This is a genomic window from Pseudodesulfovibrio sp. zrk46 (assembly GCF_012516435.1).
In the GTDB taxonomy this organism is placed as follows: Bacteria; Desulfobacterota; Desulfovibrionia; order Desulfovibrionales; family Desulfovibrionaceae; genus Pseudodesulfovibrio.
This window is the reverse complement of the sequence record NZ_CP051216.1, coordinates 1,364,080-1,421,750: the sequence shown is the minus strand read 5'-3', so window position 1 is coordinate 1,421,750 and position 57,671 is coordinate 1,364,080. Positions and strand designations below refer to the sequence as shown.

Sequence of the window (57,671 nt, the reverse complement as noted above, 5' to 3'; positions counted from 1 at the left end):
GCCAACAGCTTGACGGCATCGGACTCGCTTACCGGGCGACCTGTGGCATCCTTTTGAAATTTCAGGAGCAATACCGCTCCGCTACGAGGGACGCTTGAGGCCACAGAAGCCAGCGTATCCATATCAAGGCCGCCCTCATCCCCCGGTTCGTGCCCGGGAAAGACTATTTGCGCACGATCACTGTAGCGCTCCATGGCCTGCTCCGCCTGCGCTCTGAGTTGGCGGGACTCTGGGGTGCCATCCATGATCCCCACCACCATTGTTGCCTCTGGCAGAAGTCGAAACAGGAGATCCGCTGTCTCGCCCACGGCGTATTCAAGGGGAATCCCGGCACAGTTGCCGCACTGACTGAGATAGAGCGGCTCCGGTCGGTTCATGCCGCAGTAGAGCACTGGCGCGCCGCCAAACAGGTCTTCACGATACTTGCGCATGAAGGCAAATGCCGCTGCACCGTCCGTGACCACCACTGTCGGCTCACGACCGTTCCACTGCTCATGGAGGATGTCGAACTGCTCCTCAAAATGGTCATCGTCATGGTCGCCGGAGCCGAGCAAAATCGACGTGACAACCTGCGAATTTTCGAGCCCTTCAGACAAGCCTCGATCCACCCCAGTGGTCCATGGAGACGAGGAATCCGACGAGTGCAACACCACGACGTCCCCGGCTGGGGACTCGGTCGCACACAGCAGCGCCGCCATCATGACGAGCAGGGTGGCGGCATATCGGTAAGCGTATATATGTCCAGAAACAAAAGACATTAAAAATCGTCCATTATCGGAAGCCTTACGAATCTACTGCTCGCAATCAGCCTGACAAACCATATTGCGGCCACGGTTCTTGGCATCATACAGAGCCATGTCCGCGGCCCGAACCAGACGTCCTGCATCCCATCCTTCCTGCCAATGGGCAATACCGATGGAGATGGTAAACTTGAGAGGCTTCTCAGCCAGCTTACCGTCAGTACGGATGCGGAAATCATACTGTTCCACATCGCGACGGATGGCTTCAGCGCGGAGTGTTGCCACGTCCGGTGGCAGTCCTTTTGCCACTATGACCAGCTCCTCACCTCCGTATCGTGCAGCAAAGCCACGATACTGAATGGCGTGTGCGGTGATAATGCGAGCCAGGGCGCGTAGCACGTCATCGCCCGCCTGATGACCGTAGGTGTCGTTCACAGTCTTGAAGTGATCCACATCGATCATCATCACTGTGAGCGGACTGGGCTCCTTGTCCATGATGGAGACCACCTCGGGCAGGTAGGCATCAAAGGCCCGGCGGTTGTGCAGCTCGGTCAGCAGAGGGTCAAAGTTGGCCGTGCGCTCCAGCATCTTGGCGCGGGCGTGCAGTTCGGCCGCTTCTTCCTTGAACTCAATGATGAGCTCCTGAAACATATCACGCACCTTGGCGACGATGACAGACTTGTCCTTGCCCGACTCGATCACGCCCACGGTGCGCTCTTTGAAGGCATCCAGCTTGCGATTCTGCCGTTCATTGGCACCGGTCATGGTGTTGATGACCTCGTCCATCTCATTGAGCAGTTGCGCAGCCGAACGCTTTTCACGGGTCAATGCCTCTTCCAACTCCAACGTGCCGATGGTCTGCATGACATACATGTCGAGCATGGCGATGACCGTCTCAAAATGTGTGTGCGAAAAGTCCTTTTTGGCCAGCTCGGCAAAGACTTCCTGCTGGATCTCGGCCTTCTTTTCGTCAGTATATACTGTCAGTTGCCCCAACAGATTGCGGACAAACAGGACGACAGCGACCCAATCAGGATCGCTGTTCCCGAAATTCTTCAGGACTTCACTCATCTCTCCGACGCTTGTCTTCTTCCTAGGTACCATATCAATTCCAGTGTTGAACCATATTGGAAAGGGGATTTCCCATAGAATAAGACTATATGGCGAAAGGCACGGGGTAAAGAGGATTTTCCCCTAAATGTGTAACGAAGATTTAGAACATATCCGCGCCGCTGAGCACGGCAACGAACCTTTTGAACACGTTCATGTCCAAGGTCTCGCGCATGTCATGACGCATGAGGGTCAGTGCTTCGTAGGGGTCCATGCCTTCGGCATACGGACGCTCGGTGGTCAGGGCGTCATATACATCGGCAAGGGAGATGATACGCACCGGCATGGGGATATTGTCGCTCTTGAGTCCGGCAGGATATCCGGTGCCGTCGAGCTTTTCGTGATGGAAGAGGATACAGTTGATGGTGTTCTGCGACATGGGCAGATGCGCGCACATGGAGACACCGTGAATGGGGTGCTCCTTGATAATCTCGCGCTCGGACTGGGTCAGCGCACCGCGTTTGTTCAGGATGCGCCGGGGGATCTTGGCCTTGCCCACGTCATGCAGGAGCGCGCCGAGACCGCATTCGAAGATCTCGTTATCGCTCATGTCGTAGGTCTGAAACACGGCCACAGAATAAATAAAGACGTGCATGCAGTGCGTGTACGTCTTGTAGTCGTGGGAGATAAACGGGGCCACGGCGGACAGTGAGTTGTCCGAGGCCAAAAACTGGATGGAGTTTTTGACGATGTCCGTCAACCGATTGAAGTGACGGGCGCGTAGTCCGCTGGGGAGTTTGCTGTCGAAGACATCCTGCATGACCACAGTGGACGCTTCGTAAAAAACGTTGGACCGTACCTCGATGGGCAGGCTTTCATCCAACAGGATCTTGCCCAGATTGGCTTCAATGTACTTTTCGTATTGTACCTTTTCAGAGCTCTGGATGTAGACTTCTTTGACGTCGTTCCGGTGCAACACCTGGCGATGCTTCAGGGTAAATTTCTGGCCTGACTTTGTATACAACACAAAGTCGCCCCCCTGCCAAAGGTAGACGGAGAAGTCCCCCAACGCCTCCGGGAAAAGCATAACCGGAGATACGGGAAAGTAGGATACCGGCCGAGCGGCAACGGAATTCGTATCCATCCCCGCTTGCATATATTATACGCAAACGGAACGCTAGTGAAAATCAGGAAAATTTCTAGAATTTTTACAAAAAGCTGATGGTTTACCTGTGGAAATCTCTGCACTCATTCGCCACAATTCGCCCATTCTACCGAGGAATCCGGAAAATCAGGATACTCTCCGACAAAAGTAGAAATTAGGGCTCATCAGTGGTCAAAGCGCAGCAGGGAAAAATTCTTGCCAGCGCCGCTCTGATTTCATCCATCTCCACCGGCTTGGCGATGTAGTCGTTCATGCCTGCCATCAGAAATGTCTCGCGGTCGCCAACCATGGCGTGGGCGGTCATGGCAATGACAGGAATATTGGGGTCGATGCTTGAGCCGATCTTGGATTCCCGAATCTTGGTCGTCGTCTCCACACCGTCCATGCCGGGCATCTGGATGTCCATGAACACCGCATCATACACATTGGCCTGCAGCTTCTCCAAGGCCTCCCAACCGCCGCTCGCCATTTCGGCCTTGTGGCCAAGCTTTTCCAGCATGCCCACAGCGAGCAACCGGTTCACGCGGTTGTCTTCGACCACCAGCAGCTTCAAACCGGCGCCGGGAACACACGGCCCACTCGTCCGCCTGCTGACCTGTGCGTCCGGGTCATACCTGAAATTGAGGGCCACATAGACTGACGTGCCCTCCCCTTCCTTGGAGAACACTTCGATGGAGCCGTTCATGAGGCGCACCAGTCGCTTAACGATGCCGAGACCAAGGCCGGTACCCTGATGACGACGCATGTACGAACCATCCACCTGAGTGAAGGGTTCGAAAATATCCTTGAGCTTGTTGTCCGGAATGCCGATGCCGGAGTCGCCCACTTCAAAGAGCAGGCGAACCACTCGGTTGTCCGGGTCCAGTCTCAGAGGATGCACAGCAATGGCCACCCTGCCGGCATCCGTAAACTTCACGCTGTTGCCCACCAGATTGAACAGCACCTGACGCAAGCGCCCCTTGCCGCCTTCCACCAGCGCGGGCATCTCGTCCCCGACCTCGCTGGCCAGCGTGAGCCCCTTGTCGCGAGCCTGTCCGCGGAAACTGGCCAGCACCTCATCCACCAATGCTGCGGGTGAAAAGGTCTCGTTAATGACATCCATCTTGCCGGCCTCGATCTTGGAGAAGTCGAGGATATCATTGATGATAGCAAGCAGACTGCGGCCGGAGGACAGGGCCGTATCCACATAATCACGCTGCTCTTCCGTCAAATCCGTAGTCTGTGCAAGCTGGAGCATACCGAGCACCCCGTTGAGCGGCGTGCGCACCTCATGGCTCATGTTGGCCAGAAATTCACTCTTGGACTGGCTGGCTGCCTCGGCCTGTTCCTTGGCCACCAGCAGATCGCGCTCCATGGCCTTGCGTTCAATGGCCAGGGCGATCTGCTCGGACACGGAGACCATCAGGGCCAGATCCTTGGCCGAATACTGATCCGGGTCGGAGTAGGACTGCACGGCCATGACGCCCACGACTTCGCCTTTGACCTTGAGCGGCACGCCCAGCCACACCTTGGACCGGGTTCCCAGCATATGCTCCTCGACGCCGTCATAGCGGTCCAGAAACTCCTTCCGGGTCATGATAATCGCCTCTGTGAACGGAGCACCGTCCTCGAAAGAAGACGGCGAAGACACCTTGTCATAACCTCGCACCAACATGGGCTTGCCGGTACGGATCACCTCAACGGAAAGACTGGTCACCTCGGGATCCTCGGTATCGCATACCAGCCCCTTGAGCTCGTCGTTCTCATCCTCATAGTAGGTGAACTCAAGGAATCGCCGGGTCTTATCCAGCAGGGCCACAAAGAAATTCGCGGCGTTGATCTCGTCGTTGAGCCGCTCGTTGATACGACCATAGAGCTCGTCCAGATCAGACGTGGTGTTGACCGCATTGGAGATCTGATACAGCAGCTTGGCCACGCTCTCGTTATACTTGCGCTTGGAAATATCCAGAATGGTCCAGATGACGCCCTGCTCCAGATCATCCCGGTCCACAGCCTTGGCAAACAGACTGGTCCAGACCATGGAACCATCTGCCCTACGGAACTGCTGCTCTGTCTGATAGCTGCCGCATTTGACGATTGAATGGATGCAGCTTCGACGGAAGCTGTGATACGCCTCCGGCGTAGGGAAAAATTCCGACGGCCTGAGCCCCACAAGCGTCTCCGGGGTGTGCCCAAATATCTCTGCCCCGCGAGGATTGATGCGGGTCACGTGATCATCATGGAACAGACCGATACCGGTAATGGTGTTCTGCTGGATGGCCTCCAGCTCATACAGAGTCTCGCGGAGCTGATTTTCGTTGCGTTTCCGCTCGGTGATGTCGGTAATGGAGGCAATGGCATCATCAGTGCCGGGCAGACTGCCCACCTGGATATGCACATGACGCACCTTGCCCGTTCCGGAAACGAACCGGAATTCATAGGAGAAGACCTCATTGGTATCCTTTGCCAACCGGTCCTCGCGCTGCTTGCGCACAAAGGGCCGATCCTCTGCCGCAACAAAGCTCTGCCAGCGGGCTTCGCCCTCGATGTCCTGCAATCTCATTTCACTCAGGTCGGCAAAGCGCTGGTTGGCCTTCAGGATGATACCCTTGCGGTTTATCAGCACCGTTGCCACACTGGATGACTCGAACACCGCCCGATACCGCTCTTCGGTTTCCTGACGGGACTCCTCGGCCCTGAGACGACGGCTGATATCCCGGATCATGGCCACATAGCCACCCGGCCTGCCATCCGCCTTGGGCGGCAGCAAGGAGAAGGTGGAGTCCGTGGGCACGGCCTTGCCCTGACTGTTGGTGAAATTCCATTCGCCGATCCACGCGCCCGCCCCGGTCAACACCGGCCTGACAACGGCATTGAACCGTTCAAAATCCGAATCACAGGCATGGAGCAGCCTCAAGTCGCTGCCGATCATACGACTCTTGCCGTGCCCGAAGATGGCGATGACGGCAGTGTTCACATCCGTGACTTTGAGGTTCTCATCGAGCATCAAGATCGGGTCCACCGAGCTTTCGAACATGGCCTGGAACTGCTCACGGCTCTCCATCAGCCGTGCCTGAGCCTCGGCACTCTCAGTGACATCCCGCGAAACCGTTGCGATATGCGTAATATCACCGTGAGGATTAGTGTAAGGATACATCGACACGTCGTAACAACGGTTTTCATGCCCAGGGAAAGAGAACCACGCCCGGTAGGAAACGGTGTTCCCGGCCAGACAGTTATCAAAATGAGGCTTGATGGAATTTTCAAAGATATCATGGCCCCAAACAGAGGCCATGTTCCGGCCAACGAGGTCTGACCGCTTCAGATCATGCTGCTCCAGATAGGCACGGTTGGCCGCTTCATACACCCCGTACTTGTTGGACAGGGTCATGAGGTCCTGGGTGGCATTGGCGATAAATTCAAATTTTTCGAGGGCTTCTTCCAACTCTTTGCGGGCGGTAATATCCGAGAACGAGATGAAGAGGACCTCTTCGCTATCCAACTCCATCTTGACCGCCGAGCCCTGTAGCCAGAACTGGGTGCCGTCCTGACGCCGCATCTTAAGATCGATATCTTCCAGACGCCCTTCACGCATGACCTGCTCATACATGCTGTTGCGCAACGCTTCGTCCACATAGAGTTCACGCGACTGCATGCCCACGGCCTCTTCCGGGGTCAGACCGAACTGCTGCGCGCCCTTGCGGTTGGCATAGACGCAGATTCCATCCGACACGCGAACAAGAATGATGGGCAAGGGAGAAAGGTCCAGCAGAGTTCGGAACCGCTCCTCTTTCTCGCGCAGAATATCTTCCCGCGACTTTTGCCGGGTGATGTCGGTTATGACCCCTGTGATGCCGCCCGGAGAACCGTCCTCGTTGTAGAAGAGCGATTTGCGGATGAGGACCTTGCTCTCGCGTCCAGCGAAATTAGTGGATTTCTCGTACTCCTGTACCCCGCCTTCCTTCAGCAGGATGGCATCCATCCGCTCATACTGCTCGCCATCTTCGCCGGGAACAAGGTCGCTGACGAGTTTGCCCATGATTTCATCTCTGGACTTACCCACGTACTCCATGAACGTCTTGTTGAAGCCGATGTAGCGGCCTTCCATATCCTTGTAGAAAATCTGGTTTGGTACGGCGTCGATGATGGTTTGGAGCATGGAGAGTTGCTGCTCCAGAGAGGCTTCGGCCTTGCTGCGTTCTGCCATCTCCTTCACCAGGCGCTCGCTCTGGGCCGAGAGATAGGTGGCGCGCTCCAGTCCCTTGGCCAGAGCGTGATCCAGCTCATCCAGGACCCGATCGCCCTTGATGACGTAATCCCACGCACCGTTGCGCATGGCCTGCACGGCGTCATCCAGTTCACCACGACCGGAAATCACGATAAGCGGGATGTCACGTTTTGCGCTGTCGAGTTCCTTGAGCACCTCATGGCCATCCATGTCGGGCATACGCAAATCAATGAGCACCGCATCGAACGAGACAAGCCCGAATGCGGATACACCGGCACTGCCGTCTGCCGCCTCTTCGACGGCAAAGCCGCGGCCCTCAAGGTGTTTTGAAACCAACGCCCGGAATCTAGGGTCGTCGTCTATGATCAAAATGCGCTGTCGGCTCAATCTCCATTTCCTCCTGGAGCCTGAAATACAGGCTTAAACCTTAGCGAAATCCATCAGGAATGTAATTATATTATATTTATTATTCTGAGACATTCGCACCTTGTCTCACCAGCCGTAACCGAGTACACCGTGTACATTGCCAACTTTTCAGGAGACCACCATGAGAACCACTCTGCTCGCCCTTGTCCTCACTCTGGCCGTCCTTGTCGCACCTGCGGCGGCCAAGAACCCTCTTTTTGTCTCAAACAGAGACTTCGCGCCCTACTCCATGATCATCGAAGGCCAGCCCGCAGGCATTGACGTGGAAGTCATGAACGAAGCCGCCAAGCGCGCAGGCATCACATATGACCTTGAGCTCCTCCCCTTTGAAGAGATGATCACCATGGTCAAGAAGGGAACCTGCGACGGCGCCTACGCCCTGTTCCACAGCCCGGAGCGTGAACGCATGGCCATGTTCATGGACGCGGTTCCCGTGCACTACAGCGATTACGTGCTCTTCACCAAGAACGGCTCCGATCTGGTCTTCACCGGCTACGGCGACCTCAAGGGCCGCGTCATCGGCCGCGTCGAAGGGACCGACCTCGGCAAGGAGTTCAACGAAGCGTTGGCAGCAAAGACTTTTCAGGTAAAGGAATACCCGGACCTCGCCACCGGCCTGCGCGGCCTGCTCACTGGCGAAATCGATGCGTATGCCGGAAACATCGACGTTACGTATCACAGCCTCAAGCGCATGGGTATGACCAGCTCCATCGTCTACCTGCCCAAGAAGGTCCTGAGCTTGAAGCCCTCCTACTTTATCATGTCACGCACCTCGGACTTCCCGGAAAAGGAACTGCTCATTCAAAAGCTGGAGCGCGCCCTTGACCAGATGCGCAAGGACGGTACCTACAACAAGATCGCCCGCAGGTATCTGTTCAGATATTAAGATCGCGTGAAGATTGTAATAAAGAAGGCCGCTCCCTGGGGAGCGGCCTTCTTTATTTAGTCTGTATGAAAAGGGGAAAGCTAGTGGGCTTCACCCTCGATGATCAGGTTGGGCAGTTCGTCTTCGTCATCCGGCTTGATGGGGAAATGCTTGGTAATCATTTCACCGCAACGCTTCACGCCGAGACAGAGCGCCTCGCCGGGGTTACCGGCCTTGATGCCTGCAGTGACCTCGGCCACGACATCGTCCCAGACAGCAGGATCGACCTTGTCGTTGATCCCCTTGTCCGCAAGAATCTGCACTGCCCGCTCGTAAACCGAGACGTAGATGATCACGCCAGTCAGATCACGGGTGCGGTGCAAACCGTTGAGATAGAAGGAGGTCAGCGCGGCCTCTTCCACTTCCTCTCGCATCTCGCGGCGGGAAATGAAGGGCTGCTTGAGATCAGGCAGGGCATTGAGCAGACGGGAGAACAGGACATATCCACCCAGGAACAGGGCCAGGAAGGTCCACATGTCCTCGCGGTCGAGCAGCATGGTCACGCAGACGGCGACCAGAATGCCGAGCAACAGGCCACCCAGATGGGCTGCGCGAGGATAGTCGTAGCTGGAAGAAGCGATGACCGGCACGATTTCACCGGAGGTCTTCTTTTCGACCTCGCGGACGCAGGCGGTCAGTTTCTCCTGCTCCTCTTTGGTAAGAAAAGTTTGTGCGAGTGTTTTCATTATATAATCCTTTTGCCTACCAGTCTCCGCCGGCACCACCGCCGCCGAAGCCACCGCCACCGAAACCGCCGAATCCACCGCCGTCACCAAATCCGCCGCCTCCGCCGAAGCCGCCGCCACGATGGCCGCCGCTCAGCATGGAGAGGAAGAAAAGGGTCGAAGCCGTGGAACCGAGTCCGGAGCCATGAGGATGATGCATCTTGGCCGCGCGTTCGTCCACCACGTGGCCGCGACGGCGACGTCTGCCGAACATTTCCGTGATCGCGATGAAGACGATCATGGGAATCACGATGAGCGGCAACACACCACGTCTGCTACCACGTTTCTTGACCGGAGCTGCCGTATATTCACCACGGACAGCGCCGCCGATGGCGGTAACACCGTCGATGAAGCCGCCGTCAATGTCTCCCGCCTTGAACTTGGGGGCTATGACGTTGGTGATGATCTGCCCGGCCAGCACATCCGTAAGTACGCCTTCGAGGCCGTACCCTACTTCAATGCGGATCTTCCGATCCCCTTTACTGACCAGCAGAAGGACGCCGTTGTCCGAGCCCTTCTGACCGATCTTCCAGGCGTCAACCACGCGGATGGAGAACTCAGTGATGGCATCACCTTCCAGTGACGGCACGGTCAGGACCGCCACCTGCGTGGAGTCCGACTTGTCCAACTGGCCCAATTGGGTCTCCAGAGCCTGACGCGCAGCCGGGGTCATCATCCCGGCAAGGTCGTTGACGTACCCCTTGTACGGGGGCACGTCCAAGGCCATTGCGCTGGTGGCGAGGAGTAGAATGAGCGCCGCCGCAGGGACGGCGATGAGTGTTTTACGCACGGTACGCTCCCACTAGGAGGAAGAACCGAAGTTGACCTTCGGGGCATCCTTGGCACCGGGATCGGCGGTGAAGAATTCCTTACGCTCCAGATTCAGCATCACGGAGTTGGTCAGGGAGTTGGGGAAGGAGCGGATCATGGAGTTGAACTGCTTGACCGCGTCGTTGTAACGCTGACGCGCCACATTGATACGGTTCTCCGTGCCTTCCAGCTGATGCTGCAGGCCGAGATAGTTCTGGTTGGCCTTGATATCGGGGTAGCGTTCCACCACGACCATCAGACGGGACAGCGCAGAGGAAAGTCCGCCCTGCGCGGCCTGAAACTTGGCCAGAGCCTGCTTGTCGCCAAGCATGTCCGGAGAGATCTTGGTCTGGTTGGCCTTGGCGCGGGCTTCGACCACGGCCTGAAGGGTATCCTTCTCATGGGCTGCGGCAGCCTTGACGGTCTCCACCAGGTTGGGGATCAGGTCGGAACGACGCTGAAGCGCGGCTTCCAGATTACCCCAGGCGGCAAAGACTTCTTCTTCCTGCTGCTGCATGGAGTTGTAGCCGCAACCGGCCAGGGACATGGTCATCATAATAGCAATAAGGGCCATGGAAATACGTTTGATCATTGCTTGGTATCCATATGTTATGGGTTCAGATTTTAGAAAAACTATGGCCCGCCTTGGAAAAGTCAAGGCGGGCCATTTCGATTTCACTTATTTAGCGACCTTTTTACGTTTCTTGGGCTTCTTCAACCGCTTGCCCGCAGCCAGCAGCTTGCGCAATTCGGCAGCCGCCTCCACCGCATCGGCCTCATGGAGCAGGAAGCGCTCCTTGGCCGTCTGAAAATGCCACCCGACAGGTCGAGTCAGCAGCTTGGCGCCCCGTGACTCAAGGTACTCAAGGGCATCCGCTTCCGCCGCCACGTCTTCCATTTCGGCCAGAATCTCCTGCCGCTTGGCGATTTCCCGCATTCGCTGGGAGATATCGTAGGCCGACCGGATCACGTCATCCGGCTGGATATCTGTCACTTTTTTACGCCCGGAATAGTGTCGTTGCAGTTCGTTGAGGTCAGTCTTGAGTTCCTTGATCTCAAACAACGCCTCTTCCCTGGCTTTGTCTATCTTATCATTAAGTTGCTTGTAGATGGCGCGAAGCTTGTGTGCAGACATAGAGCGTGAAGTAGGTTTGTAGTTATTTGTACTACCTTTAGCCTAGCCCACTTTTGCGGCCCATGGCAACCCGCAAACGAAAATCATTTCGAAACGACTCTGCCACGACCGTCCGTCATCTCTGACAACCGTTCGGTAAAATTGGATAAATGCTCCTCAGGCATGGTCAACTCAAAGGCAGCCTCGTCCGTGAACATTTCTTCATCCACTTCCACCTCGAACTCCGGCAACATCCGTTTGAACAGCGTCACCGCCTGATATGGAATGGTCGCCACCACCGTGACGGTATCGACCTTCTCCTTGGTGGGCAGGGATTCCAGCACCAGATTGACCATGGACGAATAAGCGCGCACCAGACCGCCGGTTCCGAGCTTTGTTCCGCCGAAATATCGGGTCACAACAACGCTGACCTCGCCCACTTCGCCGTGCAGCAGCGTATTCAGCATAGGCTTGCCCGCCGTACCGTGAGGTTCACCGTCATCGCTCATGCCCACCTGCGCCGTATCGCCGGGGGGACCGGCCGCAAAGGCCCAGCAGTTGTGGGTGGCGTCGGGAAATTCTTCTTTGATCTCAGCGATGAACGCCTTGGCGCTCTCGCCATCCGGAGTATGAGCCGCCGTGGAGATGAAACGGCTCCGTTTGATGGAATCTTCCACCCGGTGGGTGGCCGCAGGGATGAGATATCGCTTGGACATGGAGTGGGTTTAGCCCGCAGAGCTTTGACGGGTCAAGCCGACTAGCGGCTCCGTTTCTCTATCCAGTCGAGGTCTGAACGGAATTGCTCTTTGAGTTCTGCAAACTGTCCGTTATCCGGCAACTTGCTCAGCAAGGTCTCGAACTTTCCCGACTCCGATAGATGACGGTAACTGTAGTTGTAATGCAGGTCATAGAGCCAGCAACAGACGAACAGGATGAAATCGTTGGACCATTTGATGGCCTCAAAGGCCACGAGCTGACGGTTCATGGCAGCCTTGAACACCACAGGCGAGACCTCGTTGTCATCCCACGACATGCCACTCTTGAGGGCTTTGCCCTGCAATGCATCCGGACTCAGACAGCGAAGGATATTGCGGATGGCATCCATCTTGTCCGCGTCGCGTACCGCCTCTGTGACCAGACGGGCATCCGGGGCCAGATTGCCGGGTAATACGCCAAGATTATGATGTTTTACCGCGGTCAGAACGACCTCGCCAATATGGTCGGGCAGATAATCAAGCACCCCGGCTTCACTGAGGATTTTCTCCCCTTCCACGGCGTGGTTGTAACCTTCCATGTCGTCGTATGTCTTGCGGCGCACCACTTGAGGGAATCGACCGACGTCATGCAGCAGGGCCGCCGCATCCAGGGCAAAGCTCATCTCGTCGGAGGCACCCCACTCCTTGCGGATGGCGCGGGCATGGGTCATCACCCGAAAGGTGTGTTGGTGTTTCAGCTCCACCATCTCGGACGCTTCACCCGCCTCGTTGCGATAGTGATCTACGTGCGTTTCGAACCATTCCCTGAGCGGTTCCATGGACAATTCCGGCATAATCCCTCCACTGCGGACAATCTGTTACCGCATATCGATCAATTGACAACCAGCAGCATACATGCTGATTAAAAGAAAGTGGAGAAGGATTTCAGGGACTTTCCATGTCAAAAGCGGAACAAACTCCATATTTGCGGCTCTGGGCCGCCTTGCTCGTCACAGTATTGACCCTGTGCGCAGGAACAGCCGTGGCCGAAGAGCTCACAGAGCCCGGCGGCGAAATGGTTCCCGAGGAGACCCTTTCCGAAGGGGAAGCCGCCAACGACGAAGCGGAACAGACCCATGAAAAATGGTCCCGGCGAATCACCTCGACAGCTTCCTATATGGACTCCTTCTTTGACGACGAACGTTTTTCCACCACTTCAAACAAAACGTATATCCGCCTTCGCGGTTCCCCAATCCTTGACCGCAACGGTCTTTCTTTCAATTCTTACGTAGACATACGCCTACTGCTGCCCAACACCGAGCGCTGGCTCGTGAACTTCGGCGGCGATCCCGACGCAGAAGACAAATACGGCTCCACTCCCATGGAGGACCTCGAGCGCAGAGACAGTGGCCGCGACGAACGCAATGCCTACATGGGCGTCAGCACCTTCTTCAAGCAGACCCGCACCCGTAATGTCGGATTCGGCGGCGGTGTACGGTTCCGCAATATCGGCATTGTCCCCTACGCCACCTTCAAATGGGTCGAACTCTGGGAGCAGAAGAACTGGGATTTACGCGCCACGCAACGGTTCCGCTACTATACGGACGATGGTCTTGAGTTCAAATCACAGCTGGATGCGGACTGGCCCATTTCCCACAAATTCTTTGCCCGCGCCTCCGGCTCGGTGCTCCTCAAGCATGAAACGCCCAACGTCTATTACGATGTGGATTACTCGCTATATCAATATCTGACGACCCGCCGCGCGATTCAGTACCAGATCTCCACTGGCTACACGTCACGCCCGGGCCGGTCGACCTATCTGGATACGATCCGCTATGAGGTCAAATACCGTCAGCAATGGCGCGACTGGTTTTACACCGACCTCGTTCCCAAGATCGTCCAGAACGACAGCACCGACTGGCGCGTCGATCCCGGTATCAGCCTCGATTTCAATTTCATCTTCGGCCACACCGACGTGCACGAGTTCACCTCTGCCTTCACGCGTAAGCAGAAGAGCCTCGAGACCAAGGCGCGCGAAGACCGCGACAAATCCCTCCAGGAAGCGCATGAGCATTTCATGGAGCAGCAAAAGCAGCAGGAATCTAAGGAAAACTAGCTACGCCTTCCGCCCTTCCTTTTCTATCAGTGCGGTAGTGATGAGACCGTAGAAGCCGCCGTTATCCCCGGTATAGCGCCAGCCGAGCAACGAGGCGCAATGCGAGCACGCAACCACCTGCCATGTATAACCCGGAAACCACGTGAATTCGTCAGTTTTGGGCCCCGAAGGGGTGATATTTTTGGCCGAGGCAAAGCAGCCAAGTTCAAAGACGTATCCGTGCGGGTTGAAAAAGACGTGCCGGTGTTTTCCGTCTACTTCCATGGCCAGATCAGGTCGTGTGATCACGCTATGGCAGAGCTTGCAGACGAGTTTGCGCCCACCGTTTCCTCTGGTGGATTCAGTCTTTTCATCGAGGTCCACATCAGCACCGCCGCCGTCAATGGCGTCCTTGAAGAACAGGTACTCTATGATCTCACGATGTGATTCTTGGGTCTGCATGGCGCGCTCCTTTTCGATATATACGCCAGCTTAGCGGGAAAATGAAGCATGTTCGCTCTTGACCCTCTCCAACCTCACGCCTACTTCCTACTTATGACTGACAACATCGATCCCGGATATCTGCGTCTTTGCGATGCCTGTTGCGACAACTCGGGCACGGCCAAGGAGATGATCAAGACTGGCGGCTGCACCTGTGACATCTGCGGTTGGGCCTGCAAGTGTTGTGGAGACGACGGAAAGCAGTTCATCAACAAGGTGGCCGTGCGCAACATCCCCGACGACGGATGGGACTATCTGCAGTGGAAGAACAGGCAAAATCTCATGCCCCTCAACTGGGAGGCGTTGTTTGTGATGGGGCGGGAGAAGGAAGAAGAGTAGAGGCTGAAATCAGATTAGGAAGCCGCCCTTTCGGGCGGCATTTTCAGGTGACTTCGCCTCCGGCGGCCAAAGGGTTATGCCCTTTGGAAACCCGTTTTCGCCTTCGGCGAGGCTTTGGCTTTAAAGTGAATATTTCTAGGCTAATGCAAATTTAGATAGCTTACTATTCATCCACCGCCTACTCATTACATAGCTGGCTATGCACTTAGTGCGCTTCGCACCAGGCTGGCTGCGATGCCCCACATGGTCAGACAGACGATGCCGTCCAGGATTCGCCATGTGATTTCGCGTTTGAAGACCGGAGCAAGCATCTGGCCGCCGAGGCTGAGACTGATGAACCAGCAGATGGAAGCAGTGATCGCGCCCATGCCGAAGACGTATCTTTCTGGCACCGGGAACTGCCCTGAAATCGATCCCATCAAGACGATGGTGTCGAGGTAGAAATGGGGGTTCAGGAGGGTCACGGCCAAGGTCAGCATCAGGGTGTGCCTGAGGGTTTTACCTGCCTCGCCGCTCGCTTCCAATGAACCGCCCCGAATGGCGGACATGAAGGAGTTGAAGCCGTACCACGACAGGAACGCGGCTCCGCCCCATGTGGCGATCGTAGCCAGTGTCGGGTTGCTCGCAACCATGGCCCCCACGCCTGTTACGCCCAAGCTGATCATGACCATGTCGCACACGATGCACAGCGCGGCCACCGCCAGATGGTGATTGCGTCGCACGCTCTGCGTCAGAACAAATGCGTTCTGTGCTCCAATGGCGACGATCAGCCCGCCGCCCATGCCGAATCCCTGTATGAATGGTGTCATTGATTCCTCCGTTGCCCCCTTTCTATGCATCCCCCGGACCTATGTGAAGCTAATTGTTTTCATGCTGCATAAGTTTTGCTAATAATCGATCATGCTCGATTACAAATTAGTGGAAGCGTTTGCCGTGGTGGCCCGTGAAGGCGGCTTTGAAAAGGCGGCCAAAGTGCTGCATCTGACCCAATCTGCCGTATCGCAACGGGTCAAACTGCTGGAAGAACAGACAGGGTGCATCCTGCTTGTTCGGTCCACGCCACCCAAGCCGACCCCGGCGGGCCGAGAGATGCTCAAGCATTACCGGCAGGTGCGTCAGCTAGAGATGGACCTCGGCCCGGGCTTTGGGCGTGAGCAGGACGGTTTTGTCACTCTTCCCGTTGGCATCAACGCCGACTCCCTTGCCACATGGTTTTTCCCGGCGGTGGGCGATTATCTCGCCGAGAACCCCGTGCTCCTCGATCTGGCCGTGGATGACCAGGCCCAGACCCACCGCCTGCTCAAGGACGGCGAGGTGCTTGGCTGCATCAGTGACCGCAGCGAGCCGTTTCAAGGATGTCGCGTCGAGTACCTTGGCGATCAAGTTTACAATTTGTATTGCACTCCGAATTACAAAGAGAAATGGTTCAATGATGGCTTGACATTAGAGAGGGTTCTCAAGGCCCCTACCCTCATCTTCAACCGCAAGGATTTGATGCACGGTATTCTTCTTGAGGAGGCACTCGGGCAGCCTGTTCCCTACTTCAACGCCTTCTATCTGCCCTCTTCAGAGAAGTTTGCGCCCACCATCGCTCGCGGGCTCGTCTGTGGCATGCTTCCACCACAGCAGGCCAATGAATACGTGGAACGTGGCGAACTCATTGACCTTGTCCCCGGTCACTCTTTCACTGTTCATCTTCACTGGCATTGCTGGAATCTCGAGTCCGGCGAGCTTGGGCGATTCACTGACGCGCTGGTGGCCGGAGCACATCGTGAGTTGAAGGTATAGGCATGCCCAACCACGCCATTGCCCACGGAACGCCTTTGTTGTATCAAACCACAACATTCTGAATTGAAATCCCTTTCCAAGGAGTCCCATATGAAACGGTTGGCCCTGTCTCTGACACTGTTTTCCCTGCTTTTCACCTTCGGCTGTCAGAAGGCCTACTACGCAGGCATGGAGAAGATCGGATACGATAAGCGTGAAATCCTGGCGGATCGCGTGGAGAACGCCCGCGAATCCCAACAGGATGCCAAAGAGCAGTTTGCGAACGCCCTTGAACGCTACCGTTCCGTGGTCAATTTCGATGGTGGCGACCTTGAGGACAAGTACAACACCCTCAACGACGAGTACGAAGTCAGCGAAGCTCGCGCCGAAGACGTGCGTGACCGCATCGAATCCGTCGAGGACGTGGCCGAAGCCCTGTTCGAAGAGTGGACCGAGGAAATTCAGCAGTACACCAGCTCCAAGCTGCGCCGCTCCAGCCAGCAGAAGCTGACCGCCACCAAGTCCCGCTACAACAAGCTGATCCGCGCCATGAAGAAGGCCAGCAGCAAGATGGACCCTGTACTGGCAGCCTTCAAGGATCAGGTGCTCTACCTGAAGCACAATCTCAACGCCAAGGCCATCGCTGCACTGGAAGGCGAGCTGGGCACCATCCGCTCCGACGTTGACACCCTGATCAAGGAGATGGAGAAGTCCATCGCCGAAGCAGACGCCTTCATCAAGACGCTGGAATAACAGCGCGACTTTCATCCAAAAAGCAAAAGGGGCACGGTGTTAACCGTGCCCCTTTTTTCATTCCCTGCGCCGCCGATCTAGGCCGCTTTGGCCTCTACCTCAAGACCACGCACATACAACGAGAGCGGACCTTCGAGCATATCGTAGGTCAGTTCCTCACTACTCCAGTTGCAGCGCATGGCCAGCGCAAAACCGTGCAGATAATCTGCCAGTAAATCCAATGCATTCTTGAGCTCCCCGTCGCTCAGACCGAGGGGCTGCATCACTATCTGAAACCGCTCCGCAAAGACCTCCGCCGGACCAATCGTGGTCATGGACAGCATGGTCTCCAACAAACCGGTGTGGTCCTGAAGCAGCGCGAGATAGCTGCGACACAACTCACGCAACTCTTCCTGCCACTCCCGGGCCCCGGTGGGGCGGTAAATTGATTCCATCAGAGAAACGGCCACTGCTTCGAGCAGCACCGCCTTGTTCTTGAAATAATGGTAGATCGCCATGGGATCGACATCGAGCTTTTCGGCCACCTGTCTAATGGTCGGCAACTCGCCACGCTCCAACATCGTCGTCCGGAAACAATCCACTATAGCTTCGGCGCTCAGACCCTCCTCGTCCCGTCCGGGACGGCCGCGCCTCTTCAACTTGACAGTCATCAAAACTCCTGTGTAATCACCTAAATTCTACAATGTAGAATAAATGATTCAAAGCGCAATGGCAAGCGAAAATCACAACGCATGCAGATGTTTTTTCAGACTTTAGTTTAGTGAATGGAGTGAATGGGTATGCCCAACATCGTGTACGTAGGAGCCAGCCTGGATGGCTATATTGCTGACAGGAACGGCGGCCTCGAGTGGCTTGGAATGGTGCCGAACCCGGACAACAGCGATTACGGTTTTGCGGAGTTCATGGACTCGATTGATGCCCTGCTCATGGGACGCAAGACATTGGAAACCGTTCTGGAATTTGGCTGTGAATGGCCCTACTCAAAATCGGTGTTCGTGTTGAGCGGCACCATGACCGAAGTGCCGGACGCAGTGAAAGACAAGGTGGAAATCGTCAACGACACCTTGGAAAACGTAGTATCGGCATTAAACACGAAAGGATTTGAGCGGTTGTATGTTGATGGCGGACAACTTGTTCAGGGATGCCTGAACGCAGATCTGATCGACGAATTGATCATCACCCGAATTCCGATCCTGCTGGGAGGAGGCACGCCCCTGTTCGGAGCCCTGCCCAGTCATCTCGAATTTGATCACATCGAGACCACTGTCCTACTGGGTGAGATGGTCAAATCTCACTACAAACGCAAAAGATAGCTGGCTTTCTATTTCGTTCCACTCAGAATATTGGTCAATATCCACAACCCCTTGCGGAATTCCTCCATATCCTGAACGCCAGTGAGGGAGATTCGGGCCGCCGCAGGGGGTTTTGTCTCGCCCACTACGAACTTTTCTGCGCCGAATACGCTCACACCATCGGCCTGGGCCGCCTTTTCCAGCGCCTGCCCTGTCCATGGTTCGGGCAACTCTACCCAAAGATAAAATCCGGTGGGTTTGCCACGGAAACGGAGCCCTTCCAGCATGTCACAGGCGACCATGTATCGCCGCGCCGCCTCTGCCCGCTTGATCTCCACCACCTGATCCGCGGTGCCGTCATTGATCCACATGGCGGCCAGCTCGCCATTGAGGGGCGGCGCCATCCAGATGGTGTTGAGCACCGCCTGCGCCAACGGTTTGCGATACGGTTTGGGCGCCACCACAAAGGCCACGCGCAATCCGGCAGCCAGCGACTTCGACATTCCGGCCACATAGACAGAACGATGTCGCACCCTGCTCCCCACCGGATCCAGCATGCCCGGCGCGGTCAGGTCGTAGGCGTCATCCTCGATGATGATCAGGTCATGGGCATCGGCCAGTCGGGCAATCTCGTCCCGACGCTTGCCAGACATGGTGGCCGTAGTGGGATTATGCACGCCGGGCATGACGTACACGCCCTTGATCCTGTCGCGTCGACAGGCTGCGTCCAGCGCTTCGGGCATCATGCCCTCGTCATCCATGGCAATGGGCACCAGCCGGATGCCCAGCATGGTCGCAAGGGTCTTCATGCCCGGATAGGTCAGGGCGTCCGCCGCAATGCGGTCGCCAGGCCGGAACAATCCGCTGAGGCAACAGGTCAGGGCATGTTGCGCTCCGGCCGTGACGATCACGTCCTCGGCCCCGCACTCAAGACCGTACCGTGCAGCCCATCGCGCCCCGGCCTCCCGGTGATCCGGCATGCCGCGCGGGTCGGTATAGCGCATGAAAGAGGTGGGATCTTTGCGTCGAGAAATCCGTTTGATGCCCTCGGTGACATCCGGGTCCAGATGGTAGAACGGAGAGATCAGCCCCATCTCCAACATGCCTGCCGCTGCCGGCTCAAAGGACACCATGGACGTGGATGTCACTGCATCCGAGGCTACGAAGGTGCCCCGCCCCACGGTGCCAGACAGCAGCCCGCGCTTCTCCGCTTCACTATACCCGCGGGTGATCGTGGACACGTTCATGCCCAGCTCGTCCGCCAGATCGCGGTGAGTGGGCAGTCGCTCGCCGGGCGTCAGAATGCCCTTCTGAATGTCCCGTTCAATGGCGTCTGCCAGCGCCTTGTAGAGCGGCCCTTCGTCCCGGTCGATGAGTGGAGAATATATTGTCATGCAGACAATGTTTCCATTGACGCCATACAATGTCAACCATACAACGCGAACATGGAAAACCACCCATGGGGCAACCGGTCGATTGTGCAGGGCCCGCCGATCGACCACGGAGAAACACCATGACAATGGAGACGTATACCGCTTTTTTGATGTTCGTCATCGTCATGACGGGCACACCCGGCATGGGCAACCTGTCCATGATGGCCATCGGGCAGACCACCGGATTCCGGTCGTCCCTGCCCTTTCTACTGGGCACCACAGTGGGTGCCATGACACTGGACACCACCGTGGCGCTGGGCCTCGGCGGCCTGTTCATGACCTCGCCCGAGGCAGCATGGGTCATGCGCATCCTCGGCATGGCCTACATCATCTATCTCGGCTGGCGCATCATCACCATGCAGTTGGCGGAACCCGGCGAGGGAAAACGGTTCACTTTTGTGGAAGGCCTGTTCCTGCACCCGACCAATCCCAAGAGCTGGACCATGGCTGTGGTCGGATTCAGTCAGATCGCCAACCCGAACGCACCGCTGTTGCAGCAGGTTGCGATCTTTGTACTGACCTTCACGGTCTTTCAGGTCTCGTTCCACTCCCTCTGGGGGCTGGCAGGCGTGATGATCATGCGCACCCTGCGCTCCAGAAACGTAATGTTGGCCGTCAACACAGTGCTTGTCACCGTGATGGTGGGCGCCACCGCCTACGCGATGTTCATCTAGAGAAAAGACAGAAACCCTAGACCATCTTCTGCGGATCAACGATGCGGTCGAAATCGGCCTCTGAGACAAGTTGTAGTTCAAGCGCTGACTGCTTCAGAGTAAGGCCATTCCGATGCGCGTGAAGGGCAATTTTGGCGGCATTTTCGTACCCTATGGCCGGATTGAGGGCCGTGACCAGCATCAAGGAACGCGAGAGCAGGTCTGCGATTCTGTCATGGTTGGCCGTGAGCCCGTCGAGGAGATTTACCTTGAAGGCGCGCATGGCTCCGGACAGGTTGCGGATGGATTGGAGAAGGTTGTGGATCATGAGCGGCTTATACACATTCATCTCCAGCATCCCGCCCGATCCGCCAAGTGTGACGGCCTGATCCGCGGCCATGACCTGCAACGCGACCATGGTCAATGCCTCGGCCTGTGTGGGGTTGACCTTGCCCGGCATGATGGACGACCCGGGCTCGTTGGCGGGCAGTATCAATTCTGCCAGCCCGGCCCGGGGACCGCAGGCGAGCAGGCGGATGTCACAGGCGATCTTGTAGAGGGCATTGGCCAGCGTCTTGAGCGAGGCCGAGAGATGCACCAGCGCATCATGGCTGCCCTGCACAGTGAACTTGTTGGGCGCCGGGACAAAAGGAAGACCTGTGAGGTCAACGATATGTCCGACAGCGTCCCTGTCAAAGCCCGGATAGGTGTTGATGCCTGTTCCCACGGCAGTGCCGCCCAGCGGGAGCTTGTAGACATCCTCCAACGCGGCCTCGATGCGGACGATATTGTCATCGATGAGCCCGGCATATCCTGAGAACTCCTGCCCTAATGTCAGGGGCGTGGCGTCCTGCATATGGGTCCGCCCGATCTTGACGATGTTCTTCCACGCCTCGGCATGGGAGGACAGTGAGTCGGCGAATTCACGCGTGATCGGCAGAAGATCGCGCACCACGCCCATGGCAGCGGCCATGTACATGGCGGACGGAAAGTTGTCGTTGGTAGACTGGCAACGATTGACGTGATCGTTGGGATGGACGGGCTCCTTGGAGCCGAGCGGACGGTCCGTAAGCTGGGAACAGCGGTTACTGATGACCTCGTTGACGTTCATGTTGAACTGGGTGCCGCTGCCGGAGATCCAGACCGGGAGCGGAAACATGTCGGCATGGTCGCCGGAAAGGAGTTCATCGCAGACACGCACGATGAGATCATGGGCCTGCCGGGGTAACTGCTCTGCCCCGAGATTGGCCCGGGCACATGCCTTCTTGAGGATGGCGTAAGCCTCCACCATCTCCGCAGGCATGGGATCCGTGCCGATATCAAAGAGATTGAGCGCGCGCTGGGTCTGGGCGCCCCAGAGTTTGTCCGCAGGCACCGCCACAGTGCCGAGGCTGTCTGATTCCGTTCTATACGCCGTCATGCTCGTCTCCTTGGTCATCAGGTGATCAGGTCACCACGGTATCCGATGGGATAACAAAGATAAAACAACTTCCCTCACCCGGCGTGGACTCCACAGTGAGGTCGCCGCCATAGTGAGCCACTATCTGGCGGCTGATGGCCAGTCCCAGCCCAGTGCCGAAGACCTTGCTGGAGCGGAAATTCACATCCTGCACCTGATAGAATATGTCGAAAATCTTTTCCCGGTCCTCGGGCGCGATGCCCCGCCCGGTGTCGCACACACGGAACTCCACCCCTCCCGGCACCGGGGCGGCGGAAAGGGTTACTTCGCCCTCATCCGTATACTTGAAGCCGTTGCTCAACAGGTTGATGAGCACCTGATGAATACGGTCACTGTCCGCACTGATGGAGACTTCCACCAAGGGATACGATACCCGGAAATCCACTTCGGCGTTTTTGGCCGCGTAGCCGGATATGGACTCCGACGCCTGCTTGAGGATGGCCGACACATGCAATGGCTCGTTGCGCCACTCCATACGCCCGGACTCGATCTTGTTGAGGTCCAACAGGTCATTGACCAGACGGCCCAATCGATCTGATTCACTGCGTACGACGCCAAGATTGTCAGAAAATCGCCTGACACGAGTTTCCAGCCCGGGCTCCTTGCGTAGCACCGGCAGGAAATATTTGTCGAAATTCTTCTCCATGAGCCTGAGGAAACCGATGATGGACGTCAGTGGAGTGCGCAGCTCGTGAGAGGCGGCAGACAGAAACATGGTCTTGGCCTTGTCCATATCGATGAGCTCCTGCTCCGCGCGCTTGCGCTCTGCGATCTCGTTCTGCAGATCGTCACTGTAGGAGGTGAGGCGATCCATGAAGGTGTTGTAGTAGCCGGACAGCAACCCGACCTCGTCTTTGGAATGGACCTCCATGCGTGCGGAAAAGTCGCCGCTCGCCGCCTGGGAGAACTTCTGTTGCAGTTGCTTGAGGGGATGGGAGATGACAGACCCGATCCACATGGAGATAGGGAGTACCAGCAGCATGAGCGCCACAGAGGCCAGCACGATCACGTAACCGATGGCCTTCAGCGGTGCGTAGAAGTCGTCGAAATAACTGGAAGAGGCCACAACCCAGCCCATTTCGGGAATATCCGTGAAATAGACGACCTTGCGCCGGTACTCCTCTTCGCCGGGATTGCGCCACATGTACTCGAAGGAGCCGTTACGTTCCGTGACGATCCGTCTGGCCACCGCAGCGAGCCGGGCGTCGTTATACTGGTCGAAATGCTTGCCCTGCAGATGCGGGTGGATGAGAAGGAAGCCAGCATAGTTCAGCACAAAGGGATAGCCGGACTTGCCGAACCCCAGCTCGAACATGCGCTCGCGAAAATCGTCGATTTTGACCAGTTCGCTGAACTCCTCGGTGTAGGTGGATACCGAGATAATCCAGTCCCACGGCTCAAAATAGACCATGTAGGCGACCTTGGGCCGCTCCACCTTCTCCAGGATTTCACGCCAGCCGTACTCGTAAAACCCTTCCTTTTGCTTGATCTGATCCCGGGCAAAAGTCAGCCCGGAGACATCCACGTCCACCAGACTCCGTTGGGGATGCACCAGCATGACGCCCTCGGAATTCATGATGTAGATGAACCCGGTCTTGCCGATGGTCTGGGACAACAGCAGTCGCCCGGCTTCGGCCTTGGCCTCTTCTTCGGAGATAAGGCCACGGGCCGCCCGGCGCTCAAGATGGCGAACCATGTCCAGATTCTTTTCCGCTACGGCGCGAAGGTAGTTCTTGATGGAGACAGTGGCGTTGGTGCGCACCATGGTCGCAATGGACGCGGTGGTCCTTTGCAGTTCACTTTCAATCCTCTCCTGAATGATGGTGCGGACCTGAGAGTAGACAAACCAGCCCGCAACCAGAGCCCCTACTACGAGCAGGATGGAATAGCTGAAGAACAGCTTGTTGCGGATGCGCATGTCACGAATGAACTGCCACATGGCCTACCCCTTGGGCTCCATTGCATAGATGGGCTGGTAACGGCGAGGACCGAACAGCCCTTCGTACGGATACCGTGCTGCATCCTTGGTCGTCACCACAGGGATGAACGGTCCTGACCGGAAGGGAAAATCCCGTCCGGCTTGTTCGCCATTCAGGAGGCGCACCAGCATATCCACGGCCATACGGCCCTGAAATACGGTGAGGTCAGACGGCGCGGCCGCCACTCTGCCGTCAGCGATTTTGTCGTAGAGAGAGGCGTTGAGATACGTGGACACCAGTGTCATGCGACCTTCCAGCTTCATGGTCCGGACAATATCCGCAGCGGCCTCGGCAGCCACCGCATTACCCACCAGATAGTCCACGTCGCTATTATTGTTCAGGCTCTTCTCGATCAGATTCCACTGGATGGCCCGGCCAGTATCCCCCCACCGGACATCAGTCATGGAGGCCTTGCCCGAGTAATACTTGAGAGCATCCGTGAAGCCATCGTAGCTGTCCGGCGCCCAACTGGATTCCTTGGGTCCGGGAAAAAATGCGAGCTTGATGTTGGCTTTCCCAGCCTGCTCGGCATGCCGGACCACGAATTCCCCGGCGTAGAACCCCATGTCGTAATAGGAAACCATGGCCTTGGCGGAAATGGCCGGAGCACGAATACCGTTCACAATGCCCACCACATGGACACCCTGCTTTCGGATTTCCCTGATGACATCGTCAAGACCGTCATAACTGATTGCCCCGACAAGGATGCCGTCCACACCGGAACGAGCCAGTTCACGCAGCTGCTTGATTTGCTGCTTCAGGTTCGTATAGCCGCCAGCCTCACGCAGATCGACCCCAATGCCCAGCCGCCGGGCTTCCTGGATGATTCCGTAGTTCACGGCCACCCAGTAATCGTCTTTCATGTGGGGGAAGGAAACACCGATGCGATAGTAATTCCCGCTAATCATCGGCGGCGCCCATTCTTCCAGCCGAGCCCGTCCAAAGCTTCTGGCTGGTCGACCAGGCTTCTTTTTCGAGACCTCATACTCGCCGTAGTAGCTCTTGACCTGAATAGGCCACCACTGCTCGTCTTCAGCCCGCACCGGGACCGAACCAAGCACCAGCAACAGCACAACGCAGGAGACTCCCATCACCAGCGACTGCCACCGTTCATACGCTACCGTCCCTAACGCCATTGAATATACCTTTACACTTAATATTTAAGCCTTTTTGCACCCTACCATAGGGAGTTTGCCAACAATAGTATATTATACTGACGTTTCCCAACACTCTCTTGTTACAAAGAAAAAAAGGGCCCCGGTCCATGACCGGGGCCCTTTTCAGGCTGATTATGACAATTGAGCGTGCAGCAAGTCTGGCGGTCCCACGATGGGCCCCTGAAACTCCTTGATCCGCTCCTTGAATCGGCGCAGATCTTCACCCTGAAGGACCCGTGCCGGAGGCAGCTTCAACGTGCTGGGGTTGATCTGCCTGCCGTTGCGAAGAACCTCGTAATGGAGATGCGGTCCCGTGGACACACCCGATGTTCCCACATAGCCGATAATGTCACCCTGCTGCACCTTAACGCCAGGACGCATGCCCTTGGCAATGCGGCTCATGTGGGCATAGGCGGTCTGAAAACCGTTGCCATGGCGCAGCTTGACGTATCGACCAAAGGAGCCCCTCCAGGCGGCCCACTCCACAATGCCGTCTCCGGCAGCCAGAATGGGTGTCCCGTAGCGGGCGGAAAAATCCACGCCGCGATGCATGCGGGTATATCCCAACACCGGGTGCTTCCGCTTGCCGAACAGGGAGGAAAGGACGCCGTCGCTCAAGGGAGTCTTGAGCAGTTGGGTATCCAGCGACTGCCCGTCCTCGTCAAAGAAGCCGGAGAAGCCGTCCATGGTCGTATAGCGATAGTAGCCGATGGACTCGCCCATGTGGGTCAGAGAAGCATACAGGAGCCTGCCGGGATGAATGGTTCCCAGCGGTCGGCAATCGTTCTCCTCATAGACCACGCTAAAGGTGTCACCCTTGCGGATGGAACGCTGAAAATCCACCCGGGCGCTGAGCATATTATAGAATTCGGTGAAGATCTTGCGGGAAACGCCCTGCTGACGGGCGGAAAGATAGAACGAGGAGTCGATAGAGGCCGAGACACTCTTCAAATAGGTATCGTGTTTGATGGGACGCAGGCTGCCGGTGAAGGCGCAGTGTCCATCGTGTCGTATTTCCACCAGCGTCATCTCATCCGTTACCAGTCGAAAACGCTTCACACAGCGCTGTTTGCCCTTTTCCTCAGGGGTGAGAAGAATCTCCATGCGGTCGCCCGGGCGCAGGCGGCGCAGATCCTTATATTCGGAAACCGCTTTGCTCAAGGCAAATCGTTCCTGTGCGGAGACGCCCCGCTCTGCCAGCACATCGGCCAGCGTGTCTCCGGCCGCGAGGGTCACGATTTCACCAAGCACTTCCGGTTCCGGATCAGGCTCGACAATTGCTACCTCTGACTCAGACGAGGCCGCAGCATCGCCTTGGGTAGCGTTGTCTTCCGAAGAGAGCGAAGAGGAGCTTTTCTGGGACACGGCACTGCTATTGCAACCTGCCCAAACGGGCAGACACAGCATGAGGGCCAAGAGGAGGGGGTGTTTGAAAATATGCATGAATATTAGGGGTCGATCTGGGTAGTCGATGGCGGTGATACAAAAGGAATGAGATTATGGCAAGTATGTGACAGCAGCGTTCTACAACCACAACCACACCGGAGCAAACTACTGTAATTACACATATAAATCAGATATAATTGTGCAATCCCTAGGGAAGTGCAACATTCGCCACAGCAAAAATTTCATGCCCGGCCTACTCGTATTCAGTGCCTGAACCCACACGAAAAAAGGGCCCCGGATCAACCGGAGCCCTTCCCTCGCGCATGGCCGGAAGGGAGGAGTGGCCATGCGTGCAACTTCTTGGGAGTATCGAGGATAGAGTGGCTTACCACCCCTTGCTGCTGAGAATGGAACGGACCTTCTTTTCGGTCTTCTGCTCAACGAGAACCATCTTTTTGGCCTGTGCCTTCTTGATCTTCTCGGTGAGGGTGTCGATGTTGGCGGGTTTTTCCATGAAGTCCATGGCGCCGAGCTTCATGGCCTCGATGCCAGCCTCCAGGGTGGCCTGACCGGTGAGCAGGATAACCTGCATGTCCGGGCGGGACTTACGGATGATCTTGAGCATTTCAATGCCGTTCATGTCAGGCATCTGCAGGTCGAGCACGATGGCGTCGTAGTCGGATTCGTCGATGGCACTCACGGCGCGGTCGGCGGTTTCAGCGGTATTGACGTTCATACCACGCAGACGCATGCGTTCAGACAGGGATTCCAGGAATTCGGTTTCGTCGTCGATGAGCAATACTTTTTCTGCCATTGGGATTTCTCCTTAAAATAATAAAGCTTGGTATGTTTTATCTTAGGCGGCTCGATTGAACCCCAGCTCAAGGGTGCCGTCTTGTGTATTGGGAACAACCGTCACGCCCATGCTGGCGGCAAGCGCATCAATGGCGGCGTCGGCGGTTAGTTCTATGCCCTGCCCCGGTACAGACAGGACGATTGCATCTTCAGTCACGGAATAGACCAGTGTTGCCTGCGGGCTCATCTTGTCCAGAGCCTGGGCAGTGGCGGTGTGCAACAGCTGGATCAGGGCGAAGGGGCTCACCACCACTCTGGTGGGAACGCACTCGCCAATGGAGAGGTGCATCTGGCGCATGTCAGCCATGCGGGTGCACAGGGCCACGGCCAGCTCCACCATCTGAGGCAATTCCACCTCAAGGTCGGCTTCATCCGTGGAATGGGCCAGGCGGTTCATGTTCTTCACGATGGTATCGCCACGCTGCACCTGCCCCTGAATGGAGGAGGCCACGCGTTTGAGACGTTCGGGGTCAAGCTCCATGCCTCGCTCAGCCATCAGAGTCAAGTCCCCCAACAGACCGGCGGCTTCGTTGATGACCGCGAACACGTTCTTGATCTCGTGAGAGACCGAAGCGCTTACCTTGCCGAAAAAACGCAGGCTTTCGTGATTGTCCATGGTGCTGTCCATGATCGTCTCCTTATCCTTTACAACCGCATTCCTGAATTTGGGCCATGAGATCTTCAAGACTCACGGGCTTGATCAGGTAGCTGGCTGCTTCTTTGCAACCCGCCTTGAAATCCGCTTCCGACCCATGGCCGGAGAGGAAAATGAATTTCATGTCCGGACACTTCTCGGAAATAAGCCGTCTGAGCTCCAGTCCGCTGAGCTTGGGCATTTTCATGTCCAGCACGGCCACGTCGTAGACACAGCCCTGAGCCATTTGCAGGGCCTTGACCCCACTGTCGGTCCAGTCCACATCCAGCCCTCTCAGGGAGAGGCGTTCTGCCATGGCGGAGACCAGCTCCACCTCGTCGTCAACCAGCAGGATTTTCATGGTTGTCAGCCTTCTTTGTGATGTTCAGGGGCATGACGATGGTGAACGTCGTACCCACACCGATTTCGCTTTCCACGGCCATGGTGCCACCCAGCTCCTGGACGAGCCCGTAGGTGATTGACAATCCGAGACCGGTTCCGCCCTTTTTCTTCTTGGTGGAAAAGAAGGGGTCGAAGATACGCTTGATATCTGCCTCGGGGATGCCGCAGCCGTCGTCTCCCACCGCAAACATGAGCTTGCCTCCCGCGCTTTCGCGGGCAGAGATGGAGAGATGGCCGCCGTCGCTCATGGCCTGGAACGCATTGTTGACCAGGTTGAGGAAAATTTGTTGGAGCTTGCCACGATCCGAAGTGAACTGGGGCAGGCTGTCCGGAATGTCCATTTGAATGGAGATGGAACGGTACTCCGCCTCCTTCTGCAGGAAGCCCACCACCTCGGTAGCCAGATCCTGGAAGCGAATATCATCCACTTCCACTTCGATATGACGGGCGAAGCTGAGCAGGCGCTTGGTGATCTTGCCGCAGCGGGTCACGGAGTTGATGATAGAGTCGATGTTGCTCATCAGACGATCATCAGCGGCGTATTCCTGCTTGAACATGAAGAGGTCTTTCACCAGCCCGGCCTTCTCGTTGATGATGGCCAGCGGGTTGTTGATCTCGTGGGCCACACCGGCAGCCAAGCGGCCGATGGAAGCCATTCTGTTGGTATGCTCGATCTGGTGCAGGGTCCGGGCGCGGGTCTGGTCCGCCTCGTAAATCTTGTTCACCATGTAGGTGGCCACCAGCACGATGACCAGCAGGATGATGAAGATAGAGGTGCAGAGAATCCAGAGTAGTTCCATGCGGATGGTCTGGAGCGGCAGCATCAGCTCCTTGGTTTCCTTGGCCACCAGCACGATAAAGGGCGTATCCAGCACATAGGCATACCCCACAGTGTAGTTGGTGCCATCCTTGCCGCTAATCTGCTGCACATTTGTCTTCTCGCTGAAGCCCGGGATAACGATGTCCACCTTGGTCAGCATCTCGCCATGCTTCTTGGAAGGCGTCTGGATGATGCCTTCGCGGTTGACGATGAAGGCGTCCCCGCTCCCTGCCAGATCAAGGGAGGTCAGGATGGTGGTGAACTGTTCCGTATCCAGCGTGGCGCGTAAAATATAGGCGGCTCCGGTCTTGGCGTCCTTGACTCGACGGGCCAGCACCAAGTGCGGTTCGTCACGGAAGCCGAGGAAAACGTCGCTGATATAGGAGCCCTTGCTCATGGCGATCTCGAACCCATCCTGCCCGGAGTAATCACGTCCCAACAGGTCATAGGGCCCGAGGTAGGCGATCTGACGCCCTGCCTCATTGATGATGCCGATGTCTACGAAGCCACCGAAGCTGGACTTGAGGGACTCCAGCACTTTGGCCAGATTGTCACAGTCACGAAGGCTTGCGATACCCTGATGCTCTGCCAGGAACTGCAACGCCTTGGACCGCTCCTCAAGGAAGGAGGCCACGGTGCGACGGGTGTTGGAGGTGGTACGAGCCGTCAGGAGCAGGTTCTCGGATTCAAGGGAATGCCGAGTGACGTTATAATCGATGAAAGCCATGACCAGCAGCGGGACCAGCGCCACCACGGCGAGAACGCCAATGGCGAAACGCCAGATGCGGCGGTAGTTGAACAGCCTCTTGGCCGGTCCCACCCCGGAATCCGTGTCCCAGAACTGCGGCTTGAACTTTCTGATTATCGACATAACGTCACCCGGTCTTTATTACTCGTTATTTGCCTGCGCGGATCTTCTCGTTAGCGGCCTTGAGGGTCTCGCTGAGCACGTCGATGTCCACCGGCTTGTGCAGGTAGGCGAACGCGCCGAGTTCCATGCAGATCTCGCGGTCCTTTTCAGAGCCGTGACCGGTCAGGATGACCACCTCTACATTGGGGTGTTCGGCCTTGACGCGGCGCAGCACCTCGATGCCGTCGATACCGGGCATCTTGAGGTCGAGCACCATGACTTCGGGCTCGTCTTCGCTGACCAGATCAAGAGCGGCCTCACCATCGTACACGACTGCGGAACCCATGTCGCGCATCATCAGACGCTCGGACAGGGTCTGGGCGAATTCGCGCTCGTCGTCAACCAGCAGGACCTTGGAAGGCAGATCAAAGTCGGCCTTGCGGTAGATGTCGGTCTGGTGAAAGCCCTTGCCGACGCCGGCTTCAACGGACTTGACGCCGTCCACGGCAGAAACGATCTCGGACAGCTCGCGCTCGAGACGTTCCAGCATGAGCACATGCTTGTTGATGGTCAGGGTAACCTTTCCATCGGCTGCGGCAACGCTCACGTTGTGGCCTTCACCAGCCAGCACGGTGCCGACCTTGGCGGCCAGCATGAAGTCGGCAACCTTGGCCTTGGAGGCGTCGGTCACTTCCACGGCCGGGTTGGACAGCTGCTCGATGATGAGGTCGGCGGCCTTGTCCACACCAGTGGAAGCCACAGGCACGATCAGGTCATAGAGTTCTTTGGCCCACGGGTCGGTGACATCCTTGAGGGCCTTGACCCAGGCTGCGCGGTCTTCGTCATCCTTGTGGATGAGCTTGAGGGCGTGTTTCTCGGCAAAGCCTTCAGCGCGCTCGGCCACGGCAAGGCGTTCCTTCATCTCGGAGATGAGGCAGACCTTGAGGATGTGGTCGATATTGGCTGCGGGCAGCTGGGAAGCATAGCCGGAGAAAAGGATCTTGTCCTCTTCCATGAGCTTCTTGGCCATGGCAAGACGCAGCCATGCGATGGCGCGCTCTTTTTCATGGCTGAATGCGTTGAACACGGAGGCCTTTGCCTGGAAAGCGCGGGCGATCTTGGCTTCGTTCATACCGGACAGGACTGCTGCGTCGGCCACGATCTCCTGATCGGTGACAAGGCGGTAGCCTGCGGAGTCGAGTACGCGTTTGACGACGACACCAGCTTCGGAGAACAGGCCATTGAATACGGTAATTACAGACATGATAAACTCCCTTTCTCTCTAGGAGAGGTGACAGACCGTGGTAAGCGGGCAGTTTTCTTCCGTACCGTCCTTGTGCGCGCTCTCGTGAGTGGCACAGATGGCGGTCTCCATAGTCGGGTATACATGATCCTTGCCGATCTTCTCCAGCAGGTGGGTGCGCTCGAGGACAGCCATGACCGCCTCGTTCACGCCGCACAGGGAGATATCCAGACCGCGGGAGCGAACCTTGTCCACGATGAGGGACAGGGCTTCCTCGCCGGATGCATCCATATCGTTGATGCCGTTGGCCACGATGATGATGTGCTTGAGCTTGTCGTTGCCCATCATGCGATCGGTGATCTGATCTTCCAGGAAGCTGGCATTGGCGAAGAAGAGCGGACCGTCGAAACGGACAACAGAGATGTGCTGGCACTCTTTCAGGCCGAATGCGGTGGCGTCACACAGGGACTCGTCATCCTTGCGGGAGAGGTTGGCGACGCGGGGACGCATGGACTTGTACAGGAAGACAACCAGCGACAGAGCCACACCGACCATGATGCCCTTATCCAGATGCGGGGCGAATGCCAGCGTGCACAGGAAGGAAAGGATGGAGATGGCGCCGTCATACCACTGGGCTTTCCATGCGTGGATGAAACCGGAAGCGTTGATCAGGCCGATGACTGCCATCATGATGACGGCGGCCAGCACTGCCTGAGGCAGATGGTACAGGAGCGGAGTGAAGAAGAGAAGCACGATGACGACCATCAGCGAGGTGAACACGCTGGACATGCCGGTCAGTGCGCCAGCCTGCAGGTTGACCGCCGAACGGGAGAAGGAACCGGATGCCGGGTAGGACTTGCCGCATGCGCCGAGCATGTTGGCGAGACCCTGACCGATGAGTTCCTGGTTGGGGTCGAGGCGCTGACCGGTCTTGGCGGCCATTGCCTTGGCGATGGAGATGGCCTCCATGAAGCCGAGCAGGGAGATGATGGCTGCGAACGGGAGCAGGTGCAGCATGACCTTGAGGTCCAGAGTCGGTGCGGAGATTGCCGGGATGCCGGAAGGCACGGTGCCGACAACGGCGCCGCCGCCCATCATCTTGATGTTTTCAGTATTGATTTTGGTGTTGCCCACCTTCATGCGCCAGGTACGGCCGTCAGCTTCCATACCGGAAGGCACAGCGCCCTGTACGTAGAAAGCCATGTTGCCATTGGCTTCTTCCACACCATCAAAGAGGGTGTTGCGAAGCACGTCGCGGATTTCATGCTGCTCGTTCTTGAGACGGGCGATCTGGATGTTGACCACGTTGAGGTCGTGCTCCATGTCGAGGATGCCGACCTTGTCGCCTGCGGTCTTGTATTCATCCATCTTGCCGTTCAGGCCGGTGCGTTTGTTGGCCAGAGCCTCGATACCGGCGACGGTGGCGTTGAACTTGGAAACGGATTCACGAACCTCAGGCACCTGAATGGCGTCCAGGCCAGCCTTGGTGTCATGGTTGAAGCCCAGTCCCCAGGACAGTGCGGTGGTCACGACAACCGCCACGAGTACATTGGGGATTTTGGGATTGATCCGTTTGAGAACAATCATGATGGCAAAGGCCAGCACACCCATACCCAGTGTCGGTAGATGCGTATAGTGGAACGCGGACTCCACGACACGTATGATGGTTTCATAGTGATGCTCTGCCTTGTCCACGTAGACGCCGAACATCTTGGACAGCTGGGACGAGGCGATGATGATGGCGGCTGCGTTGGTGAAGCCGTTGACCACCGGGTGGGACAGGAAGTTCACCACGAGGCCGAGCTTGAGCACGCCGAGCAGGAACTGGAACAGACCCACCATCAGGGCGAGCAGGATGGCGTAGCCGATGTAGCCTTCGCTGCCTGCCGTCGCCAGGGGTTCCAGAGAAGCAGCGGTCATCAGGGAGACCACGGCCACCGGACCGGTAGCGAGCTGGCGGCTGGAGCCGAACAGCGCGGCCACCAGCGGGGGCAGGAAGGAGGCGTACAGGCCGTAGTAAGCAGGCATGCCTGCCAGCTGGGCGTACGCCATGGATTGCGGGATCAGCACCAGGGCCACGGTGAGCCCCGATATGGCATCCGCTCTAAGGGCCGTCATGTTGTAGCCCTTGAACCAGTCAATGAAGGGGAAAATTTTCGTCAGCACAACTCCTAACCTCTAATTAGCCTGCAACATTCGGCGGCACGTATTCATCAATTCATTGAACAAAGCGCCAGCGTCATACAGATTGTAGTTTTTGAAACGAATCAGACCATCGACCATTGTAAACAGAATGAGCGCGGTCTTGCGTGGATGGAGTTCCTTGGTAATCGATCCGTCTTCCTGCCCTGCAGCAATTGCCTCCTCGAAAATGTCGACCAGACAGTTGTAAATCGCCTCCAGGTTCTCCCTGAACTCCGGATTCGACTCCGAAAACTTGTAGAGAAAGTGCCTGTGCAGCAGCAGAAATTTGTCTTCCATCAAACCGGCCAGGTAGAGATGGAAGGATACCACCTCCTCCACCATTTCCATGCCCGACTTGAAGGGACGGTTCTCAAAGAACTGTTCAAACTGCTCCACGATCTCCTCCCTGGTCTTTTCCAGTATTGCGAGGAGCAGTCCTTCCTTGTTTTTGAAGTGATAAAAAATGGTACCTTCTGCCGCGCCAGTCAGGCGAGACAGCTCCTGTCCCGATGTGTCCACAAACCCTTTGTTGGCGAACAGCACCGTGGCAACTTTGAGTATGGCGTCCTTTTTTTTCATCGCTTCAATCCATCCTTTGCAAAAACCGAGTGGTCACTCAGTTATTTTGTTAGTAGTCGCTAATTCGTTATAATGTCAAAAAAATCACCGAAACTGAGTGTACACTCAGTTTTGGTTGTAATCAACCTTGAATCATTGGTAAAAACAGATCTGCCTATAGCGTCGGATTCACAAAAATATAATTTTTCTTTGCTGAAAAATCATCGAGCATCGTTTTTAATGCATCTGAAACAGACACTGTCACAACCAATTATCAACGGTTTGTTTTCTCGTTTAATAGCAGGTATGAATACACGCTAAACCATGGCTTCGGAGCCTCTCACAATCATACTTATATAATGAAACACCCCACCACGACCCCAAAACTCTTTTCGCTCAAGTCCGTCGCCTTCTTTATGGCGTGGCTGATGGCGTTCACGGCCCTGGGTATCATGTGGGGTATATACTTCCACTTCAAAGCCATGGACCAACGGGCCGGGGAAGAAATGGCCCGACGGGTCTCCGTGGCCCTGAAGGTGGAACTCCAGCGGCAGGAAGACATCATTGAAGAATACGCCTATTGGGACACCGCCCACGAAAAGACCATCGCCACGTACGATGAATTATGGGTGGAAGAGAATATGGGCCAGTATCTGCTGAACAGGTATGAGTACGGCTTCACCATGGTAATCCGCCCGGACAGAACGCCCGTGTTTATGGCAAAACCGGCTGGGGGAACCGTTGTCTTCAAATACCTTTTGGAACACGGTCTCGAAACCATGCTGCTGAAAAGCCGCGCCATGGCGACCGACGTCCCTGTTGTCAGCGGCTACATCCAGTTGCTGGACGGCATCTACCGCGTTTCGACATGCCCGTTCGTGGACGAGATTACCAATCGCCCCCGCAAAGACTACGCCTATGTCGTCTTCGGCTACAAGATGGACCCGAATCACGTGGAGGCCCTTGCCCAGACATATGAACTGCCCGGGGTGCACCTGCTATCCAAACCGGACGACGACAAACCGTTGCACCCGCTCATTAATGCCAAGGGAGAGGCTATTGCCTACCTCACATGGGATACGCCTCATTCGCTGCAAGGGATGCTGCCCAAACTCTTCCTCACGGTGGTCGGGTTCTTCCTGTTCATGGGGAGCATCGCCCTATTCATCCTCAAGCGGGACCACGCCAACCGGGATCAATACGAAGAACAGCTCTATCTGCAGGCGACCAAAGACGGCCTGACCGGGGCCAACAACCGCCGTCACTTCATGGAGCTGGCCCGTCAGGAGTTCGCCATCCACAAGCGCAACGAGCGCCTCCTCTCTGTCATGATGATGGACCTCGACCATTTCAAGGCTATCAACGACACCCACGGGCACGCCATGGGCGACAAGGCGCTGGTCCACTTCTCCTCCCTGTGCCGGGGCAGCCTTCGCGAGGCAGACATCTTCGGCCGCATCGGCGGCGAGGAGTTCGCCATCATCCTGCCGGACACAGGCCTGCCCGGAGCAGAACTGGTGGCCATACGAATGCGCCGCCTGCTGGAAGAGACCTCCCGCAATCCGGAACTCGGCCTGCCGCCCATGACCGTCAGTATTGGCATCGCACCTATGGATGAAAATGAACTCTTTTCCACCATGCTCGCCCATGCAGACACCGCCCTCTACAAGGCCAAGAACACCGGAAGGAACAAGGTTGTAACGCACAACAAAGAAGACGAGTCGTAATACGAATCGTCTTCACTGCGCTCTACTGCGCAATACGCTATTCCCATTACACACGAAAAATCAGTCAGTTAGGCTCATCTCACAGGAGGAGAGCCGATATGCGTATCAGCTTGCTCGGCAGCACTGTCACCAACGTGCTTAAATAAAAATTATATTCAAAATAACGTCATAATAATAGCCCCGAAGGTCAATTCCTTCGGGGCTATTTTTTTACTTGGTCGGTGACGTTATAATTATATTCCAACCTTTATCCAAACAGCAAAAATGTAGTATACGATATTATGAACAGGTAAAACATTTGTTTTATCTATAGACACCATCCATAAAGTGTATGGCGAGATGATCGCAAACGGATTTAACATCACCATTTTGGGGGGATAGATGTTAACGATGGTTATTGTGGACGAAAGCCGTAAGGCTTTCAAAACACTGGAGACGCTCTTCCACGACGAATTCCTTGTCTCCTCCATCACGCCAGATGAATTTCCGGTAAAGGTCGAGGGACGAACATGCGGACCGCATCTGGTCCTGTTCGTGAGCAAGGATGGAGGCCAGGCCACGGCCAGCAAGGTGGAGGAAATCCGCTCGAAGTGGCCCAAATCTGCAGTCCTTCTTCTGTTGCCAACGTTGCACAGCGAGGAACAATTGGGTTGCTCTACCATTCGTGCACACAAGATTCTTTTCAATCCGTGCACCAAGAAGCGGGTCATCGACGCCGTAGACAATTACCTCACCCTGTTGAACGACGATGTCGGCCCCACAGAAGACAATGTCCTGCTCTCCACGCTGGTCGAATTTGCAGGAGAAAACCAGCCGGAGCTCTATATCGCCTACAATAGAATCATGCCCATGATCACCACCATGTGCGGCAAGATTTCCTGCGACTGGCGGCATATACAGAAGATCTTCACCATCTACGTCCTGCTCCTTTCCAATATCGACCAGAAGCTGGTGGAAGCGATCATGCACGGAGAAGGTAGAAACGCCAAGAACATCAACGCCATGTATGTTCATATCCAAAAGATGGTGGACCTCCTGCAACTGAATCCGGTCACTCAACCCCTGGCTCCCGACCTCATGTACGTGCTCAAGCGCTATGACGGGGACGGCGTTCCCAAGGACGACGTCAAGGAACAGGAGATCCCTGTTGCGTCCAGAATTATCCGCATCCTGCTGGATTATCATTACCTCCTTCAGGCAGGAAAGAGCACTGGACAAGCCCTCTTCATCCTGAACCAGCGCAAGGGGTGGTATGACTACACCCTGCTGCAGGCGTTCATCGACACCCTCGGCGATGCCGGGAAGCAGTGTGTCAGAGAGGTCTACCCGCTGGGCCTGATTCCGGGCATGGAAGTGGCCGAAGACGTGTACGGATTCATTGACGGTAAGCGACACAAGATACTCGCCCGCAATGAAATCCTGACAGACAATGCCGTGGACTATATCCAACGGCACGCCGAGGACATTCTGGACATCACGGAACCCGTCAAGATCATCGAAGAGCTCTTCTGCCGCGAAGGAGGTGCCCATGTATAAGCCCATCTCCGTTAAACGGCTGACCGTTGGCATGTATGTCAGCCTCAAGGAAATCCCATGGTATAAACACCCCTTCCTCGTCTCCAGCTTCGAAATCACCAAGCCCTCAGAGATCAAGGACATCCTCGCTCTTGGCCGGGAAACGGTCCTGTACTCACCCCAAAAGAGCAAATCTGACCCGCTGGAAAAGGACCTGGATATCAAGATCACCAAGTCCCAAAAGGACTTCACCCAAAAGACATCCCTGAAAACCGAAAAAGCCTCGGAACTGCGCAAAAGACGAAAGAAATTTCAGGCCATGGAACAGGAATTCTCCAAGGCACTGGAATACTCTAAATCCATAGTGGAAGGCATCAAGACCGGCCAGATCGCGTTCTACGAAGAAGCCAAAACCATGGCGACCTCCATCGCTGAGACCTTCCTTGAGGAGGTCGAGCTTTCAGTCAATCACATCAACGTGACGGCTTCTGACGAGGGGCAGCATTTTCACAGCCTCAACGTCATGGTCCTCGCGCTGATGCTGGGCAAGGAGCTCAACCTGAACCGTGACAAGATGGAAAAGCTCAGCTTCGGCGCTTTGATGCACGATGTGGGCATGCTCAATCTTCCCAAAAAACTGGCTCTGACGCCCAAATTGTCCAAAGCGGAGATGGAAGAACTACGAAAGCACCCCAAACTGGGTGTCTCCATCCTCTCCCAGCTTCCGGACATTGACCGGGAGGTCATGAAGATCGTTTACCAGCACCATGAGGAGTGTAACGGCAAGGGATACCCACGCGGCCTGAAATGCGACGACATCAGCAAATTGAGTAGAATTGTCGCCTTAGCCAACTTATACGACCGCATGATCAACACGCGAGACCCGTCGCTGGCTCTGTCACCCCACAAGGCACTGGCCGTTTTATTCGGCAAGTATGAAAGAAGTGTCGACCCGGACTATCTCGCCACCTTCATCAAACTACTCGGCGTCTATCCGCCCGGCACAGTCTGCCGGTTTTCCTCCGGCGACGTCGGCATTGTCATGAGTGTGGACCCGAAGATGCCGCTCAACCCCGAGGTGATCATCTACGATCCAGCCATCCCGAAGCACGACGCCATCATCTACAAGCTCGGCGTAGATCTGGATATGGAAATAGAGACCACTCTCAATTACCGCGATGTCGACGCAGCCGCACTCAACTATCTGGATTCACGTGCAAACATCATGTACTTTCCCAAGCCCAAATGAGAAAAGGGTCAGGAATTCCTACGGCCCTTTTCATTTGACCCCTGTCGTTACAATCACCCATTAGTCAAACAGGAAAACTTCTCGATCCACCCCGCCAGCAACTCGGCCTGTTCGCGGTGATGCGCACTGTATTCGTTGTGCCCGATATGCCCTTCCAGCGACGGATATCCGCCAGGAATCGGCGTAGTCCCTTCCAGACCATAACAACTGTCGTGAATCATACAGGACTGGCGCACGTAAGCCCAGACCCGATCCCGCAGAAACCACTGGTCCACATTGGGCGTCTCCACACTCTCGGGCATGTAGTCGCGCAATAAGCCGGACATGGACGGCAGCACTCCGGCCACGCCGCCCCACATCCCGGCCAACATCAGATCGGTATGTGTCCACCAGTCGCGGATGACGTGGAACCATTTGCCCGACTCCATCCACTGGCCCACGAGCTCGGCTTCGCGGCGGGAGAAGACGGAGTCGGCATCCCTGACGAGGAAATAGCCAACGGACGGATCATCAGCCACCATGAACCGACGACACAGCTTGTGGCGCAACGGCTGGCTCGCAGAGCTACGCTCCAGCACAGCGCCCTGCTCCTCCAATAATGAAAGGAACTCGGCAGACACGGACTCGTCCACATGAAAACGGACCTCCCACCCCGGATAGAACTCCGGCGCAAGGAGGACGTTCTGCAAGGCACCGCGCAGATAACGCGGATTCGCTCCCCAGAGGGAAAAGGCGATGACCTTCTTCTTGTCAGCCGCATATTCCGACGGCGCAATATCGGGCAATGACCATCCCTTCCTGACCGGCCCGGCGTTGGCGTCCTTGAGGGTCAACGAAGCAGTTCCGGCCTCGGCAGCCTCCTCCAGCCGCCCCAGACCATGCAGCGCAGTGGCCAGCACATCATTGGCGAGCACGTTGGCGGGGTCGAGCGCCAGCGTACGGCGCGCCATATCCACGGCCTGCTCCAGCTGTTCGTTTCTGGCGTACATGACGGCCAGATTCTGTCCTACCATGACCGAAAGCGGCGTCTGGCTGATGTGATTCTCCAACACCTGAATACCGGAAACAAAATCGCCCAGCAGAAACAGATAATAGGCGAACTGAAGCACAAGCTGCTCCGGCTTCCTGGCGCCATACTTGTTGATGCTGCCGAGCAGAGCCTGAATGGCCTCCTGCGGCTTTGCTTCCAGCCAGAGCTGATGGGCGTTGGCGTCCCACTCCTTGGGCATATTGAAACGGATGGTGTTGTCTTGTTTCATGTGAAACGTAATGAATTAAAACGGTTAATCTTGCAAGGTCATGACACTCAAGCGGCGCTGGGCAGCCATTTCCCGGGGGCAGTATCCTTTTCCATACTAAGTGATTTTTTTGTGCGTTCTTGCATGATGGGGATGTTCAGGTAGTATACGCCGAAAGTAACAACAAGCGTACTTGGTGTGCAAGGCATCACCTTGAAGTCTGCCCCAAAGATTGCGGCATAGAAATATCCCAAAAAACATCCAATCAAAAACATAAACCAGGCAAAGAGGATCCTAACATGATCAATTTCAAAGTAAATGAAGAGCGCTGCATCCAGTGCGGCAAGTGTGTGGGCGACTGTTTTCCCAGGATTATTGCCATGGAACAGGGTGAATACCCCGCAATTCTCGAAGAAGAAAAATGTATACGCTGCCAGCACTGTCTGGCGATATGCCCCACCGCAGCCATCTCCATTCTGGGGATTGATCCCGACGCCAGTATGCCCATAGCCCATGAGCTGCCGACCTCCCACTCCATGGAGACCCTCATCAAGGCCCGCCGCTCAGTACGCAAATACAAGAAGCAGGGACTGGAGGCGGACGTCATCAAGCGACTGCTGGAGACCGCCTGGCACGCGCCCACAGGCGTCAACACTCAAGGCGTACTCTTCACCGCCACCATGAACGCCGACGTCACCGAGGCCCTGCGTCAGGAGATCTACACCAAGCTAGGTGAAATGCTGCCCGGCCTTGACCCCGAAGAAGACGATATGGGGATCAAATACATGCGCATGTCTCATGGCGCGTACACCAAGTATGGCGTGGATGTGATCCTGCGCGACGCACCCCACATCCTCATCGCCAGCACGCCCAAGTCTGTCCCCACCCCCAAGGAAGATGCCCTCATCGCCCTCACCTCCTTTGAAATCATGGCACAGACCATGGGAGTCGGCACCCTGTGGAACGGCATGCTCAAGTGGTGCTTCAGCGACTACTTCCCGGAACTGGCAACCCGCCTGGGCGTCCCCGAAGACCACGCCATCGGCTACTCCATGGTGTTTGGCCGTCCGGCGGTCCAGTATGCCCGCACCGTACAGCGCACAGCACCTCCAATGAACCTGATTGAAAAATTCTAGAAAAACTCTAGCAAATTAACAAAATGCCCTGCTGCCAATGGCTGCGGGGCTTTTTTTGTTCCTAATATCTTCACATTTTTCTCGACAAATCTGGATTAACCCAGAATCGTTTTTCATGAAGAAGTGCTCATTTAATCATTGACTAGCTACACGCATTATTTCAAACAACCGTTCGACCGCGGTTCACCTAACTTCTTACTCTCATGAAGGAATGCTCATGCTACGCTTCAAAGACTGGAGTCTACGACTCAAAATACTCATTCCCACCTTCACCATCATGTCACTTGTGCTGCTGGCAAGCACCATTGTCACCACCTTGCAGGCACAGGACCTCGCAGTCACCCAAGCTAAGGAAGTCGCAGCCCAGCAAGCGCGAGCCTATGCCAGCGAACTCGGTGAAGACATGGACCTCGCCATGACCATCACCCGTGAACTGGCCAATGTTTATACCAAGAGCGCTGCCCTTGAAACACCGCCTACACGCGAATACCTCGACTCCATCCTCATCGGTGTGCTGGAGACCAACGCCAAGATCGCAGGCAGTTGGTGTGCCTTCCTTCCCGGTCAGTTCGACGACAAGGAAGAAGAGTACATGGACGTGTACAAAGGCGCCTACCGCAACTGGTACTATCGTGATGGCAGCACGGTCGCATCCCAGTTCATCGGCACCGAGGGCATGGTGGGCGCAGCGTGGTTCGACGTACCCTTTGCCGGCAGCGTCGAAACCATTACCGAACCCTACTCCTGGGAAGCCAACGGCAAAACCATGTGGCTCAGCTCCACCGGTATCCCCATCAAGAAGAACGGCAGAAACATCGGCGTTCTCGGCGTGGATTTCTATCTGAACGACCTTCAGGACACTGTCCTCAAGATCAAACCCTTTGAAACCGGTCGTGCCGGACTCATTTCCAACGAAGGCTCCATGGTGGCCCACCCCAACCCGGACCTCATGGGCAAAAAGATCGGTACCATCGTCCCCCGCGAGCACACCAGCCAGGTCGAAAATGCGATCAAGCGCGGCCAACACTACGAATACATTACCGTCTCCGAAGCGACTGGCGAAGAAGAATATTTCGTCTACGTCCCGGTCACCATCGGCCGCACCACCACCCCGTGGAGCCTCGCCGTGGTCATTCCCATGGACAAAGTCCGTGAGCAGGCCCATTCCATGGCCATCATGAGCACTGCCATCGGCCTCGGTTCCGTCATCGTGTTGCTCATCGTGCTCGTGGTCGTTGCCAACATCATCACCAAGCCCATCCGGCAGGGTATCGAATTTGCCGAGACCATGGCCAACGGCGACCTGACCGCCACCATCGATGTGGACCAGAAGGACGAAGTCGGCATGCTCGCCAACGCCCTACGCAACATGGCCGGGCGGCTGCGCGCAGTCATCGGCGACGTCCGCACTGCCACCGACAACGTGGCCACCGGCAGCGGCGAGCTCTCCGCATCCTCGCAGGTGCTCTCACAGGGCGCCACTGAGCAGGCCGCCAATGTGGAAGAGGTCTCCTCCTCCATGGAAGAGATGGCCGCCAACATCCAGAGCAACGCCGAAAGCGCCTCCAAGACCGAACAGATCGCCACCAAGGCAGCAGCCGATGCCGAGGAAAGCGGCAAGGCCGTCAGTCAGGCCATGAACGCCATGACCGACATTGCCGAGCGCATCTCCGTCATCGAGGACATCGCCCGCCAGACCAACCTCCTCGCGCTCAATGCCGCCATTGAAGCGGCCCGCGCAGGCGAGCACGGCAAGGGTTTTGCCGTCGTTGCCGCTGAAGTACGCAAGCTGGCCGAGCGATCCGGCACCGCAGCCGCCGAGATCAGCGAGCTCTCCACCTCCACCGTCAAGGTGGCGCAGGAGGCTGGCGAAAAGCTCGACACCCTCGTACCGGACATTCAGCAGACCGCGCAGCTCATTCAGGAGATCGCCTCTGCCAGCCAGGAGCAGAACGCCGGTGTCAGCCAGATCAACGGCGCCATCCAGCAGTTGGATCACGTCATTCAGCAGAACGCCTCCGCATCCGAAGAGATGGCCTCCACCTCTGACAGTCTGGCCGGTGAAGCCGCCCAGCTCCAGAACTCGGTGAGCTTCTTCAACACCGGCGCACATCACGCTGCCTATCAGCAGCCCACCCGCACCGTACAGACGCGCCCCACCCCGGCTCGTCCGCTGCCCACAGCAACGCCCAGAGCCAGCGGCGTGTCCCTGACCATGGACGACGATGACGGCGGTTTCGAACGCTTCTAAGTCGCTATTCAAATGCCACAAGTAACGGGAGTCCTTCAGGGCTCCCGTTTTTTGTGGGGAAGAAAAATCAGGGTGGAACCGCCTTCGGCGGGATGAAAAATTGACTAGCAGGGTTTTCAACCCTGCACCCGACCAAAGGCCGAGGGCCTTTGGAATCCCATGTGCGGCTGTCGCCGCAAGGATATATAATATTGTAATCTTTCGAGCTCGTAGGCCTCGAGCGAAGCGAGCGATAAAAAGTTTTGGAGATTCTTAAGAACCTTTTACAAAAGGTTCTTAAGCCGTCGGAGACGCCCCGCTGGCGAAGCGGCCCGCCCGGCGAGGGCCCACCGGAGGCATCACAAAAGAAAGTCCGGAGGGCCACCAACCACTTAGACGAAACGCATGATCTCATCTGCTGCCATACGCTTGGTTGCCGGGGGTTCTTCGTCCGGGTGCCCATAGACGATGAGCGCAGCCACGGTTTCCTCTTCGGGCAGGCCCACGATCTGGGAAATGGAGTCGTCATCAATAACACCCATGACGCAGGTGCCGATGCCCTTGGCGTGTGCAGCGAGGCAAAAGGTCTGACAGGCGATGCCCGCGTCGAACACTTCCCATACATTCCCCTTGGAGGTGGCGTAATCGTCACCTTCCAGCTTGCCGCTCTTGCCTTTGACGAAGCTGAGGACTGCTACACCCTTGGCATTCTTCAGGGTATTGATGTTGTAAACAAAGCCCTTCACGCCGTCGGTGCCGAGCTTGGCGATGACCGCTTCGTCGTCCACGAGGGTGTAACGGGCGATCTGAAAGTTGGCCCAGGAAGGCGCCCAGCGAGCGATATCAATGATCTCCTTCATGGTTTCACGGTCGACCTTTTCATTCTTGAACTTGCGGACGCTACGGCGATCCTTGATCATATCGATTGCATTCATGATGTTTTCTCCTGTTCGTCTTTGATGTGCGGCTTTGCCGCTATAGTTTGATTCTTATGACTGGTTGACGTCAGCGCTGTAGTGTGAATATTAGCCTGTACATGATTTTTGACAAGTAGGCAGAAATTTGTGCCCTAGTATGAAAAAGTAGACTATTAAGGAATTTCAATGCGTCACGATACATATGATTGCAATAAAGGGTGCCCTGTAGAGGCCACTTTGGAGGTCATGGGCGGCAAATGGAAGGGAGCGATTCTCTATCATCTGCTGGACAAGCCCCACCGTTTTGGCGAGCTCAAGCGCATCATGCAGAACATCACCCAGCACATGCTGACCAAGCAGCTCCGCGAACTGGAAGCAAGCGGTCTCGTTCACCGTGAAGTCTTCCCCGAGGTTCCACCGCGCGTGGAATACTCGGTGACGGAAGAAGGCGAGAGCCTGCGCGACATCGTCATGCAGATGCGCGAATGGGGCTTGAAGCATTTGCAGAAGAACAAGGACTAACCATCACGCTCGCAGCAAAGCATCCGTGAGCACTTCGGGAGCGGCGGCCAGCATATTGTTTGTTGTATATTACGCGCAGAGTGCTATGCTGAGATTAGCACATTCAAACGGAGAAATTTCTTTTGACTGAACCAACAGAAAAGAGCCTGAAGTTGATCCACAACTTCGTGGACAAATTCTGCAAGCGAACCGGACTGCAACTGCACTCCGACCCGGACGTCTCCGAGTCCGTGATCATGGGCCTTGCCAGCCATCTTGAGGAACTGAAGCGCCCCCTCTGCCCCTGCCGATTCTATCCCGACAAACAGCAGGCTGTTGAAGAACGGACCTGGCTCTGTCCCTGCGACCCCATGAAGAACTGCAAGTACTGTCACTGCATGCTCTTCGTGACTGCCGAAGACACTCCCGTGACCGAATATCTGTGTCAGAATCACGAAGGCCGGATCGCATACGGGTGGGTCGAAGATCCTGCTCCCACAGTCGGACGCAAGGGGCAGCACATCCCTCCAGGGGTCTCAGGTAAGTGTTGTTAACCCCGGGGCTTTCTGTTTAACTCCGCCGCATGCAAAGCCATTCTGAATCATTACCCTGAAAGGGGCTGGAGACAGTCGTGAACGAAATATTGAGCAACCCCTATGCAATCAAGGGGTTATATTCCCTTGGCCTGACCCTGATGGTCTACATTCTGGTCAAACTCGCCATCCGAGTAGCGACAAAGAGTGGAAAGCAGGCCACCGAGACCCATTTCGCCATCAAGTATACGGCGCTGTGCTTCTTCGGCGTCGGCCTCGTCCTCATCTGGCTGGACAGCATCGGCCCCATCCTGACGGCCCTGACCATTGTCGCGGCCGCCCTGACCATTGTTTCCAAGGAGCTTCTCCTCAACTTTATTGGCTCATTCGTCATCTTCTGGCGCGAACTGTTCGCCATCGGCGACCGGATTCAGGTGGGCGAATCCTCCGGTGATGTCATCGACAAGGGCCTCCTCTATTTCACCATACTCGAAGTGGGCATCAACGATTCCACCGGCCACAGCACGGGCCGTCTCGTCAAAGTACCCAACTCGCATGCCCTGACCATTCCCGTCATCAACGCCACCCGCGGCGCAGGCTATGTCTGGCACGAGTTCAAGATCAGCCTGACCAAGGACAGCGACTGGGAGCAGGCAAAGTCCATTCTCCTGACCGCAGTTGAAACGTACTATGAGCAGGAAAAGATCGATCTGCAGCGCGTCAAGAAGGTGTTCGAAAAGAAGCGCGTCTTCTTCAACAAGCTCACCCCCAGAGCGTATCTGGACGTAGCCAAGGGCGGCATCCAGATCACCATGCGCTACCTCTGCAAATCCCGCATGACCCGGGAAAGTCAGGACCATATCCTCACGGCGTTCCTCAGACAGATAAAGGCTGCCGGAATAGAACTGGCGGACTAAGCGCCAGACTCAACGCTGAAAATTGAAAAGGCCCGCTCAAGGCGGGCCTTTCTATTTGAAATAGGTCTTACGCGTCAGTAGGACTCGAAATCCGGATACTGGTGTCCCCACTTTTGGTATATGGGGGCCAGCTTGCCAGCCTTGTGCAGCTCCATAATGCCACGATCATACAGGACTTTTATCGCCATTCCCTTGTCCGTCGAATTGAACAGCGGATAGTATGATCGCCTGCCAACTTTCTGGATATCATATTCACTCACGGAATAAGGCAGAGCGTAATTCTTGAGAGATTGATTGATCAGAATCATGTCATCCACATAAAAATCCGACCGCCCTTCCACTATCATGGCTACGGCCTGCTCCCCAGTCTGCACATCTTTGATGGTAACCGGCACCTCAAAATTCGTTTCAGAATAGTAGGTTGGCTGGCTGAGTATTTCCTTGTCCCGCAAGCTGTCGTTTCCTGACCACTGGCCGATGCGTTCCTTCTTGAAAAACACGAAATAGTCGTTTTCATACATCGGATAACGCCCAAGAACGAGCGGAGGCTGGGCAGAATCATCACAGGTCATCATGTCCGCCTCATTCTCCAAAAGGAGTTCTTCGGACCGACCTGATTTGGCATAAACGTGCCTCACGGGGATGCCATATAACCCGAACACTTCCCGAAGCACTTCATGATACAGCCCCGAGCCGTCTCTGTTGGTAAAGGTTTGCCATGCTGGACTTGTGGACACTACTTCTTTGATATCAACAGCATAACCTTCCATGGGAATAGACAAGGCTGCCACCAGAAGAGCGATCACAATGAATCCATATGTTCCAAACCATTTTTTCATGACCGAGCGATACCACGGGTGCTCTTATTTCGCAAAGAGAAGCTATATAGACGGCATCAATTTTTTCATAACAATAACAGTGTGCCATTGTGTGTTTGGATACTCATGAAAATGCAGTCTCTTAGCTAAACAGAAAGCCCTTGGACATGTATCCAAGAGCTTTCTGCCGTGGGTAATATCAACCTGCCTAGTCGGCCTGGGCGGAGAAATACTCATCCCGAGTCAGCCAAAGTTCTTCCATCCGGTACATGTGCCAGTGGTCGTGCATGAGGATATGCCGGGCAAAGATATGCACACCGTACTGCTGGTATTCCGGATGAACAGCCAAGCGATTCCAGTCTTCAGGCGTAGCCGCGGACAGGCGTTCGATGATGGCCTCACGCCCCTTTTTGAACGCGGCCAGCGCCTCACTCATGGACGGAAGCGGCGCGGGCTCTTCGCTCTCTTCCTTGTCAGGGAAATACGGCACGAACTCGGGATTGTCTTCATCAAGCATCCGGCTGATTCGCTGTAACCCCATGGGCTGCACATCGGCCAGATGCGCCACATGCTGGGCAATGGACCAGCACCCGTCACAGCGAACTCGCTTCAACTCTTCCCCAGGAATGCTGGTCACAAAGTCGGAAAGGATGGCAATACTGTCGCCAAGGCTGCGCAGGATGGCATCAATGTCATTGTGTTTCATGTTTTCCCCCGGACTGAATTCACGATTGTATGGAGCAATGAGACCTCACTCAGCATGGAAAAACTATCGGTGAACAGGTGGGCTGTCCACTTGGAAAATCTGGATCCTACGTTCAGTTTTCACGATGACAAGAAACAGGTATGGTCCTGCCTCAAGAGTATTGAGGAGAAAAACGATATGAAGATAGCGCTGTTACCTTTGATAGCATGCACTCTGATGGTGCTCGCAATGCCTTCACTTTCCTATTCCGAAGCTGACGGCCCCGACCATTGGCAAATACTCGGCGTGGAATCGAACGACGTGCTGAACATTCGCGCCGAGCCCGATTGGCAATCGGAAAAGATCGGCGAAATCCCCCCTGACGGGCAATGTGTCCGCAATCTGGGCTGCAAGGGCGGCCTCACCTTTCAGGAGTTCACCACCCTTTCCGATGAAGAGAAAGAAGCCATCAAGAAGAATCGTCCCCGATGGTGCAAGGTCGAGTATCAAGGTGTCACAGGCTGGGTGGCCGGAAAATATCTGCGCGAAGGGTTTTGCGGGAAGTAAGCGCATAATCAAAAACAAGCCATACAACAACTGGGGAATGACCAAACAAATAAATGAATACATGTGTTTGCGGGCCTATTTGTCCTTCCACTTGTTGTCACTTATTCTGCTCACCCCGAAAAATTCAAATGCTACTACCACAAAGATCGACCTTAAGAAGGTCGGCTTCTCGCCCAAAAAAAGAACAGACCTATTGCGTTGGGTAAGAAAAAACAGCAGGAAGTTGTGAATGTGACACCTTAGACATAGATTCTACTATTACGGAGCCTGTACTATTAATTGAATTGTTGGAGATGAAAATGTCCGAAAACGAGAACGAGTTAAAATTCGATACCCCATCCGATGATCAAGAAGAAATGGTGTCTCCCACTATAATAGTCTTCTTTGCCTCAGAAACGGTTAACAATTCAATGAAGCAAGTTGTGAAGTTGCTTCAACAACAAGAGGGTGCTTCCGAGTTTGAGATTACACGTAATAAACGTTTAATTCGAGTCCTTTCGGGCATGACCTCAAATTCGGATTTTTGGGATAAGAACTGTCAATGCAACATTGATATGATTGGTAATTCTTTCACCTCTAGCCTCAGCACATTCATTTCAACTATGAATCGACCGAACCAAGAAGAGGTATCGGGGTATACCGTTTCGCAAACCGATCAAATAAATTCTCTGTTTTCTGACACGCTTCGTTTTTTGTTGGAATTAGAGTGGACTATGGATGAAGAGGGCCTTCACTATGAGTTAGAGGCCGTTAAAGCTTTTGCCCTTGATTCTCTCGATAAATTTGATGGAAACTCTCAGACTCGTATCAGATATGCATTTTATCAAATGCCTGTACATGTATTAAAAAACTTACTTAAAGAAAAAAATATTCTCAGATTAAGAAATCTCGATGAAGTACAGACCAATGTTGAAAGGCGAGTGAATGACTGGGAAGAGAGAATAGACAAAGGTACGATTCAATCGAAAGCACTTGAAGATGCTTTGGAAAAACACAAAACAGCATACAACTTTGTAGCCCTCCATAAAGGGTTCAATAAACTATCATCTAAGAAAAATTTTGAGAAATGGTTTCATGCCATTCTTGCGACATTGCTTGGCTTGTTAATACCCACCCCAATTGTAGCCAAACTCTGGTACTTATCAAAACTCCCAACCAATCAAATGCCTGATGCTACCTTACTTGCAGTATCAATTATTCCGATTGCCTCATTAGTGGCGATTCTTATCTATTTCTTTCGCATCTCTCTGGCGAACTTCAAATCTGCAAAATCTCAGATATTACAAATAGAATTGAGAATGACTCTTTGTGAATTTGTTCAAGATTATGCCAAGTATGCCAAAGAGATCAAAGACAATAGTGACATTACACTAAACAATTTTGAAAAGGTAATCTTTTCAAATATCGTTGCCGATGAAGGACAAATCCCAGCGGTCTTTGATGGCGTTGATCAAATCAGTAAGCTAGTAAAGGCAGCTCAGGGTAAGTAGCACTTATTGTATCTGCGTTAATGTCTTCGGTATGCGAAAACGGCGTTCACCCTCACTCCCCTTACAACGCATGCGCCTCACCGATCACCAAGCGGACCGCGACAGTGAGCAAGAATAACATCATCCTCGTTGAAGCTGCTCGATAGTCACTGTTATCTTTATCCAAAGATCATGAGCGGGTGAAAAGCATCATCAACAATGAAAAGACATTACGCCTGCCTGGAGATTTTGGGAACCCGGACGGATTGCCTCAGTAACAAAGCTACTTAAGAAAGGACCTACGATCTCTCGTAGGTCCTTTCTATCGTCTTAGAAATAATCACACCCTGCTCAGCGATCACTCTCCAATCACGCCTGATACTTGTCCAGAAAACGCCGTTCGTCCTCGGCCCCGCCTATGACGAGGAGGGATGCGCCCTTGTTCAGCGGAAGAGTCGGGTCGGGATTGATTTCCATCTCATCACCACGGGATACCGCGATGATGTTGCACCCGGTCTCGTCACGGATGTTGCTTTCCATGAGGGTTTTCCCGGCCAGTGCGGGCCCGACTTCGACCCGGAAGATGTTCAGACCTTCGGTAAGGGTCATCACCTTGCCGGGGCTCAGCAGGTTGATGATCGTGTTGGCCGTGAGCGTGGCATAGGACATGACCAGATCGGCACCCGCCTTGTGCAGGACCGAAATATTCCGGTCGAACGTCGCCCGGCTGAGCACCTGGATGTCCGGCCTGAGACGCCTGCAGTAGATAGTCAGGTAGATGTTCAGGTCGTCGGTATGGGTGGTGACAAACACCGAGGGAGCGCTGTCGATTCCTGCCTCCTTGAGCACATCGATGTCTGAAGCGCTGCCGAGGATGTAGTGCCCATCGTCACGAATGAGCTTGGGGTTCTTTTCCACGATCTTATAGTCGATGCCTCGTTGCTTCAGCACCTTTGCAGCAGACTGCCCCACTCGCCCGCCGCCGAGGATCAACACTGGCGCCTCCATGGGCGGGGCCTCCCCGACAAAGTCATCATAGGCCTTCAACTGTTCTTCCGAGCCAGCCAGAATCATGGCCATTTTTGAGGTGATAACCGTATCCGGACGGGCAGAGATCAGCTGTCCTTGCTCCCAAAGGCCAACGATGTTCATGCCGGTGGCACTGCGCAGTCCGCTATCCTTGACGGTGCGGCCCACCAGCAGTGTGTCCACGGCCTGTGCCTCGGCGATGTTGAGCTTGTTGATACTGCCGATGACGTTGCTTCGCGCGCCAGTGCCAAGGGTGCGCCGTGCGAGCATTTCCCCGAGCATGTCCATGAACTGAAAGACATGGCTTGATCCTGCCAGCTCCAGAATGTCCACCGACTCCTCCGAGTCGGCATTGGCCACCACCGGCACATCCGGCGCCACCTCACGGATGGTGAAGGCCGCATTGGTGTTTTTCATGTCATCACTCAGCAGCACCACCATGGCTGCCTTATCTGTTCGCAATAATTTGAATGTTTCCGGATTATCTGATTCGCCCACCACGGCGTTGAATCCCTGATCCACCAAATCCAAGGCGTGGTTCACCTCATTGACCAGAATGCAATACTTGTAATTGAACTGCCTGACCCGCGACGCCAAACTCAAAGCGACCTGATCCGAGCCGATGATGATCAGGTGATCGGACGTTTCCTCAGGCAACTCCCGGGCCGCCCTCGACTTGGTCTGCGCCTCGAGAAATGGCGCGTAAAAGAATTGAATGAACGTAAAGGGCAACATGACCAACAGAAAAACGATGCCCGACATGAGGACACACAAGGAGAACAGCTTTCCGAGATCCGACGTGAAGGTGATGTCGCCGAACCCAAGCGTGGACATAACGGTCAATGTCCAATAGAAGCCCGTAATCCATGAAAAATGCTGCCCTTCCATTTCCATGAGCACATGAAACAACACACTGTAGATGACAATAAAGAAACAGAGGAACAGGATGAACCGTATAAGGGAGTTCAGATTGCGCTGTGCGCGACGATCCTGAAAGAAGTACACCAACTGTGAAGGAATGAATTTCATTGCGCTCACTCGTCTAGGTTTATGACCAAAAATTGAACGGATGACGTAGCATACGGAAATAAATCCCGCTGTGCATAATGCTGGATAGATAACACATGAGAATATGCGCAAGGAAGGAATATCGGACGAAAGGCCCGGGGAAACCGTCCGAATGATGCAGAGTCAGAGCACACCTGCTTATCTGATGCAGGTAGCCGTACTTGCTCATTAACGAAATAATACTTTGATTGTGCAAAGGATTACTATATTTACCTGCTAATTACTGGAAAGAGGGAGTAGAGATGTTTTTTTGGCGGTCTGTCGGTATCCGAAGCAAATTGATCATTATTTTTATTTTGATCAAGGTGCTTCCGCTTATCGCATTGGCAGTGATCGCCTGGAATGGCATTACCATGCTCGGTGCCAACCTCAAATCCACCATTGAAAGCCTTTCCGCTGAAACTCAGATAGTCATCGATGATGTGAAGGATTTGGCCGTCGAAAGCTCCATTCGAGCCCTGGACATCAAATCACGCGAAAACATCGAAAGATTGACTACGGACACCGCCCGCGCCGTAGCCGCGTTCCTGTACCAGCGGGACAACGACGTCCGCATGGCGGCAAGCCTTGCTCCGAACGACAATTCCTATGCGCAATTCATGGCCCCCAAGAGGCGCGTCGTCACCGAGCACAGGCCATGGAAATTGAACGCAGAAGGGACCGCCTGGCAACCGGCAGAGCCGACAAACTCCAAGCAGCCCACCGTCACCGCTGATAATCCGGACAACGCCAAAGATTTCCACTACCGCCCGCCCGAGGACAAAGGCATCCCGGTAGAGCGTCCGCTCTATCACGAAATGACGTTCATCGATCTCCAAGGCAACGAGCGGGTCAAGGTCTCTGCCACGGAACTGCTGCCGCCTGAAAAGCGCAACATCGCCGACCCGGCCAACACCTTCTGCAAGGCAGAGAACTATTTTGACGCGCTCAAAAAGCTGAAGCCCGGAGAAATCTATGTCTCCGAGGTCATTGGCCCCTACCTCAGAAGCCCCATAATCGGTGCATACACAAAGGAAACAGCGAAGATAAAAGGGATTGAGTTCCACCCTGAACAGGCCGCATACGCAGGAAAAGAAAACCCTGTGGGCAAGCGGTTTCAGGGCATCATCCGCTGGGCGACCCCGGTGGTCCGGGACGACAAGGTCATCGGCTGGGTAACGCTCGCCCTTGACCACACCCATGTGATGGAGTTTTCCGACCATATCGTGCCGACGGATGAACGCTACTCGCCCATCTCCGATGCCGGCTCCGGCAACTATGCATTCATTTGGGACTACAAAGACCGGAACATCTCCCATCCCCGCGACTATTTCATCACCGGTTACGACCCGGAAACCGGCCTGCCTGCCGTTCCGTGGCTGGAAGAGACCCTGTATGAAGAGTTCCGGCAAAGCGGCCTGCCCATCTCCACCTGGGAGGCTGATGCTCCGGTCATGCAGGCCCAGTCGCTTAAGAAGAAACCGTCAAAAGCCCTGACCACTCAGGGGATGCTGGGACTCGACTGCAGATACCTCAATTTCGCGCCCCAATGCCAAGGATGGTACAATCTGACCAAAGATGGCGGCTCAGGCTCCTTTGTCATCTTCTGGAGCGGCCTCTGGAAACTGACGACCGCTGCCGCCATTCCGTATTTCACAGGAAGATATGGGGACACGCCCCGCGGTTTCGGCTTCGTCACCATCGGCGCGAACGTGCACGAGTTCCACAAGGCCGCCACGGAAACCGAAGTGCAGTTGTCAGAAATGGCGACGTCCTATGGCCAGCAGATGGCCCAAAAGGACGAAGAAGCGCAGCAGAGCCTCAAAGGAGCCCTGCGCAAGACAGGCAAAGAGATTTCATGGTCCACGATTGTCATGATCGTGCTGGTCATCCTCGTCGCCATCTGGATGGCGTCTGCTCTGACCAAAAAGATCACCGGCATGATCAAGGGCATCCGCCGATTCCAGAACGGCGACATGGAGCACAGGCTGGAAGTCGGCTCCGCTGACGAGATCGGGCAACTTGCCCGGACCTTCAATGAGATGTCGGATGACATTGAAGGCCTGATCTCCGAGATGCGTCAGGCAGAAGAGAACTACCGGGGCTTCTTCGAGAATTCCACCGAGGGCATTTTCAGAACCAGCGCCGAAGGCAAGCTGATCAATGTCAATCCGGCCTTTGCCAAGCAGTTTGGCTTCAGCTCCACCGTGGAGATGCTGCGGGAAGTGGGTGAGGTCGCGGCAGATCTGTATGCTGAACCAGAGCGCCGCAAGGAACTGCTCAGGCAGCTCGAAAAGAACGGCCGCGTCCGGGACTTCGAATTTGCCATCAAACGCCGTGACGGCGAAATCAGGACGCTTCAGACGTCATGTTACTGGGTGAACGACAAGGAAGGTAACCGGTACATAGAAGGTATGTCTTCGGACGTGACGGAGCGCAAGCTCGCACTCGAGACCCTTGAGCAGGCCAAGAACAGGGCCGAACAGCTCAGCCAGATGAAGTCCAACTTCCTCTCCACGGTCTCGCATGAGCTGAGGACGCCCCTGACATCCATCATCGGCTTTGCCAAGCTGATCCGCAAGAACCTCTCCCACCTGCTCGCTGACAATGCGTTTGACGACAAGACGACCAAAAAGCTCGTGCGCGCTGAAAGCAATACGCATGTGATCATCACGGAAGGCGATCGCCTGACGGAACTCATCAACAACGTGCTTGATCTGGCAAAACTGGAGTCAGGCTACTCCGACTGGAAAACCACTACCATTTCCATCGAGGACATCCTTGAGCAGAGCATCGCCGCCACCCGCGTGCTGTTCGATGCCAAGGGTCTGCGTCTGGAAAAGGACATCGCTCCCGATCTCCCCCCAATACAGGGAGACCATGACCGTATCGTTCAGGTGTGCATCAACCTGCTCGCCAATGCGACGAAGTTCACCGACACCGGAATCGTGTCATGCCAAGCCTCACTGCAGAATGATGAAATCCTCATACGAGTGAGCGATACCGGCATCGGCGTTTCCGGGCAGGAAGCCATAGAAATCTTCGACAAGTTCCGCCAACTCGGCGACACCCTGACCGACAAGCCAAGAGGCACAGGCCTCGGCCTGCCCATCTGCAAAGAGATCGTGGAGTACCACGGCGGCAGGATCTGGCATGAGCCAAACCCCGACGGCGGCAGCATTTTCAGCTTCACCCTCAAGACCAACTGGTCTTTTTCGAGCGTGGCAGTTCCACCCCAGGGCACGCCTCAATAAGAAAGACAGCGGTGCAGCCCGCAATGAAAATCGCCCCTGCCGTGCTTAGGACAGGGGCGGATAACTCACGGTATTACCGATGACTCAGGCTACTCAACGGCGTTGGACGTCTTGATGTAGTTGAACTCGGAGATGCTCATCCACTTACGGGCCTTTTTCATGTAGGCACGCTGGGATTCCAGAATCTTCTTAAACAAGGGGTCCTTGGCGGCGTACTCGTCATAGAGCTCGTCCGCGGCCTTTTTCATGGCTTTGAGCACAGGCAGCGGGAATTCCTTCACCTGAATATTCGGGTATTCGGACTTCATCTTTTCCCACGCTTCCACGGAACCGGCAAAGTTCTCGACGGTCATGTCGTAGGCAGTGAGGCGAATGGCGGTGGTCAGAATGGCCTTGTACTCGTCGGGCAACTGCTCATACTTGCGCTTGTTCACGAGGTACTGCATCTCGGAAGCAGGCTCGTGCCAGCCCACATAGTAGTAAGGGGCGATCTTGTGGAAGCCCATCTTGATATCCATGGCGGGACCAACCCACTCCAGCGCGTCGATGGTGCCGCGATCAAGAGAAGTATACAGCTCGCCCGGGGGGATGTTGGTGACGTTGACGCCGAGCTTGGCAAAGACTTCGCCAGCCAGGCCGGGGATGCGCATTTTGAGGCCCTTGAGGTCGTCAACGGACTTAATTTCCTTCTTGAACCAGCCGCCCATCTGCACGCCGGTGTTGCCGCCGCGGAAGCTGAGGATTTTGTATTTGTCGTAGAGTTCTTTTTCGAGCTCCTTACCCCCGCCGTAGTCTTCCCATGCGTGCTGTTCCTGCACGTTCATGCCGAACGGTACCGAGGTGAAGAAGACCGAGGATATATCCTTGCCCTTCCAGTAGTAGGAAGCAGAGTGACCTATATCGTACTGTCCGCCCTTGACCATATCGAGAATGCCGAGGGCGGCCTTGTGTTTTTCAGCACCGTCCACGCGGATGGTGAAGTTGCCGCCGGACATCTCCTCCACCAGCTTGGCAAGCTTCATGGGCGGGGAAATCAACGGGGTCAACGTGGAAGACCAGGTGGTGGCGCATTTCCAACGCACCTTTTTTGCGGCCATGGCAGGAGCGGCCATCAGGACCACCAGCGCCATTACAAAGACGATTTTCAACACAGATTTCATCTAATTACCTCTCTCTCCTTAGGTGAATCCAACAGACATCTATCACTTGATGAACCGCCCCTATACCCAAAGACAGCGCGACAATAAACAGAAAAGTGACTGGCGGTCACTTTTTTCAGCCGTTTTGCTATCAAATAAAAAGGCCCGCTTAAGGCGGGCCTGAGAGATCTTATGGGGAGTGAGAAATAGGTATGGTGTACCCGTAATTCTTTAGGTTAATAATCGAGCCTCAACGTGTAACGTCTGGAACAGCTTGTCCTTGAATTTGCTGAGAAATATGTGTCGCAAAATTGTCTGTCATTCCTGACAAATAATCGATGAATGGTAGTAATATTTCATATAGGTTCTGTCCTTTCTTGGGTTGCTTGACTCCGAGAAGGTCCAAAACTCGTTCTGATTTAAATGAACGAAATTCCCCAGAGCACTCATGCAACTCTTTGGCAGCGAGGAAAAATGCATCCATCATTTGTCCGATAGCATTGTATGCACCTATTTCAAGCTCAATCTTTCGATGATGTTTGAATACTTTATTCTTACAAAGAGTGTCTGCATTATCAACCGCTTCCTTGCACTTCTTACAACTCGCGTCCACCAAACTACCCTCAAAGCAGCCACTCATAATGGCCTCATAGTTCTCCATAAAAGTTTCCACAACACAGTTAATCAAAACTTGAATCGTTTTCCCGCGCATGTAGGCTATTTTACGCCTATCTGAAATATTTTCTTTATCAAGATAGGTTAGATATTTAGAGTCGTCAGTATGCAAGGGATCGCACACATTTCGGATTTCCTTTAAAGTCACAATCCTCATTTCACGTGCATCTTCAAGATCAAGAAAATTATAACAAATATCGTCAGCAGCTTCGACAAGATAAGCTAAAGGATGTCTCGCCCACCTATCGTCCCCACGTTTAAGCATACCTAATTTAAGACATATTTGATTCATTATGTCGACTTCAGGATACAGACAACTAAACTTATTTTTCTTTATTTCTTCCGTGTGAGTAGATTTCCAAGGATATTTTAACATAGCAGCCAGCGTTGGAAAGGAAAGCCGCATCCCTCCCTTAAAAGAATCGTACTCAAGTTGAGTCAAAATCCGAAAGCCCATCGCGTTCCCATCAAAGGCTTTTAGGTCCATTAATTGATGGGTAGTTAGTTTTCCGTCATTTGCTACCTTAGAAAGAAGTTGGCTGTGCTTTCCACTAACCCAATCCTGAATGGCAGATTCACCTGCGTGTCCGAAAGGCGGATTTCCAATATCATGAGCTAAACATGCAGCTTGAACGATCTCTCCCACATAATGACTTGGAAAACTTGCTTGTGCATCAGCTTCAACTATCTTTGCCCCTACGATGTTTCCTAGTGAACGTCCGACACTACCAACCTCCACACTATGAGTGAGCCTAGTATGTATATGGTCGTTGTTAACCATCGGATGGACCTGAGTCTTTTTTGACAT

Annotated in this window: 50 protein-coding genes (2 of these 50 only partly in view); 18 read left to right on the top strand and 32 right to left on the bottom strand. The window is 55.1% G+C overall.

Translation table 11 applies throughout. From position 1 onward, the window contains the following. The 4 genes from HFN16_RS06485 to HFN16_RS06470 form a co-directional block, all read right to left on the bottom strand. Positions 1-758, bottom strand: the 5' portion of a protein-coding gene (locus HFN16_RS06485; RefSeq protein ID WP_168889978.1) for a hypothetical protein. Its footprint begins 370 nt before the window's first position; the window shows 758 of its 1,128 coding nt (coding positions 1-758); its start codon is at positions 756-758; the stop codon falls past the left edge of the window. Between the two features lie 33 nt (positions 759-791). Next, a complete protein-coding gene (locus HFN16_RS06480) occupies positions 792-1,811 on the bottom strand; it encodes a GGDEF domain-containing protein (protein ID WP_247648461.1) in 1,020 nt (339 codons plus the stop codon). A gap of 142 nt (positions 1,812-1,953) precedes the next feature. Next, on the bottom strand, positions 1,954-2,934 hold the full coding sequence (locus HFN16_RS06475) for an HD domain-containing phosphohydrolase (RefSeq protein ID WP_168889976.1): 981 nt from the start codon (positions 2,932-2,934) through the stop codon (positions 1,954-1,956). 175 nt (positions 2,935-3,109) lie between these two features. After that, positions 3,110-7,549 (bottom strand): PAS domain S-box protein, encoded by a 4,440-nt coding sequence (locus HFN16_RS06470; RefSeq protein WP_168889975.1) that lies wholly within the window; start codon positions 7,547-7,549, stop codon positions 3,110-3,112. 160 nt (positions 7,550-7,709) lie between these two features. On the opposite strand from HFN16_RS06470, the gene HFN16_RS06465 reads away from it, so the two are divergent. Beyond that, positions 7,710-8,474, top strand: a complete 765-nt coding sequence (locus HFN16_RS06465) for a transporter substrate-binding domain-containing protein (protein WP_168889974.1) — start codon at positions 7,710-7,712, stop codon at positions 8,472-8,474. An 80-nt stretch (positions 8,475-8,554) separates the two neighbouring features. Here the strand turns inward: HFN16_RS06465 and HFN16_RS06460 are convergent, their stop codons facing one another. From HFN16_RS06460 to HFN16_RS06435, 6 genes are all read right to left on the bottom strand, one after another. Next, a complete protein-coding gene (locus HFN16_RS06460; RefSeq protein ID WP_168889973.1) occupies positions 8,555-9,199 on the bottom strand; it encodes a TPM domain-containing protein in 645 nt (214 codons plus the stop codon). Positions 9,200-9,215: 16 nt separating this feature from the next. Then, a complete protein-coding gene (locus HFN16_RS06455) occupies positions 9,216-10,028 on the bottom strand; it encodes a TPM domain-containing protein (protein WP_247648460.1) in 813 nt (270 codons plus the stop codon). Between the two features lie 12 nt (positions 10,029-10,040). Further along, complete coding sequence (locus HFN16_RS06450; protein ID WP_210772240.1) at positions 10,041-10,640, bottom strand: LemA family protein; 600 nt, start codon at positions 10,638-10,640, stop codon at positions 10,041-10,043. Between the two features lie 87 nt (positions 10,641-10,727). Beyond that, the gene (locus tag HFN16_RS06445; protein WP_168889972.1) at positions 10,728-11,183 is read right to left on the bottom strand and encodes a hypothetical protein; all 456 of its coding nucleotides are present in this window, start codon (positions 11,181-11,183) and stop codon (positions 10,728-10,730) included. Between the two features lie 83 nt (positions 11,184-11,266). Next, the gene (locus tag HFN16_RS06440; protein WP_168889971.1) at positions 11,267-11,878 is read right to left on the bottom strand and encodes a YigZ family protein; all 612 of its coding nucleotides are present in this window, start codon (positions 11,876-11,878) and stop codon (positions 11,267-11,269) included. Between the two features lie 41 nt (positions 11,879-11,919). Continuing rightward, positions 11,920-12,711, bottom strand: coding sequence for an HD domain-containing protein (locus HFN16_RS06435; protein WP_168889970.1), 792 nt, complete (start codon positions 12,709-12,711; stop codon positions 11,920-11,922). Positions 12,712-12,815: 104 nt separating this feature from the next. Here HFN16_RS06435 and HFN16_RS06430 point away from each other — a divergent pair, with 104 nt between their 5' ends. Next, positions 12,816-13,973 (top strand): hypothetical protein, encoded by a 1,158-nt coding sequence (locus tag HFN16_RS06430; RefSeq protein ID WP_168889969.1) that lies wholly within the window; start codon positions 12,816-12,818, stop codon positions 13,971-13,973. On the opposite strand, the gene HFN16_RS06425 is transcribed toward HFN16_RS06430, so the two are convergent. Then, the gene (locus HFN16_RS06425; protein WP_168889968.1) at positions 13,974-14,414 is read right to left on the bottom strand and encodes a cereblon family protein; all 441 of its coding nucleotides are present in this window, start codon (positions 14,412-14,414) and stop codon (positions 13,974-13,976) included. It lies immediately after the preceding gene. Between the two features lie 48 nt (positions 14,415-14,462). On the opposite strand from HFN16_RS06425, the gene HFN16_RS06420 reads away from it, so the two are divergent. Further along, complete coding sequence (locus tag HFN16_RS06420; protein ID WP_168889967.1) at positions 14,463-14,792, top strand: hypothetical protein; 330 nt, start codon at positions 14,463-14,465, stop codon at positions 14,790-14,792. A gap of 197 nt (positions 14,793-14,989) precedes the next feature. On the opposite strand, the gene HFN16_RS06415 is transcribed toward HFN16_RS06420, so the two are convergent. Continuing rightward, positions 14,990-15,601: a LysE/ArgO family amino acid transporter gene (locus HFN16_RS06415; RefSeq protein ID WP_168889966.1), complete on the bottom strand. Its 612-nt coding sequence runs from the start codon at positions 15,599-15,601 to the stop codon at positions 14,990-14,992. A 91-nt stretch (positions 15,602-15,692) separates the two neighbouring features. Here HFN16_RS06415 and HFN16_RS06410 point away from each other — a divergent pair, with 91 nt between their 5' ends. Together HFN16_RS06410 and HFN16_RS06405 are read left to right on the top strand one after the other, a co-directional pair. Then, on the top strand, positions 15,693-16,580 hold the full coding sequence (locus tag HFN16_RS06410; protein WP_168889965.1) for a LysR family transcriptional regulator ArgP: 888 nt from the start codon (positions 15,693-15,695) through the stop codon (positions 16,578-16,580). A 90-nt stretch (positions 16,581-16,670) separates the two neighbouring features. Then, a complete protein-coding gene (locus HFN16_RS06405; protein WP_168889964.1) occupies positions 16,671-17,312 on the top strand; it encodes a DUF2959 domain-containing protein in 642 nt (213 codons plus the stop codon). A gap of 77 nt (positions 17,313-17,389) precedes the next feature. On the opposite strand, the gene HFN16_RS06400 is transcribed toward HFN16_RS06405, so the two are convergent. Beyond that, on the bottom strand, positions 17,390-17,962 hold the full coding sequence (locus tag HFN16_RS06400) for a TetR/AcrR family transcriptional regulator (RefSeq protein WP_168889963.1): 573 nt from the start codon (positions 17,960-17,962) through the stop codon (positions 17,390-17,392). Between the two features lie 129 nt (positions 17,963-18,091). Here HFN16_RS06400 and HFN16_RS06395 point away from each other — a divergent pair, with 129 nt between their 5' ends. Then, positions 18,092-18,625, top strand: a complete 534-nt coding sequence (locus HFN16_RS06395; RefSeq protein WP_168889962.1) for a dihydrofolate reductase family protein — start codon at positions 18,092-18,094, stop codon at positions 18,623-18,625. An 8-nt stretch (positions 18,626-18,633) separates the two neighbouring features. Here HFN16_RS06395 and HFN16_RS06390 read toward each other — a convergent pair whose 3' ends face one another. Beyond that, positions 18,634-19,998 carry a PLP-dependent aminotransferase family protein gene (locus HFN16_RS06390; protein ID WP_168889961.1) on the bottom strand — a complete coding sequence of 455 codons (1,365 nt, stop codon included), beginning with the start codon at positions 19,996-19,998 and terminating at the stop codon, positions 18,634-18,636. A 119-nt stretch (positions 19,999-20,117) separates the two neighbouring features. Here HFN16_RS06390 and HFN16_RS06385 point away from each other — a divergent pair, with 119 nt between their 5' ends. Beyond that, the gene (locus HFN16_RS06385) at positions 20,118-20,711 is read left to right on the top strand and encodes a LysE family translocator (protein ID WP_168889960.1); all 594 of its coding nucleotides are present in this window, start codon (positions 20,118-20,120) and stop codon (positions 20,709-20,711) included. 16 nt (positions 20,712-20,727) lie between these two features. On the opposite strand, the gene HFN16_RS06380 is transcribed toward HFN16_RS06385, so the two are convergent. The 11 genes from HFN16_RS06380 to HFN16_RS06330 all read right to left on the bottom strand — a co-directional run bounded on the left by HFN16_RS06380 (position 20,728) and on the right by HFN16_RS06330 (position 34,238). Next, positions 20,728-22,110 carry a class II fumarate hydratase gene (locus HFN16_RS06380; protein ID WP_168889959.1) on the bottom strand — a complete coding sequence of 461 codons (1,383 nt, stop codon included), beginning with the start codon at positions 22,108-22,110 and terminating at the stop codon, positions 20,728-20,730. A 25-nt stretch (positions 22,111-22,135) separates the two neighbouring features. Beyond that, positions 22,136-24,088, bottom strand: a complete 1,953-nt coding sequence (locus HFN16_RS06375; RefSeq protein ID WP_168889958.1) for a cache domain-containing protein — start codon at positions 24,086-24,088, stop codon at positions 22,136-22,138. Between the two features lie 3 nt (positions 24,089-24,091). After that, positions 24,092-25,264, bottom strand: coding sequence for a TMAO reductase system periplasmic protein TorT (gene torT / locus HFN16_RS06370; protein ID WP_247648459.1), 1,173 nt, complete (start codon positions 25,262-25,264; stop codon positions 24,092-24,094). A 153-nt stretch (positions 25,265-25,417) separates the two neighbouring features. Continuing rightward, a complete protein-coding gene (locus HFN16_RS06365) occupies positions 25,418-26,650 on the bottom strand; it encodes a peptidoglycan DD-metalloendopeptidase family protein (protein ID WP_168889957.1) in 1,233 nt (410 codons plus the stop codon). A gap of 406 nt (positions 26,651-27,056) precedes the next feature. After that, positions 27,057-27,485 (bottom strand): response regulator, encoded by a 429-nt coding sequence (locus tag HFN16_RS06360; RefSeq protein WP_168889956.1) that lies wholly within the window; start codon positions 27,483-27,485, stop codon positions 27,057-27,059. Between the two features lie 42 nt (positions 27,486-27,527). Then, on the bottom strand, positions 27,528-28,154 hold the full coding sequence (locus HFN16_RS06355; RefSeq protein WP_168889955.1) for a sensor histidine kinase: 627 nt from the start codon (positions 28,152-28,154) through the stop codon (positions 27,528-27,530). A 10-nt stretch (positions 28,155-28,164) separates the two neighbouring features. Beyond that, entirely contained in the window at positions 28,165-28,521 is a 357-nt protein-coding gene (locus tag HFN16_RS06350) for a response regulator (RefSeq protein ID WP_168889954.1), read from the bottom strand. Then, entirely contained in the window at positions 28,502-30,253 is a 1,752-nt protein-coding gene (locus HFN16_RS06345) for a PAS domain-containing sensor histidine kinase (protein WP_168889953.1), read from the bottom strand. The genes HFN16_RS06350 and HFN16_RS06345 overlap by 20 nt, the downstream gene beginning before the upstream one ends. A gap of 25 nt (positions 30,254-30,278) precedes the next feature. Then, positions 30,279-31,496 carry a response regulator gene (locus HFN16_RS06340; RefSeq protein ID WP_168889952.1) on the bottom strand — a complete coding sequence of 406 codons (1,218 nt, stop codon included), beginning with the start codon at positions 31,494-31,496 and terminating at the stop codon, positions 30,279-30,281. Between the two features lie 18 nt (positions 31,497-31,514). Next, the gene (locus tag HFN16_RS06335) at positions 31,515-33,641 is read right to left on the bottom strand and encodes a SulP family inorganic anion transporter (RefSeq protein ID WP_168889951.1); all 2,127 of its coding nucleotides are present in this window, start codon (positions 33,639-33,641) and stop codon (positions 31,515-31,517) included. A gap of 12 nt (positions 33,642-33,653) precedes the next feature. Beyond that, complete coding sequence (locus HFN16_RS06330) at positions 33,654-34,238, bottom strand: TetR/AcrR family transcriptional regulator (protein WP_168889950.1); 585 nt, start codon at positions 34,236-34,238, stop codon at positions 33,654-33,656. A 338-nt stretch (positions 34,239-34,576) separates the two neighbouring features. Here HFN16_RS06330 and HFN16_RS06325 point away from each other — a divergent pair, with 338 nt between their 5' ends. From HFN16_RS06325 to HFN16_RS06315, 3 genes are all read left to right on the top strand, one after another. Continuing rightward, positions 34,577-35,944 (top strand): diguanylate cyclase, encoded by a 1,368-nt coding sequence (locus HFN16_RS06325; protein ID WP_168889949.1) that lies wholly within the window; start codon positions 34,577-34,579, stop codon positions 35,942-35,944. A 381-nt stretch (positions 35,945-36,325) separates the two neighbouring features. After that, complete coding sequence (locus HFN16_RS06320; protein WP_168889948.1) at positions 36,326-37,480, top strand: HD domain-containing phosphohydrolase; 1,155 nt, start codon at positions 36,326-36,328, stop codon at positions 37,478-37,480. Next, positions 37,473-38,708, top strand: a complete 1,236-nt coding sequence (locus HFN16_RS06315) for an HD domain-containing phosphohydrolase (protein WP_168889947.1) — start codon at positions 37,473-37,475, stop codon at positions 38,706-38,708. Before HFN16_RS06320 ends, HFN16_RS06315 begins: the two co-directional genes overlap by 8 nt. 53 nt (positions 38,709-38,761) lie before the next feature. Here the strand turns inward: HFN16_RS06315 and HFN16_RS06310 are convergent, their stop codons facing one another. After that, complete coding sequence (locus HFN16_RS06310; protein ID WP_210772239.1) at positions 38,762-39,967, bottom strand: hypothetical protein; 1,206 nt, start codon at positions 39,965-39,967, stop codon at positions 38,762-38,764. Positions 39,968-40,245: 278 nt separating this feature from the next. Here HFN16_RS06310 and HFN16_RS06305 point away from each other — a divergent pair, with 278 nt between their 5' ends. Together HFN16_RS06305 and HFN16_RS06300 are read left to right on the top strand one after the other, a co-directional pair. Next, positions 40,246-41,082 carry a nitroreductase family protein gene (locus HFN16_RS06305; protein WP_168889946.1) on the top strand — a complete coding sequence of 279 codons (837 nt, stop codon included), beginning with the start codon at positions 40,246-40,248 and terminating at the stop codon, positions 41,080-41,082. 217 nt (positions 41,083-41,299) lie between these two features. After that, entirely contained in the window at positions 41,300-43,333 is a 2,034-nt protein-coding gene (locus tag HFN16_RS06300; protein ID WP_247648458.1) for a methyl-accepting chemotaxis protein, read from the top strand. Between the two features lie 371 nt (positions 43,334-43,704). Here the strand turns inward: HFN16_RS06300 and HFN16_RS06295 are convergent, their stop codons facing one another. Next, on the bottom strand, positions 43,705-44,247 hold the full coding sequence (locus HFN16_RS06295; RefSeq protein ID WP_168889945.1) for a nitroreductase family protein: 543 nt from the start codon (positions 44,245-44,247) through the stop codon (positions 43,705-43,707). Positions 44,248-44,415: 168 nt separating this feature from the next. Between HFN16_RS06295 and HFN16_RS06290 the strand changes: the two genes are divergently transcribed. From HFN16_RS06290 to HFN16_RS06280, 3 genes are all read left to right on the top strand, one after another. Beyond that, complete coding sequence (locus tag HFN16_RS06290; protein ID WP_168889944.1) at positions 44,416-44,751, top strand: helix-turn-helix domain-containing protein; 336 nt, start codon at positions 44,416-44,418, stop codon at positions 44,749-44,751. Between the two features lie 122 nt (positions 44,752-44,873). Next, positions 44,874-45,284 (top strand): ferredoxin-thioredoxin reductase catalytic domain-containing protein, encoded by a 411-nt coding sequence (locus HFN16_RS06285; RefSeq protein WP_168889943.1) that lies wholly within the window; start codon positions 44,874-44,876, stop codon positions 45,282-45,284. Between the two features lie 77 nt (positions 45,285-45,361). Beyond that, the gene (locus HFN16_RS06280) at positions 45,362-46,180 is read left to right on the top strand and encodes a mechanosensitive ion channel family protein (protein ID WP_247648457.1); all 819 of its coding nucleotides are present in this window, start codon (positions 45,362-45,364) and stop codon (positions 46,178-46,180) included. Positions 46,181-46,254: 74 nt separating this feature from the next. Here HFN16_RS06280 and HFN16_RS06275 read toward each other — a convergent pair whose 3' ends face one another. Together HFN16_RS06275 and HFN16_RS06270 are read right to left on the bottom strand one after the other, a co-directional pair. Beyond that, a complete protein-coding gene (locus HFN16_RS06275) occupies positions 46,255-47,019 on the bottom strand; it encodes a transporter substrate-binding domain-containing protein (protein WP_168889942.1) in 765 nt (254 codons plus the stop codon). A gap of 187 nt (positions 47,020-47,206) precedes the next feature. Then, positions 47,207-47,704, bottom strand: a complete 498-nt coding sequence (locus HFN16_RS06270; RefSeq protein ID WP_168889941.1) for a DinB family protein — start codon at positions 47,702-47,704, stop codon at positions 47,207-47,209. A gap of 177 nt (positions 47,705-47,881) precedes the next feature. Between HFN16_RS06270 and HFN16_RS06265 the strand changes: the two genes are divergently transcribed. Further along, positions 47,882-48,250: an SH3 domain-containing protein gene (locus HFN16_RS06265; RefSeq protein WP_168889940.1), complete on the top strand. Its 369-nt coding sequence runs from the start codon at positions 47,882-47,884 to the stop codon at positions 48,248-48,250. A 299-nt stretch (positions 48,251-48,549) separates the two neighbouring features. Next, entirely contained in the window at positions 48,550-49,740 is a 1,191-nt protein-coding gene (locus tag HFN16_RS06260; protein WP_168889939.1) for a hypothetical protein, read from the top strand. A gap of 348 nt (positions 49,741-50,088) precedes the next feature. On the opposite strand, the gene HFN16_RS06255 is transcribed toward HFN16_RS06260, so the two are convergent. Beyond that, a complete protein-coding gene (locus HFN16_RS06255) occupies positions 50,089-51,777 on the bottom strand; it encodes an NAD-binding protein (protein WP_168889938.1) in 1,689 nt (562 codons plus the stop codon). A 281-nt stretch (positions 51,778-52,058) separates the two neighbouring features. On the opposite strand from HFN16_RS06255, the gene HFN16_RS06250 reads away from it, so the two are divergent. After that, on the top strand, positions 52,059-55,049 hold the full coding sequence (locus tag HFN16_RS06250; protein WP_168889937.1) for an ATP-binding protein: 2,991 nt from the start codon (positions 52,059-52,061) through the stop codon (positions 55,047-55,049). Between the two features lie 89 nt (positions 55,050-55,138). Here the strand turns inward: HFN16_RS06250 and dctP are convergent, their stop codons facing one another. Then, positions 55,139-56,209, bottom strand: a complete 1,071-nt coding sequence (gene dctP, locus HFN16_RS06245) for a TRAP transporter substrate-binding protein DctP (protein ID WP_168889936.1) — start codon at positions 56,207-56,209, stop codon at positions 55,139-55,141. A gap of 229 nt (positions 56,210-56,438) precedes the next feature. Then, positions 56,439-57,671 carry the 3' portion of a deoxyguanosinetriphosphate triphosphohydrolase gene (locus HFN16_RS06240; RefSeq protein ID WP_168889935.1) on the bottom strand. Its footprint extends 150 nt past the window's final position, so the window shows 1,233 of its 1,383 coding nt (coding positions 151-1,383); its start codon lies off the right edge, out of view; the stop codon is at positions 56,439-56,441.

Coding starts and splice junctions, on each gene's coding strand:
- HFN16_RS06480 (WP_247648461.1), bottom strand. CDS start 1,811: ATGAGTGAAGTCCTGAAGAATTTCGGGAACAGCGATCCTGATTGGGTC.
- HFN16_RS06475 (WP_168889976.1), bottom strand. CDS start 2,934: ATGGATACGAATTCCGTTGCCGCTCGGCCGGTATCCTACTTTCCCGTA.
- HFN16_RS06465 (WP_168889974.1), top strand. CDS start 7,710: ATGAGAACCACTCTGCTCGCCCTTGTCCTCACTCTGGCCGTCCTTGTC.
- HFN16_RS06460 (WP_168889973.1), bottom strand. CDS start 9,199: ATGAAAACACTCGCACAAACTTTTCTTACCAAAGAGGAGCAGGAGAAA.
- HFN16_RS06450 (WP_210772240.1), bottom strand. CDS start 10,640: ATGATCAAACGTATTTCCATGGCCCTTATTGCTATTATGATGACCATG.
- HFN16_RS06445 (WP_168889972.1), bottom strand. CDS start 11,183: ATGTCTGCACACAAGCTTCGCGCCATCTACAAGCAACTTAATGATAAG.
- HFN16_RS06440 (WP_168889971.1), bottom strand. CDS start 11,878: ATGTCCAAGCGATATCTCATCCCTGCGGCCACCCACCGGGTGGAAGAT.
- HFN16_RS06435 (WP_168889970.1), bottom strand. CDS start 12,711: ATGCCGGAATTGTCCATGGAACCGCTCAGGGAATGGTTCGAAACGCAC.
- HFN16_RS06430 (WP_168889969.1), top strand. CDS start 12,816: ATGTCAAAAGCGGAACAAACTCCATATTTGCGGCTCTGGGCCGCCTTG.
- HFN16_RS06425 (WP_168889968.1), bottom strand. CDS start 14,414: ATGCAGACCCAAGAATCACATCGTGAGATCATAGAGTACCTGTTCTTC.
- HFN16_RS06420 (WP_168889967.1), top strand. CDS start 14,463: ATGTTCGCTCTTGACCCTCTCCAACCTCACGCCTACTTCCTACTTATG.
- HFN16_RS06415 (WP_168889966.1), bottom strand. CDS start 15,601: ATGACACCATTCATACAGGGATTCGGCATGGGCGGCGGGCTGATCGTC.
- HFN16_RS06410 (WP_168889965.1), top strand. CDS start 15,693: ATGCTCGATTACAAATTAGTGGAAGCGTTTGCCGTGGTGGCCCGTGAA.
- HFN16_RS06405 (WP_168889964.1), top strand. CDS start 16,671: ATGAAACGGTTGGCCCTGTCTCTGACACTGTTTTCCCTGCTTTTCACC.
- HFN16_RS06400 (WP_168889963.1), bottom strand. CDS start 17,962: ATGACTGTCAAGTTGAAGAGGCGCGGCCGTCCCGGACGGGACGAGGAG.
- HFN16_RS06395 (WP_168889962.1), top strand. CDS start 18,092: ATGCCCAACATCGTGTACGTAGGAGCCAGCCTGGATGGCTATATTGCT.
- HFN16_RS06390 (WP_168889961.1), bottom strand. CDS start 19,998: ATGACAATATATTCTCCACTCATCGACCGGGACGAAGGGCCGCTCTAC.
- HFN16_RS06385 (WP_168889960.1), top strand. CDS start 20,118: ATGACAATGGAGACGTATACCGCTTTTTTGATGTTCGTCATCGTCATG.
- HFN16_RS06380 (WP_168889959.1), bottom strand. CDS start 22,110: ATGACGGCGTATAGAACGGAATCAGACAGCCTCGGCACTGTGGCGGTG.
- HFN16_RS06375 (WP_168889958.1), bottom strand. CDS start 24,088: ATGTGGCAGTTCATTCGTGACATGCGCATCCGCAACAAGCTGTTCTTC.
- torT (WP_247648459.1), bottom strand. CDS start 25,264: ATGGCGTTAGGGACGGTAGCGTATGAACGGTGGCAGTCGCTGGTGATG.
- HFN16_RS06360 (WP_168889956.1), bottom strand. CDS start 27,485: ATGGCAGAAAAAGTATTGCTCATCGACGACGAAACCGAATTCCTGGAA.
- HFN16_RS06355 (WP_168889955.1), bottom strand. CDS start 28,154: ATGGACAGCACCATGGACAATCACGAAAGCCTGCGTTTTTTCGGCAAG.
- HFN16_RS06350 (WP_168889954.1), bottom strand. CDS start 28,521: ATGAAAATCCTGCTGGTTGACGACGAGGTGGAGCTGGTCTCCGCCATG.
- HFN16_RS06345 (WP_168889953.1), bottom strand. CDS start 30,253: ATGTCGATAATCAGAAAGTTCAAGCCGCAGTTCTGGGACACGGATTCC.
- HFN16_RS06340 (WP_168889952.1), bottom strand. CDS start 31,496: ATGTCTGTAATTACCGTATTCAATGGCCTGTTCTCCGAAGCTGGTGTC.
- HFN16_RS06330 (WP_168889950.1), bottom strand. CDS start 34,238: ATGAAAAAAAAGGACGCCATACTCAAAGTTGCCACGGTGCTGTTCGCC.
- HFN16_RS06325 (WP_168889949.1), top strand. CDS start 34,577: ATGAAACACCCCACCACGACCCCAAAACTCTTTTCGCTCAAGTCCGTC.
- HFN16_RS06320 (WP_168889948.1), top strand. CDS start 36,326: ATGTTAACGATGGTTATTGTGGACGAAAGCCGTAAGGCTTTCAAAACA.
- HFN16_RS06315 (WP_168889947.1), top strand. CDS start 37,473: ATGTATAAGCCCATCTCCGTTAAACGGCTGACCGTTGGCATGTATGTC.
- HFN16_RS06310 (WP_210772239.1), bottom strand. CDS start 39,967: ATGAAACAAGACAACACCATCCGTTTCAATATGCCCAAGGAGTGGGAC.
- HFN16_RS06305 (WP_168889946.1), top strand. CDS start 40,246: ATGATCAATTTCAAAGTAAATGAAGAGCGCTGCATCCAGTGCGGCAAG.
- HFN16_RS06300 (WP_247648458.1), top strand. CDS start 41,300: ATGCTACGCTTCAAAGACTGGAGTCTACGACTCAAAATACTCATTCCC.
- HFN16_RS06295 (WP_168889945.1), bottom strand. CDS start 44,247: ATGAATGCAATCGATATGATCAAGGATCGCCGTAGCGTCCGCAAGTTC.
- HFN16_RS06290 (WP_168889944.1), top strand. CDS start 44,416: ATGCGTCACGATACATATGATTGCAATAAAGGGTGCCCTGTAGAGGCC.
- HFN16_RS06275 (WP_168889942.1), bottom strand. CDS start 47,019: ATGAAAAAATGGTTTGGAACATATGGATTCATTGTGATCGCTCTTCTG.
- HFN16_RS06270 (WP_168889941.1), bottom strand. CDS start 47,704: ATGAAACACAATGACATTGATGCCATCCTGCGCAGCCTTGGCGACAGT.
- HFN16_RS06265 (WP_168889940.1), top strand. CDS start 47,882: ATGAAGATAGCGCTGTTACCTTTGATAGCATGCACTCTGATGGTGCTC.
- HFN16_RS06260 (WP_168889939.1), top strand. CDS start 48,550: ATGTCCGAAAACGAGAACGAGTTAAAATTCGATACCCCATCCGATGAT.
- HFN16_RS06255 (WP_168889938.1), bottom strand. CDS start 51,777: ATGAAATTCATTCCTTCACAGTTGGTGTACTTCTTTCAGGATCGTCGC.
- HFN16_RS06250 (WP_168889937.1), top strand. CDS start 52,059: ATGTTTTTTTGGCGGTCTGTCGGTATCCGAAGCAAATTGATCATTATT.
- dctP (WP_168889936.1), bottom strand. CDS start 56,209: ATGAAATCTGTGTTGAAAATCGTCTTTGTAATGGCGCTGGTGGTCCTG.